General features: G+C 71.8%; 47 protein-coding genes (1 of these 47 cut by a window edge). 15 read left to right on the top strand and 32 right to left on the bottom strand.

Features of this window, described 5'->3' with window-relative positions; translation table 11 throughout:
• Window positions 1-53: 53 nt before the first annotated feature.
• The 4 genes from ACFWB8_RS09800 to ACFWB8_RS09785 all read right to left on the bottom strand — a co-directional run bounded on the left by ACFWB8_RS09800 (window position 54) and on the right by ACFWB8_RS09785 (window position 3,761).
• A complete protein-coding gene (locus tag ACFWB8_RS09800) occupies window positions 54-1,139 on the bottom strand; it encodes a branched-chain amino acid aminotransferase (RefSeq protein ID WP_385224012.1) in 1,086 nt (361 codons plus the stop codon).
• Window positions 1,140-1,368: 229 nt separating this feature from the next.
• Entirely contained in the window at window positions 1,369-2,409 is a 1,041-nt protein-coding gene (locus tag ACFWB8_RS09795) for a 3-isopropylmalate dehydrogenase (protein ID WP_385224010.1), read from the bottom strand.
• A 92-nt stretch (window positions 2,410-2,501) separates the two neighbouring features.
• Window positions 2,502-2,630: a hypothetical protein gene (locus tag ACFWB8_RS09790; RefSeq protein WP_385224008.1), complete on the bottom strand. Its 129-nt coding sequence runs from the start codon at window positions 2,628-2,630 to the stop codon at window positions 2,502-2,504.
• 261 nt (window positions 2,631-2,891) lie between these two features.
• Window positions 2,892-3,761 (bottom strand): LysR family transcriptional regulator, encoded by an 870-nt coding sequence (locus tag ACFWB8_RS09785; RefSeq protein ID WP_385224006.1) that lies wholly within the window; start codon window positions 3,759-3,761, stop codon window positions 2,892-2,894.
• A 101-nt stretch (window positions 3,762-3,862) separates the two neighbouring features.
• Between ACFWB8_RS09785 and ACFWB8_RS09780 the strand changes: the two genes are divergently transcribed.
• Together ACFWB8_RS09780 and ACFWB8_RS09775 are read left to right on the top strand one after the other, a co-directional pair.
• A complete protein-coding gene (locus ACFWB8_RS09780; protein ID WP_385224004.1) occupies window positions 3,863-4,876 on the top strand; it encodes an NADP-dependent oxidoreductase in 1,014 nt (337 codons plus the stop codon).
• Between the two features lie 119 nt (window positions 4,877-4,995).
• The gene (locus ACFWB8_RS09775) at window positions 4,996-7,023 is read left to right on the top strand and encodes a phosphocholine-specific phospholipase C (protein ID WP_385224002.1); all 2,028 of its coding nucleotides are present in this window, start codon (window positions 4,996-4,998) and stop codon (window positions 7,021-7,023) included.
• 5 nt (window positions 7,024-7,028) lie between these two features.
• Here ACFWB8_RS09775 and ACFWB8_RS09770 read toward each other — a convergent pair whose 3' ends face one another.
• The gene (locus tag ACFWB8_RS09770; protein ID WP_385224000.1) at window positions 7,029-7,574 is read right to left on the bottom strand and encodes a GNAT family N-acetyltransferase; all 546 of its coding nucleotides are present in this window, start codon (window positions 7,572-7,574) and stop codon (window positions 7,029-7,031) included.
• A 77-nt stretch (window positions 7,575-7,651) separates the two neighbouring features.
• Between ACFWB8_RS09770 and ACFWB8_RS09765 the strand changes: the two genes are divergently transcribed.
• Entirely contained in the window at window positions 7,652-8,353 is a 702-nt protein-coding gene (locus tag ACFWB8_RS09765; RefSeq protein WP_385223998.1) for a nitroreductase family protein, read from the top strand.
• On the opposite strand, the gene ACFWB8_RS09760 is transcribed toward ACFWB8_RS09765, so the two are convergent.
• The 4 genes from ACFWB8_RS09760 to ACFWB8_RS09745 form a co-directional block, all read right to left on the bottom strand.
• Window positions 8,350-8,550 (bottom strand): hypothetical protein, encoded by a 201-nt coding sequence (locus tag ACFWB8_RS09760; RefSeq protein WP_385223996.1) that lies wholly within the window; start codon window positions 8,548-8,550, stop codon window positions 8,350-8,352. The two genes, ACFWB8_RS09765 and ACFWB8_RS09760, sit on opposite strands and share 4 nt — an antisense overlap.
• A complete protein-coding gene (locus ACFWB8_RS09755; RefSeq protein WP_385223994.1) occupies window positions 8,544-9,401 on the bottom strand; it encodes a hypothetical protein in 858 nt (285 codons plus the stop codon). Before ACFWB8_RS09755 ends, ACFWB8_RS09760 begins: the two co-directional genes overlap by 7 nt.
• A gap of 255 nt (window positions 9,402-9,656) precedes the next feature.
• Window positions 9,657-11,288: an L-glutamate gamma-semialdehyde dehydrogenase gene (gene pruA, locus ACFWB8_RS09750; RefSeq protein ID WP_385223992.1), complete on the bottom strand. Its 1,632-nt coding sequence runs from the start codon at window positions 11,286-11,288 to the stop codon at window positions 9,657-9,659.
• Window positions 11,289-11,307: 19 nt separating this feature from the next.
• Entirely contained in the window at window positions 11,308-12,234 is a 927-nt protein-coding gene (locus ACFWB8_RS09745; protein WP_385223990.1) for a proline dehydrogenase family protein, read from the bottom strand.
• A gap of 198 nt (window positions 12,235-12,432) precedes the next feature.
• Here ACFWB8_RS09745 and ACFWB8_RS09740 point away from each other — a divergent pair, with 198 nt between their 5' ends.
• On the top strand, window positions 12,433-13,638 hold the full coding sequence (locus ACFWB8_RS09740) for a helix-turn-helix domain-containing protein (RefSeq protein WP_385223988.1): 1,206 nt from the start codon (window positions 12,433-12,435) through the stop codon (window positions 13,636-13,638).
• On the opposite strand, the gene ACFWB8_RS09735 is transcribed toward ACFWB8_RS09740, so the two are convergent.
• Window positions 13,635-14,288 carry a TetR/AcrR family transcriptional regulator gene (locus ACFWB8_RS09735; RefSeq protein WP_385223986.1) on the bottom strand — a complete coding sequence of 218 codons (654 nt, stop codon included), beginning with the start codon at window positions 14,286-14,288 and terminating at the stop codon, window positions 13,635-13,637. The two genes, ACFWB8_RS09740 and ACFWB8_RS09735, sit on opposite strands and share 4 nt — an antisense overlap.
• An 89-nt stretch (window positions 14,289-14,377) precedes the next feature.
• Here ACFWB8_RS09735 and ACFWB8_RS09730 point away from each other — a divergent pair, with 89 nt between their 5' ends.
• On the top strand, window positions 14,378-15,913 hold the full coding sequence (locus ACFWB8_RS09730) for an MFS transporter (protein WP_385223984.1): 1,536 nt from the start codon (window positions 14,378-14,380) through the stop codon (window positions 15,911-15,913).
• Between the two features lie 60 nt (window positions 15,914-15,973).
• Here the strand turns inward: ACFWB8_RS09730 and serA are convergent, their stop codons facing one another.
• From serA to ACFWB8_RS09700, 6 genes are all read right to left on the bottom strand, one after another.
• Window positions 15,974-17,563, bottom strand: a complete 1,590-nt coding sequence (gene serA / locus ACFWB8_RS09725) for a phosphoglycerate dehydrogenase (protein ID WP_385223982.1) — start codon at window positions 17,561-17,563, stop codon at window positions 15,974-15,976.
• A gap of 268 nt (window positions 17,564-17,831) precedes the next feature.
• Window positions 17,832-18,833: a ketol-acid reductoisomerase gene (gene ilvC, locus ACFWB8_RS09720; protein WP_385223980.1), complete on the bottom strand. Its 1,002-nt coding sequence runs from the start codon at window positions 18,831-18,833 to the stop codon at window positions 17,832-17,834.
• 123 nt (window positions 18,834-18,956) lie between these two features.
• On the bottom strand, window positions 18,957-19,481 hold the full coding sequence (ilvN, locus tag ACFWB8_RS09715) for an acetolactate synthase small subunit (protein WP_385223978.1): 525 nt from the start codon (window positions 19,479-19,481) through the stop codon (window positions 18,957-18,959).
• Window positions 19,482-19,512: 31 nt separating this feature from the next.
• Entirely contained in the window at window positions 19,513-21,399 is a 1,887-nt protein-coding gene (locus ACFWB8_RS09710; protein WP_385223976.1) for an acetolactate synthase large subunit, read from the bottom strand.
• Window positions 21,400-21,614: 215 nt separating this feature from the next.
• Window positions 21,615-24,482, bottom strand: coding sequence for a putative bifunctional diguanylate cyclase/phosphodiesterase (locus ACFWB8_RS09705; RefSeq protein WP_385223974.1), 2,868 nt, complete (start codon window positions 24,480-24,482; stop codon window positions 21,615-21,617).
• 282 nt (window positions 24,483-24,764) lie between these two features.
• The gene (locus tag ACFWB8_RS09700) at window positions 24,765-25,712 is read right to left on the bottom strand and encodes a 2-hydroxyacid dehydrogenase (RefSeq protein WP_385223972.1); all 948 of its coding nucleotides are present in this window, start codon (window positions 25,710-25,712) and stop codon (window positions 24,765-24,767) included.
• An 80-nt stretch (window positions 25,713-25,792) separates the two neighbouring features.
• On the opposite strand from ACFWB8_RS09700, the gene ACFWB8_RS09695 reads away from it, so the two are divergent.
• The 3 genes from ACFWB8_RS09695 to ACFWB8_RS09685 all read left to right on the top strand — a co-directional run bounded on the left by ACFWB8_RS09695 (window position 25,793) and on the right by ACFWB8_RS09685 (window position 28,426).
• Window positions 25,793-26,812 carry an aldo/keto reductase gene (locus ACFWB8_RS09695; protein WP_385223970.1) on the top strand — a complete coding sequence of 340 codons (1,020 nt, stop codon included), beginning with the start codon at window positions 25,793-25,795 and terminating at the stop codon, window positions 26,810-26,812.
• 108 nt (window positions 26,813-26,920) lie between these two features.
• Window positions 26,921-28,204: a PQQ-dependent sugar dehydrogenase gene (locus tag ACFWB8_RS09690; RefSeq protein ID WP_385223968.1), complete on the top strand. Its 1,284-nt coding sequence runs from the start codon at window positions 26,921-26,923 to the stop codon at window positions 28,202-28,204.
• 51 nt (window positions 28,205-28,255) lie between these two features.
• A complete protein-coding gene (locus ACFWB8_RS09685; protein WP_385223966.1) occupies window positions 28,256-28,426 on the top strand; it encodes a DUF6191 domain-containing protein in 171 nt (56 codons plus the stop codon).
• 12 nt (window positions 28,427-28,438) lie between these two features.
• On the opposite strand, the gene ACFWB8_RS09680 is transcribed toward ACFWB8_RS09685, so the two are convergent.
• The 6 genes from ACFWB8_RS09680 to ACFWB8_RS09655 all read right to left on the bottom strand — a co-directional run bounded on the left by ACFWB8_RS09680 (window position 28,439) and on the right by ACFWB8_RS09655 (window position 36,091).
• Window positions 28,439-31,474, bottom strand: a complete 3,036-nt coding sequence (locus tag ACFWB8_RS09680; protein WP_385223964.1) for an AAA family ATPase — start codon at window positions 31,472-31,474, stop codon at window positions 28,439-28,441.
• Window positions 31,475-31,554: 80 nt separating this feature from the next.
• Window positions 31,555-31,719: a hypothetical protein gene (locus ACFWB8_RS09675; protein ID WP_385223962.1), complete on the bottom strand. Its 165-nt coding sequence runs from the start codon at window positions 31,717-31,719 to the stop codon at window positions 31,555-31,557.
• A 163-nt stretch (window positions 31,720-31,882) separates the two neighbouring features.
• Window positions 31,883-32,536: a hypothetical protein gene (locus ACFWB8_RS09670; RefSeq protein WP_385223960.1), complete on the bottom strand. Its 654-nt coding sequence runs from the start codon at window positions 32,534-32,536 to the stop codon at window positions 31,883-31,885.
• A gap of 124 nt (window positions 32,537-32,660) precedes the next feature.
• Complete coding sequence (locus ACFWB8_RS09665) at window positions 32,661-33,227, bottom strand: GNAT family N-acetyltransferase (protein ID WP_385223958.1); 567 nt, start codon at window positions 33,225-33,227, stop codon at window positions 32,661-32,663.
• Window positions 33,228-33,266: 39 nt separating this feature from the next.
• Window positions 33,267-35,498 (bottom strand): MMPL family transporter, encoded by a 2,232-nt coding sequence (locus tag ACFWB8_RS09660; RefSeq protein ID WP_385223956.1) that lies wholly within the window; start codon window positions 35,496-35,498, stop codon window positions 33,267-33,269.
• A gap of 194 nt (window positions 35,499-35,692) precedes the next feature.
• Window positions 35,693-36,091 (bottom strand): signal peptidase I, encoded by a 399-nt coding sequence (locus ACFWB8_RS09655; protein ID WP_385223954.1) that lies wholly within the window; start codon window positions 36,089-36,091, stop codon window positions 35,693-35,695.
• A 60-nt stretch (window positions 36,092-36,151) separates the two neighbouring features.
• On the opposite strand from ACFWB8_RS09655, the gene ACFWB8_RS09650 reads away from it, so the two are divergent.
• From ACFWB8_RS09650 to ACFWB8_RS09635, 4 genes are all read left to right on the top strand, one after another.
• Window positions 36,152-36,946, top strand: coding sequence for a GNAT family N-acetyltransferase (locus ACFWB8_RS09650; RefSeq protein WP_385223952.1), 795 nt, complete (start codon window positions 36,152-36,154; stop codon window positions 36,944-36,946).
• Between the two features lie 267 nt (window positions 36,947-37,213).
• The gene (locus tag ACFWB8_RS09645; protein ID WP_385223950.1) at window positions 37,214-37,720 is read left to right on the top strand and encodes a DinB family protein; all 507 of its coding nucleotides are present in this window, start codon (window positions 37,214-37,216) and stop codon (window positions 37,718-37,720) included.
• Window positions 37,721-37,848: 128 nt separating this feature from the next.
• Entirely contained in the window at window positions 37,849-39,924 is a 2,076-nt protein-coding gene (locus ACFWB8_RS09640) for a penicillin acylase family protein (RefSeq protein WP_385223948.1), read from the top strand.
• Complete coding sequence (locus ACFWB8_RS09635) at window positions 39,921-40,523, top strand: GNAT family N-acetyltransferase (RefSeq protein WP_385223946.1); 603 nt, start codon at window positions 39,921-39,923, stop codon at window positions 40,521-40,523. Before ACFWB8_RS09640 ends, ACFWB8_RS09635 begins: the two co-directional genes overlap by 4 nt.
• Here the strand turns inward: ACFWB8_RS09635 and ACFWB8_RS09630 are convergent.
• Window positions 40,489-41,274 (bottom strand): alpha/beta fold hydrolase, encoded by a 786-nt coding sequence (locus ACFWB8_RS09630; RefSeq protein ID WP_385223944.1) that lies wholly within the window; start codon window positions 41,272-41,274, stop codon window positions 40,489-40,491. The two genes, ACFWB8_RS09635 and ACFWB8_RS09630, sit on opposite strands and share 35 nt — an antisense overlap.
• Before the next feature lie 182 nt (window positions 41,275-41,456).
• On the opposite strand from ACFWB8_RS09630, the gene ACFWB8_RS09625 reads away from it, so the two are divergent.
• The 3 genes from ACFWB8_RS09625 (at window position 41,457) to ACFWB8_RS09615 (ending at window position 44,327) form a co-directional block, all read left to right on the top strand.
• Complete coding sequence (locus ACFWB8_RS09625; RefSeq protein WP_385223942.1) at window positions 41,457-42,242, top strand: helix-turn-helix domain-containing protein; 786 nt, start codon at window positions 41,457-41,459, stop codon at window positions 42,240-42,242.
• Window positions 42,239-42,472, top strand: coding sequence for a DUF397 domain-containing protein (locus tag ACFWB8_RS09620; protein ID WP_385223940.1), 234 nt, complete (start codon window positions 42,239-42,241; stop codon window positions 42,470-42,472). Before ACFWB8_RS09625 ends, ACFWB8_RS09620 begins: the two co-directional genes overlap by 4 nt.
• A 73-nt stretch (window positions 42,473-42,545) precedes the next feature.
• Window positions 42,546-44,327 (top strand): protein kinase, encoded by a 1,782-nt coding sequence (locus ACFWB8_RS09615; RefSeq protein ID WP_385223938.1) that lies wholly within the window; start codon window positions 42,546-42,548, stop codon window positions 44,325-44,327.
• 59 nt (window positions 44,328-44,386) lie between these two features.
• On the opposite strand, the gene gatB is transcribed toward ACFWB8_RS09615, so the two are convergent.
• The 9 genes from gatB to ACFWB8_RS09570 all read right to left on the bottom strand — a co-directional run.
• The gene (gene gatB, locus ACFWB8_RS09610) at window positions 44,387-45,877 is read right to left on the bottom strand and encodes an Asp-tRNA(Asn)/Glu-tRNA(Gln) amidotransferase subunit GatB (protein WP_385224022.1); all 1,491 of its coding nucleotides are present in this window, start codon (window positions 45,875-45,877) and stop codon (window positions 44,387-44,389) included.
• A gap of 38 nt (window positions 45,878-45,915) precedes the next feature.
• Window positions 45,916-46,161 (bottom strand): hypothetical protein, encoded by a 246-nt coding sequence (locus ACFWB8_RS09605; RefSeq protein WP_385223936.1) that lies wholly within the window; start codon window positions 46,159-46,161, stop codon window positions 45,916-45,918.
• Window positions 46,158-47,651 carry an Asp-tRNA(Asn)/Glu-tRNA(Gln) amidotransferase subunit GatA gene (gene gatA / locus ACFWB8_RS09600; protein WP_385223934.1) on the bottom strand — a complete coding sequence of 498 codons (1,494 nt, stop codon included), beginning with the start codon at window positions 47,649-47,651 and terminating at the stop codon, window positions 46,158-46,160. The genes ACFWB8_RS09605 and gatA overlap by 4 nt, the downstream gene beginning before the upstream one ends.
• A gap of 4 nt (window positions 47,652-47,655) precedes the next feature.
• Window positions 47,656-47,952 (bottom strand): Asp-tRNA(Asn)/Glu-tRNA(Gln) amidotransferase subunit GatC, encoded by a 297-nt coding sequence (gene gatC, locus ACFWB8_RS09595; RefSeq protein WP_007266718.1) that lies wholly within the window; start codon window positions 47,950-47,952, stop codon window positions 47,656-47,658.
• Between the two features lie 202 nt (window positions 47,953-48,154).
• The gene (locus ACFWB8_RS09590; RefSeq protein WP_385223932.1) at window positions 48,155-50,347 is read right to left on the bottom strand and encodes a putative bifunctional diguanylate cyclase/phosphodiesterase; all 2,193 of its coding nucleotides are present in this window, start codon (window positions 50,345-50,347) and stop codon (window positions 48,155-48,157) included.
• A gap of 387 nt (window positions 50,348-50,734) precedes the next feature.
• Window positions 50,735-52,936 (bottom strand): NAD-dependent DNA ligase LigA, encoded by a 2,202-nt coding sequence (ligA, locus tag ACFWB8_RS09585; protein WP_385223930.1) that lies wholly within the window; start codon window positions 52,934-52,936, stop codon window positions 50,735-50,737.
• Window positions 52,937-52,966: 30 nt separating this feature from the next.
• A complete protein-coding gene (locus tag ACFWB8_RS09580) occupies window positions 52,967-53,950 on the bottom strand; it encodes a methionine synthase (protein ID WP_385223928.1) in 984 nt (327 codons plus the stop codon).
• A complete protein-coding gene (locus ACFWB8_RS09575; protein WP_385223926.1) occupies window positions 53,947-54,636 on the bottom strand; it encodes an SDR family oxidoreductase in 690 nt (229 codons plus the stop codon). Before ACFWB8_RS09575 ends, ACFWB8_RS09580 begins: the two co-directional genes overlap by 4 nt.
• Before the next feature lie 245 nt (window positions 54,637-54,881).
• Window positions 54,882-55,099, bottom strand: the 3' end of a protein-coding gene (locus ACFWB8_RS09570) for a hypothetical protein (protein ID WP_385223924.1). 364 nt of this gene lie beyond the right edge of the window; the window shows 218 of its 582 coding nt (coding positions 365-582); its start codon lies off the right edge, out of view — the gene reads right to left on this strand; its stop codon occupies window positions 54,882-54,884.

Here is a 55,099-nt window from a genome sequence, read left to right as displayed (position 1 = left end):
GCCCTGGACGTCCAGGGCGCGGGCCTTCGTACGTACGGGTCGGGGCGCCGGCTCTAGCCGAGCGGGTGCATCCAGCCGTGGGTGTCGGCGGTGTGGCCGGTCTGGAGGTCCAGCAGCGCCTTGCGGAGCTTCATGGTGACCTCGCCGGGCTCGCCGTCGCCCTGGGTCCAGTTGGCGCGCTCGGACTTGACGGAGCCGACCGGGGTGATCACGGCGGCGGTGCCGCAGGCGAAGACCTCGGTGAGGGTGCCGTTCTCGTTGTCGCGCTTCCAGTCCTCGGTGGTGATGCGGCCCTCCTCGGCGGTGTAGCCGAGGTCGCGGGCGATGGTGAGGAGGGAGTCGCGGGTGATGCCCGGGAGGAGCGAGCCGGTGAGCTCGGGGGTGACGATGCGGTCGCCGTACACGAAGTACAGGTTCATGCCGCCCATCTCCTCGATCCAGCGGTGCTCGACGGCGTCGAGCCAGACCACCTGGTCGCAGCCGTGCGAGGCGGCCTGGGCCTGCGCGACGAGGGAGGCCGCGTAGTTGCCGCCGGTCTTGGCCGCGCCCGTACCGCCCTTGACGGCGCGCACGTACTCCTCGGAGAGCCAGACGGAGACGGGCTTGACCCCGCCGGGGAAGTACGCGCCGGCGGGCGAGGCGATGACCATGAACAGGAACTCGTTGGCCGGGCGGACGCCCAGGCCCACCTCGGACGCGAACATGAACGGGCGCAGGTACAGCGAGGCCTCGCCGGAGTCCGGCACCCATGCGCGGTCCTGCTGGATCAGCGCGTCACAGGCGGCGATGAACAGCTCGGTGGGCAGCTCCGGCATCGCCATGCGGCGGGCGGAGGCCTGGAAGCGCTCGGCGTTGGCCTGCGGGCGGAAGGTGGCCACCGTGCCGTCGGGCTGCTTGTACGCCTTCAGGCCCTCGAAGATCGTCTGCGCGTAGTGCAGGGTCATGTTGGCCGGGTCGATCGACAGCGGCGCGTACGGGACCAGCTCGGCGTCGTGCCAGCCGCGGCCCTCGGTCCACTTGATCGTCACCATGTGGTCGGTGAAGTGGCGGCCGAAGCCGGGGCTGGCCAGGATCGCCTCGCGCTCCGCGTCGGACAGCGGGGTCGAGGAGGGCTTGAGCTCGATCGTGGGCGTCGTCATGAGTGCTTGTCCTTCACCGTTGTGTATGGCGGACCGCGCTCATGCGTACCAGGACGTCCGAGCTTCCCCGTTTTCCGCGGCCTCGCGTTCGATTATCGCGCGCGAGGGGGCAACGGTGAAACGGGGTGATTGCGGCCCAGGGGAGATGGTGGCACCCGGGGCCGCACAGGAAAAGCCGCCGGGTCCGATGATCGCGACCCGGCGGCTTCCCTGAGGTGGAGCTGCCGGGTCAGCCGGCTACTCGTGCGGCGAGGGCGTCGCCGATGGCATCGGTGGAGCGGAAGGTGCCGTCGCGCTCGGCGAGGTCGGCGGTGACCGCGTCCTCGATGCGGACGGCCTGGGCCTCGTGGCCGAGGTGGCGCAGCAGGAGGGCGACCGAGAGGATCGTCGCGGTCGGGTCCGCCTTGCCGGTGCCGGCGATGTCCGGGGCCGAGCCGTGCACGGGCTCGAACATGGACGGGAAGGCACCGGTCGGGTTGATGTTCCCGGAGGCGGCCAGGCCGATTCCGCCGGTCACGGCGGCGGCCAGGTCGGTGAGGATGTCACCGAAGAGGTTGTCCGTGACGATGACGTCGAAGCGCTCCGGCTGGGTGACGAAGAAGATCGTCGCGGCATCGACGTGCAGGTAGTCCGTGGTGACCTCGGGGTACTCCTGGCCGACCTTGTCGAAGATGTTCTTCCACATGTGGCCCGCGTACACGAGGACGTTGTTCTTGTGGACCAGCGTCAGCTTCTTGCGCGGACGGGCGTTGGCGCGCTCGTACGCGTCACGCACGACGCGCTCGACGCCGTACGCGGTGTTGATGCTGACCTCGGTGGCCACCTCGGCGGGGGTCCCGGTGCGCAGGCTGCCGCCGTTGCCCGTGTACGGGCCCTCGGTGCCCTCGCGGACCACGACGAAGTCGATCTCCGGACGGCCGGCGAGCGGGGTGGCCGTGTTGGGGAAGAGCTTCGACGGGCGCAGGTTGATGTAGTGGTCGAAGGCGAAGCGGAGCTTCAGCAGCAGACCGCGCTCCAGCACGCCGGACGGGACCGAGGGGTCGCCGATGGCGCCCAGCAGGATCGCGTCGTGGTGCTTGAGGGATTCGAGCTCCGCGTCCGGGAGGGTCTCACCGGTTCGGTGCCAGCGCTGGGCGCCGAGGTCGTAGGCCTTGGTCTCCAGCTTCACATCCTGGGGCAGGACCGCGGTAAGGACCTTGAGGCCCTGAGCCACGACTTCCTGGCCGATGCCATCACCGGGGATCACTGCGAGATTGATGCTGGTCGACATGGTGGAACCGTACTCCTTGTCCATCCCTCAGACATTTCGCGTCCACGATGTGGACCGTGTGGATCACGTGGACGCGACGCGCCTGCGGGCGTTCAGTGCCCGGTCGAGCCGCCGTTGTCGCGGCGGTCGAGGGCGCGCTGGAGGGCGGCGGCGGCGTTCTTGCGGTCGGCGTCGGCGCCGGAGGAGTGGCGGACGCGACGGGTGGCGGTGGTGGGTGTCATGGTGATCGACTCCTTGAGATCACGGCGTGGCGGGGCCACGGATGAGGGGTTCCTTCAAGGCGCCGGAAGAGGCGGGGAGCGGTGCGCCGCAGGGGTTGCCTGCCAAGGGGCGCGCGCTCTCGACCGCCATTCGCCGGATCAGCGAGACGTTCGGCTCTTACAAAGCTAGGGCAGGTCCCGCTGTCTGTCTCCGCGATTACTCGGACTTCCTACTATCTGAGACGCACAACCGCCCGGAAGAGGCCGTCCGATGCCTCCGCTTCAGGCCCGTGCCGAGCGAAGTTCCCTGATCAAAGCCCTTACGGCGAGAGTCGAAGCGGATTCCGGTGTGGTGACGTATCCCACGCGTCTCACCGGTCGCCCAGGCCCCAGATCGGTGATCTCCACCGAATCACCGGCCTCGCGGAGCGAGAGCTCGGGCAGGATCGCCATGCCGAGCCCCCGGCCGACCATGGTGAGCACCATGCCGTCGTCCTCCGCCTTGACGGTGGCCGACGGGATCCAGTCCTGGGTCCGCCACCAGTCGCGGGTGTACGAGCCGCAGTTCTCGTCCCAGTCCAGCAGCGGCAGCGCCTTGGGGTCGGGGTGCCCGACCGGGTGGACCAGCGCGTACGCCTCCTGCGTCAGGACCCCCGTCAGCAGGCCGGGCGCCGCGCCGTCCGCCCCGCCCAGGGTGGCGATGCCCAGGTCGGCGCGGCCGGCGGCCACCTCCCCGGCGGCGCCGGCGCCGAGCTCGCGCACCACCCGGACCTCGGGGCGGATGCCGGGGTGGCGGGCGGTGAGCCGCTCCAGGGCGGGCGGCAGCAGGTGCAGCGCCGCACTGCGGAACGCGGCGATGCGCAAGGCCCCCTCCACCGTGCCGCGCCCGGCGGCGCGGGCCTCCGCGCCGAGGGCCTCGTACAGGCGCAGGATCCGGCGGGCGTGGCCGACGGCCCGCTCCCCCGCCGGGGTGGGCCGGGCGCCGGACCTGCCCCGCTCGAAGAGGACCGCCCCGATCTTGGCCTCGCTGCCGCGGACCGCGTGCGATACGGCCGACTGGGTGATTCCGAGGGCCGCGCCCGCGGCGGAGAAGCCGCCGGACTCGGCGACGGCCACCAGGATGCGCAATTCCTGCGGAGCAAGCTCGGTCATGGTGGCCCCCACCTGGCTCTATGAACGGCATTCATGGATCTGCGGCTTCCATGAACCCAACCCCCTGCCCGGCCCGGTGATTCCTTCCTACTGTCGCCGCCATGACCACGCAGACCGGCCACGCCGTCCACCAGATCGCCCTCCCGACCGGCTTCCCCGCCGCCACCGACTTCGCCTACGTCGAAACCCCCGTCCCCTCCCCCGCCCCCGGCACCGCCCTTGTGGAGAACCTCCTGCTCTCGGTGGACCCGTACCACCGCGGACTGATGGACGGCGGCGAGGGCGGCTTCGAGCTGAACGCCCCGCTGGAGGGCCGTTCGGTGGGCCGGGTGCTCGCCTCCCGCGACCCGGGGCTCGCGGAGGGCGACCTCGTCTTCCACCGCGCCGGGTGGCGCACGCACGCGCTGGTCACCCTCGGAGTGGACGGCGCCCGCAAGCTGAAGGGGTACGAGGGGGTCCCGCTGGAGGCGTACCTCTCGATCCTCGGCGGCACCGGCCTGACCGCGTACGCCGCCCTGACCCGGACCGCGGCGCTGCGCGAGGGCGAGGACCTGTTCGTGTCCGCCGCCGCGGGCGGGGTCGGCACGGCGACCGGCCACATCGCCCGGCTGCTCGGCGCCCGCCGGATCATCGGCAGCGCGGGCTCGGCCGCGAAGGTCCGCCGGCTCACCGAGCGGCTCGGCTTCGACGCGGCCTTCGACTACCACGACGGGCCGGTGGCCGAGCAGCTCGCGAAGGCGGCCCCGGAGGGCATCGACGTGTACGTGGACAACGTCGGCGGCGACCACCTGGAGGGCGCGATCGACGTGCTGCGCGAGTACGGGCGGATCGCCTGGGTCGGCGGGATCTCGATGTACAACGGGGACCGGTCCCCGGCCGCGCCCCGCAACCTCTTCGAGGTCGTACACAAATCGCTTCGCCTGGAAGGGGTATTGGTTCGAAATCACACCAATCTGCAGGACGAGCTGGAAGACTTCCTCGTCCCCCACCTGCGCAGTGGCCGGATCGGCACCGACACCACCGTTGTGCAGGGATTCGGTCACACCGTGGAAGCCTTCCAGGGGGTGCTCCGCGGGGACAATCTGGGCAAGATGCTCGTCCGCGTCGGCAGCTGAACGCAGCCACCCGGAAGTTCACCGAACTCTTACCGCACGGAGGTAGACCTTTGGCGGCCGTCCCGCCACTCTTGCCGTCAATGTGCCAGCGGGGCACTTGAGTTGGAGGCGAGTAGCCAGTGACACCGATCAGCCGCAGAGGTTTCGTGGGCATCGGCGCCGGACTGGTGGCGGGGGCGGCCCTGCCCGGGATCGCACCGTCGACGGCCGCCGCGGCGGCGGCGACCGGCACGATCACCGATGTGAAGCACGTGGTGATCCTGATGCAGGAGAACCGCAGTTTCGACCACTACTTCGGCAGGCTCAAGGGTGTCCGCGGCTTCGGCGACCGCGCCGCCGGCAACATCCCCGGCGGCTGGGGCATGTTCAACCAGCCGAACTGGGGCGGCCGCCAGTACCCCTGGAAGCTGAGCGCCACCCCGCCCGCGGGCGGGGTCGACGGCGAGACCCTCGCCCAGTGCAACGGCGACCTCCCGCACAGCTGGACCTCTCAGCACGCGGCCTGGAACAAGGGCCGGATGGACAACTTCGTCACCGGAGTCGGCAACACCCGCACCCTCGGCTACCTGGACCGGGGTGACATCCCCTTCCACTACGGCCTCGCCGACAACTACACGATCTGCGACGCGTACTTCTGCTCCACGCTGAGCGCGACCGGCCCGAACCGCACCTTCCTGTGGAGCGGCAAGGTCGACGCCGCGAGCAAGGACGGCGGCGACGAGTCCGGGCTGACCTGGGAGGCGTACGCGGAGGCCCTCCAGCGGGCCGGCATGACCTGGAAGGTCTACCAGAACGCCCAGGACAACTACGGCGACAACGGTCTGGCCTACTTCAAGAAGTTCACCGACGCCGCCCCCGGCAACCCGCTGTGGGACCGGGGCATGAGCTCCGTCCCCAAGGTCACCGGCTCCACCCCGGACGACATCGCGGCCGCCATCCGCGCGGACGTGGTCGCCGGGACCCTCCCGCAGGTCTCCTGGGTCGTGGCGAACGAGGCCTTCTCCGAGCACCCGTACGCCCCGCCCGGCGACGGCGCGCACTTCGTGGACCTGGTCTACCGGGCGCTCGCCGCGAACCCGGAGGTCTTCGACTCCACCGTCCTGTTCCTCAACTACGACGAGAACGACGGCTTCTTCGACCACGTCCCGCCGCCCGTCGCCCCGCCCGGCACGCCCGGCGAGTACATCGACGGCCTCCCGATAGGCCTCGGCTTCCGCGTCCCGATGATCGTGATGTCCCCCTGGACGCGCGGCGGCTGGGTGAGCTCGGAGGTCTTCGACCACACCTCGGTCCTGCGGTTCATGGAGACGTGGACGGCCGCCATCGGCACCCCCGCCACCTGTCCGAACATCAGCGCCTGGCGCCGCAAGGTGGTCGGCGACCTGACCGGCGTCTTCGACTTCGGGCACCCGGTGTACGGAGTCCCCGCGGGCCTGCCGTCGACCGCGAAGGTCATCGGCCAGTCGACCTGCGGCCCGCTGCCCAACCCGGCGCCGCAGGACAACGCGCTCCCGGCCCAGGAGCCCGGCACGCGGCCGGCGCGCGCCCTTCCGTACCAGGTGAACGGCAACCTGGACCGCTTCGAGTTCGGGGCGGCCGGCAAGATCCTGGCCTGGTTCTCGATGACCAACCAGGGGCCGCAGGCCAAGCAGGCCGCGCACTTCTCGATCCACCCGCACCAGTACCGGGACACGGCCGCCTGGCAGTACACGGTCGACCCGAACAGCACCTCGACGGACTACTTCAACATCGGCCTGGGCTCCGGCTCCGGAAAGTACGACATCTCGATGTACGGCCCGAACCGCTTCCTGCGGCGCTTCCTCGGCGACGCCACGAAGGCGGGCAAGAACCTGGAGGTGGCGGCCCGCTTCGCGGTGGAGCCGGGCACCGGCAAGACGGCGGTCTACTTCAAGATGACCAACTCGTCCGCCGCGCCGGTCACCTTCACGATCCGCTCCAACGCCTACCGCACGGACGGCCCGTGGACCTACACGGTCCCGGCGAACTCCTCGCGGGAGGACTACTTCAACGCGGTGGCGTACAGCAACGGCTGGTACGACTTCACGGTCCTGACCGACGCCGACGGCACCTGGTCGCGCCGCTACACGGGCCACATCGAGTCGGGCGCGGCCAGCACCTCCGGCTGACGGGCCTACATCACGTCCCCGTCGCGCCAGTCGAAGTCCAGCCGCCCGGCGGGGTCCGGAAGGGCCCCGCCGGGCGGCACCCACAGGTAGGTGCTGCCCTCCTCCTCGGGGAGCCGCTCGGGCCCCCGCGGCCCGAGCACCCCGATCGGGCCGCCCCACGCCGTCCACCCCCGGCCCTCGTACAACGCGGCTCCGGCCGCGGACGCCGAGAGCGCGCCGAGCACGTAGGCCCGCGCGATGACCCCCTCCAGCGCGGCCATCGCGACCCCGCCGATCCCCCGCCGCCGGTGGTCCGCCCGCACGGCCACGGCCTCGACGTACCCGACGCGCAGCGCCCGGCCCCGGTGCACGGCCCGCCGCTGCACCACGCTGCCGTGCCCGACCAGCTCCCCGCCCTCGCGGATCAGCGCGTGCATCCCCCCGAGCCCGTGCTCGAAGTCCTCGTCGCAGAACTCCCCCTCGAACGCGCCGTCGAGCAGGGCCCGGATCTCCTCCAGCGCGCCGGGGCCCAACTGCGAGGTGTGTGCGAGGTGTGTCCGTGTATCGGTCATGGAACCAGTGTCCCCCCGCCACTCATCGGCCTGCACGTGCCTGGCCGTCTCCCGGGCCGCCCCGGCACACTCGCCTCATGTCGCCTGATACCCAGCAATGGACCCCCACCCACGGCGAGCCGTACCGCCCCGTCGCCTACCGCCCGGAGCGGATGCCCGGGCGGGAATCCCTCGCCCGTGCCGCCGAGTTGCGGGCCCGGATGGACGAGCGGCGGACCGTGCGCCACTTCTCCGCCGACCCCGTGCCCGAGCAGGTCGTCCGGGACGCCGTCGCGTGCGCCGCGACCGCACCGTCCGGGGCGCACCAGCAGCCGTGGACGTTCGTCCTGGTCAAGGACCCGGCCGTGCGGCAGCAGATCCGGGCCGCCGCCGAGCAGGAGGAGCAGGTGTCCTACGACGGCCGGCTCGGCGACGAATGGCTCGCCGCGCTGCGTCCCATCGGCACGGACGCCGTGAAGACCCACCTCACGGACGCCCCGGCCCTGGTCGTGGTCTTCCAGCAGCGGCACTGGCTCGGCCCGGACGGTACGAAGCGCAAGCACTACTACGTCGACGAGTCGGTGGGCATCGCGGTGGGCATGCTGCTGTCCGCGCTCCACCTGTCCGGGCTCGCGGCCCTGATCCACACCCCGAGCCCGATGCGCTTCCTCTCCCACGTCCTGAACCGCCCGGCGAACGAGAAGGCCTTCGCGGTCATCCCGATCGGCTACCCCGCGGACGACTGCGAGGTCCCGGACCTGCTCCGCAAGTCCCTCGACCAGGTCATGGTCGAGGTCTAACCCCCGCCGCCGTCGGGCGCGGCGGGCTCCTCGGCCGCCCGTCCGCCGAGCGCCCCGGCCAGCCGCATCCCGATCCGCACCCGGTCCTCCGGCGAGCACGCCTCCATGGCGGCCCGCACCTGCCGCAGGATGAGCCAGTCCCGCACCACCTTGGCGACCCCGAGCACGGCCGCGGTCAGCAACGCCGCGGTCAGCATGCGCCGGCCCTCGGGTTCAGCGTCACCGGTACCAGCGCGCAGGGGCCCTTGCGTACGATGACCGCCGCGTCGCCGAAGGCCAGGCGGCCGCTGCCGGCCCGGGCACGGCCGTCCTGGCCGGCGGTGAGCCCGCTGCGGCGCAGCCGCCGGGCCAGGTCGTCCACCTCGACGGAGCAGCACCATTCGATGGACAGCTCCCGGTCACCGCGGCTGTAGGTGTTCGCCCAGCCGTGCGCCGAGCCCGTCGCGTTGACCAGCCGCGGCCGCCGGATCAGCCGGCTGAGCAGGCGGTCCCGGTCGGGGGCGGGCTCCCGCGACCCCACGTGCCACGTGGCCTCGGCCGGATGCATGCGGTCGCGGTTGTGCCACCAGATGTGCTCCTCGCAGGCGGGCTCGTCGAGGTAGGCGGCCCACTCCGGGTCGGGATGCACGAGCACGACCGAGGCGTTGCGCCGAAGGCTCCACAGCCGTACCCGGCCGCCCTCCCGTACCGCCCGCAGGCCCGGAAGCCCGTACCCCGTCCGGGACGAGTCGATGCGGGGCAGCAGGACGGACAGCACCTGCGCGCCCATCTCCGGGTGCACCCAGAACTCCGGGCCCTCGGGGTGCGGTACGGCCCGGACCAGTCCGAGGACTGCTCCGTCGAGCTGGTCGTGGCGCAGCCCGTTGGCGAGATTCACCAGCATCTCGGCCTCCAGGGCCCGCTGGTCCGCCCCTCGTGCATCGGGCACGGGCTGCAGGCGGCTGATGAGGCCATCGGCGGCCCACTCCATGCAGGTGTGGTGCGGGAGTCCCGTCGCTTCACGGCAGATGGTGGCGACGCGGTGGCGGTTGTCGGTTCGCTTGGACATACGTCTCCCCGGACTGCGCCCCGGCACGGCAGCGTTGAGGTATGCGTATCGCCCAATGGTGGAACCCGCCCCGTACGGGAACTCGTCAGAGCCCTGCGCTCCCCCGGGAAGCCGGGCCCGGGTGTTGGAGCGTGTCGCCGTACACGACAACTCACCTCAGGCTAGCAGGAGTCGAGCGCCCCGGGAACTGGAACCGCCCCCGCTCCGGACTTGGGGGTACCGGAGCGGGGGCGGGGCTTTGCGGGGCCGGGGAGGTCAGCCCATGTGGGGGTACGGGTAGTCCGTCGGCGCGACCAGGGTCTCCTTGATGGAGCGGGTCGAGGTCCAGCGCTGCAGGTTCGTCGCCGCGCCCGCCTTGTCGTTCGTACCCGAGGCACGGCCGCCGCCGAAGGGCTGCTGGCCGACCACGGCGCCGGTCGACTTGTCGTTGATGTAGAAGTTGCCCGCCGCGAAGCGGAGCTTCTCCATCGCGTCCGCGGCCGCGTAACGGTCCGCGGCGATGATCGAGCCGGTCAGGGCGTACGCCGAGACGGACTCCATCTGCGCGAGCATCGCGTCGAAGTCGGCGTCCTCGTAGACGTGCACGGCGAGGATCGGGCCGAAGTACTCGGTCGTGAAGACCTCGTTCTCGGGGTCGGTGCACGCGATGACGGTCGGACGGACGAAGTAGCCCTCCGAGTCGTCGTACGTGCCGCCCGCGACGATCTCGCAGGTCGGGTCGGCGATGGCGCGGTCGATCGCGGCCTTGTTCTTCAGATACGAGCGCTCGTCGATGACGGCGCCGATGAAGTTCGTCAGGTCGCGGACGTCACCCATGGCGATGCCGTCGACCTCGGCCGCGAAGGCCTCCTTGAAGCCGTCGTTCCAGATCGAGGCAGGGACGTAGGCGCGCGAGGACGCCGAGCACTTCTGGCCCTGGAACTCGAAGGAACCGCGGGTCAGGGCGGTCTTCAGGACGGCGCGGTCCGCGGACGGGTGCGCGACGACGAAGTCCTTGCCACCGGTCTCGCCGACCAGGCGCGGGTAGGACTTGTACTTCTCGATGTTGTTGCCGACGGTCTTCCACAGGTACTGGAAGGTCTTGGTCGAGCCCGTGAAGTGGATGCCGGCGAGCTCCGGGTGCTCCAGGGCCACCTCGGAGACGGCGATGCCGTCGCCCGTCACCAGGTTGATGACGCCCTTCGGCAGGCCGGCCTCCTCCAGCAGCTCCATCAGGAGCACGGCGGAGTGGGTCTGCGTCGGGGACGGCTTCCACACGACCACGTTGCCCATCAGCGCGGGGGCGGTCGGCAGGTTGCCCGCGATGGCCGTGAAGTTGAACGGGGTGATCGCGTACACGAAGCCCTCGAGCGGGCGGTGGTCGCTGCGGTTCCACACGCCGGCGGAGTTCGCGCCCGGCTGCTCGGCCAGGATCTGGCGGGCGAAGTGGACGTTGAAGCGCCAGAAGTCGACGAGCTCGCACGGGGTGTCGATCTCGGCCTGCTGCGCGGTCTTGGACTGGCCCAGCATGGTGGAGGCGGCCAGCTTCTCGCGCCACGGGCCGGACAGCAGCTCGGCGGCGCGCAGGATGATCGCGGCGCGGTCGTCGAAGGACATCGAGCGCCAGGCCGGGGCGGCGGCGAGGGCGGCGTCGATGGCCTCCTGCGCGTCGGCCTGGGTGGCGTTGGCGTAGGTGCCGAGGACCGACTTGTGGTCGTGCGGCTGCACCACGTCGAAGCGCTCGCCGGCGCCCATCCGCTTGACGCCGTTGATCGTCATCGGGAGGTCGATCGGGTTCTCGGACAGCTGCTTGAGCTGCACTTCGAGGCGTGCGCGCTCCGGGGTGCCGGGGGCGTACGAGTGGACCGGCTCGTTGACCGGAGCGGGGACCTGGGTCACAGCGTCCATGAGTAGATAACTCCTTGACCTAGTTCTTGGTGATCATCGAGCGGAGGAAGAAGAGCAGGTTGGCCGGCTTCTCCGCGAGGCGGCGCATGAAGTAGCCGTACCAGTCCGTCCCGTACGCGGTGTAGACGCGCATCCGGTGTCCTTCGGCGGCCAGGCGCAGGTGCTCCTCGCTGCGGATGCCGTACAGCATCTGGAACTCGTACTCGTCCAGCTTGCGCCCGGCGGTGCGCGCGAGCTCCTGGCCGATGGCGATCAGGCGCGGATCGTGCGACCCGATCATCGGGTAGCCGTCGCCCTCCATCAGGATCTTCAGGATGCGGACGTACGCCTTGTCGATCTCCGCCTTGTCCAGGTACGCGACCTCGGCGGGCTCCTTGTAGGCGCCCTTCACGATCCGGACGCGGCTGCCGGCGGCGGCCAGGCGGCGGGCGTCGGCCTCGGTGCGGAAGAGGTAGGCCTGGATCACGCAGCCGGTCTGCGGGAAGTCCCGGCGCAGCTCCTCGTGGATGGCGAACATCGAGTCGAGGGTGGTGTGGTCCTCGGCGTCCAGGGTGACGGTGGTGCCGATGGCCGCGGCGGCCTCGACGACCGGGCGGACGTTGGCGAGCGCCAGCTCGTGCCCGCCCTCAAGCGCCTGGCCGAACATCGACAGCTTGACCGACATCTCGACCGTCTCGCCGAGGCCCAGGACGCTCAGGCGGTCGATCAGCTCGAGGTAGGCGTCGCGGGCCGCGTGCGACTGCTCCACCGTGGTGATGTCCTCGCCGACGACGTCGAGGGTGACCTCCAGCCCGTTGCTCGTGAGCTCCTCGACGATCGGAATGACCTGGTCGACCGTCTCACCGGGGATGAACCGGTTCACCACGGGCTTGGTCACCGGGGCGGCAGAGACGATTCGGCGCATCTTGTCGCTGCGCGAGGCGGCGAGGATCGCGGGACCCAGCACGGGGCACCTCCAACGGGTGGCAGAAGCGGACATACGGCCATCACCGGTGCGGCGGCGACCACAAGGAAAACGCAAGTGAAACCACCGTGAAACCTAAGGATCTCCACGATCCTCTGCCATCGACAGCTGTCACGCATCCGTGTCCCGGATCTCATACATCTGTCTGAAGACCGGGTGGGGCAGTGGGAGAATGGCCGGGTGAAGGGCGATTACCAGGAACTGGTGGACGAGATCTCGGCGCTGCTCGGCGCCCCGGCGACGCTGGAGAACCGGGACTTCCGCCTCATCGCCTTCGGTGCCCACGACAGCGACGACGACCTCGCCATGGACCCGGTCCGGACCCGCTCGATCCTCACCCGGCAGTCCACGGCCGCCGTGCGCTCCTGGTTCGAGGCCTTCGGCATCACGCGCGCCACCGGGCCGGTACGGATCCCGGCGGCGCCGGACGCGGGGGTCTTCCGGGGGCGGCTCTGCCTGCCGGTGCGGTACCGCGGGATCGTGCAGGGTTACGTGTGGCTGCTGGACCAGGAGTCCGGCCCCGGCGCGGCGCACGGCGCGGGCCCCGGCTCGGGCCCCGGCCCCGCGGCTCTGGAGGCGGCGATGGAGGTGGCCGAGCGGATCGGGGTCCTGCTCGCGGAGGAGGCCAGGGCGGGCGCCGACCTCTCGCGGGAGTTCCGCGCGGTGCTCACCGCCGGGCGGGGCTGGCAGCGGGACATGGCGGTGGCCGCGCTGCGGGTGGCGCTGGGGCCGCGGGCCGACGGACTGCACGCGGCGGTCTGCGTGGCCCCGTGGACCGGGGAGGCTCCCTCGTCGGTACCGGGCGCGGCCGCGGTGTGCGTCGTACCGAAGCCGGGCGGCGGGTCCGGTGACGGGGAGGCCCCCGGCGAGCAGGCGCTGGCGGTGCTGGTGCGGCTGCGCTCGGCGGACGCGCTGGCTCCGGCGCTCGCGGCGGTGTCCCGGCTGCTGCCGCGGGCGGTGGGGGGCCCGGGCGCGGCCGCGGCCGGGGTCTCCGACCTGGTGCGGGCCCTGGCGGAACTGCCCGACGCCTGGCAGCAGGCCGTGGCCGCGGCGCGGGCGGGGGCGGCGCAGCCGCGGTTCGGCCCGGTCGCGCAGTGGTCGTTGATCGGCCCGTACCGGATGCTGGCGGCCGTCGCCGCGGACCCGGTGGACGACCCGGCGACGCGGACGCTGCTCGGGCCGGGCAACCGGGAACTCGCCCGCACCGCCGAGGTGTTCCTCGACTGCGCCGGCCAGGCGGGCCGCGCGGCGGCGGCCCTGGGCATCCACCGGCAGACCCTGTACTACCGCCTCTCGCGGGTGGAGCAGCTGACCGGGCTCGACCTCGACGAGGGCGAGGACCGGCTGCTGCTCCACATGGCCCTCAAGGCGGCCCGGCTGGCTTAGGCCGCGCCTCCCGACACGGGCTCGGAAGCGGACTCCGGAGCGGACTCGGAAACGGACTCGGAAGCGGGCCCGGCCACCGGGGCCTTCGCCATCGCCTCCACCGCCCGCCGCATCCCCTCGGTCAGTTCCGCGGGGGTCGCGGCCGACGCCGGGTCGAAGAGCCACTGGAGCATGAAGCCGTTGAGCAGCGCCTGGTAGAACGCGCCCGTCGTGCGCATGTCCTCCTCGCCCACCTGCTCCTCCGGCACCCCGGTGAACATCGCGACCATGCCCTTGCGGCCCTCCCCCTGGGAGGCGGCGAGCAGTTCGCGCAGTTCCGGCAGCCGCTCGCGGGTGAGCGCGACCTCCATGCTGGCCGCCCAGATCGGGCCCGACGCCTCGTGCCCGGCGTGCACCCCGTCCCACACCGAGCGGAACCGCTCAAGCGAGCCGCCCTCCCCCTCGATGCCGGCCGTGAACTTGTCGCCCCAGTCCTCGATGAGGGAGATGAACGCCTGCGTCAGCAGGGCGTCCTTGGAGCCGTAGTGGTACCCGATGGATGCCAGGTTCGCGCCCGAGGCCTTGACGATGTCCCGCGCGGTGGTCCGCACGAAACCCTTCTCGACCAGGCACTTCTTGGCGCCCTCCAGCAGATCTTCGCGATGTCCCATGGGCTCACCGTAGCAAGACACCCGTCCTAGACAGAAGTTCCATACGATTGTTCTAGACAAGCGTTTATGACGCTTGTACATTGCTCCTCATGACGAACTCCGCAGCACGTCTCGCCGGCCGCCGGGAATGGATCGCCTTCACCGTTCTCCTCCTGCCGCTGCTCCTGGTCTCGATGGACGTCTCCGTCCTCTACTTCGCCATCCCGGCCATCACCCGGGAGCTCGACCCGAGCGCCACCCAGCAGCTGTGGATCTTCGACAGCTACGCCTTCGCCCTCTCCGGCCTGCTGATCACGATGGGCTCCCTCGGGGACCGGATCGGCCGCCGCAAGCTGCTGCTGATCGGCGCCGCAGCCTTCGGGCTCGCCTCCGTCGGCGCCGGCTACGCCACCAGCGCCGAGATGCTGATCGCCTGCCGCGTACTGCTCGGCATCGGCGGCGCGACCCTGATGCCGTCCACGCTGGCCCTCGTACGGAACCTCTTCGCGGACGCCGGACAGCGCGGCAAGGCCATCGCCATCTGGTCCGGCGCCATGACCGGCGGCATCGCCCTCGGATCGGTCATGAGCGGTGTGATGCTGAACCGCTTCCGGTGGGGCTCCGTCTTCCTCATCAACGTCCCCGCGATGCTGCTCCTGCTGGTTCTGGTCCCGGTGCTCGTACCGGAGTTCAAGGACCCGGCGCCCGGCCGCTTCGACCTGGTGAGCGTCCCGCTGTCGATGGCCGCCGTCCTGCCGGTCGTCTACGGCCTCAAGGAGATCGCCGCCGAGGGCTTCACCCCGCTCCACGCGGCCTGCGTCGCCGTCGGCCTGGCCTTCGGGTACGCCTTCCTGCGCCGTCAGCGCACCCGTGACGACGCGATGATCAGCCGGGCACTGTTCCAGGGCCGCGGCTTCGGCGCCGGGATCGCCCTGAACACGATCTCCGCCTTCGCCATGATGGGCTCGGCCTACTTCACCACCCAGTACCTCCAGTCGGTGCTCGGCATGGGCACCCTGGAAGCCGCCCTGTGGAGCCTCGCCCCGTCGGTCGTCATCGGCGCCGCCGCCCCCGTCTCCGCCGCCCTGGCCCAGAAGGTCGACCGGGCGTACGTCATCGCCGGCGGGTTCTGCCTCGCCGCGGCCGGGTTCGCGCTGATCGGCCTGGTCGGCGCCGACTCCCTGTGGCTGCTGCTCGCCGGCGCCGGGGTGCTGGCCTCGGGCATCGTGACCGTGATGTCCCTGGTCTCCGACATGGCGCTGGGAGCGGCCCCCGCCGAGAAGGCCGGTTCGGCCGCCTCCCTGCTGGAGACGGGCCAGGAGTTCGGCGGGGCCCTGGGCATGGCGGTCCTGGGCAGCCTCGGCACCGCGGTCTACCGGAGCGACCTGTCCGGTCAGGAGCCCGCCGTGCGCGAAACCCTCGGCGGAGCGGTCGCCACCGCCCAGCAGATCGGCGGCGAGGCGGGCGGGCAGGTGCTGACCCTGGCCCGCGAGGCCTTCGTGCACGGCATGCAGTACGCCGCCTGGGGCGGTACGGCCCTCCTGCTCGGGGCGGCGGTGCTCGCCGTGGCCCTGCTCCGAGGGGCCCCCGCCCCGGCCGGCGCCCCGGCGCAGCGGGTCGAGGACGCCGAAGCCCTCGCGGGCTGATCGGCGTACAAGAAAGGGCCCGGGGTCGTCCCCGGGCCCTTCTTGACGTGACGGCGACCGTCAGCCGAGGCTGACCGTGCGCGCCGAGACGGCGCCGATCTCGGCGGAGATGTCCGCGAGGACGTTCACCGGAACCTCGGCGTCGACCGTGAGGACGACGAGCGCCTCGCCGCCCTCCTCGGCGCGGGCGACCTGCATGCCCGCGATGTTCAGGCCGGCCTCGCCGAGGATGCGGCCGACGGTGCCGACCACGCCCGGGCGGTCGGTGTAGCGCAGCACGACCATGAAGTCGGCGAGCGCCAGGTCCACGTCGTACTCGCCGACGCCGACGATCTTCTGCAGGTGCTTCGGGCCCGCGAGCGTGCCGGAGACCGAGACCTCCGAGCCGTCCGACAGGGTGCCGCGGACGGTCACCACGTTGCGGTGGTCCGGGGACTCCGAGCTGGTCGTCAGGCGCACCTCGACACCGCGCTCCTGGGCGAACAGCGGGGCGTTGACGTAGGAGACCGTCTCGTCGACGACGTCCTCGAAGACACCCTTGAGCGCGGAGAGTTCGAGCACCTTCACGTCGTGCTGGGTGATCTCGCCGCAGACCTCGACGTCGAGGCGGACCGCGACCTCGCCCGCCAGCGCGGTGAAGATGCGGCCGAGCTTCTCGGCGAGCGGCAGGCCGGGACGGACGTCCTCGGCGATGACGCCGCCCTGGACGTTGACCGCGTCCGGCACGAGCTCACCGGCGAGCGCGAGGCGCACCGACCTGGCGACCGAGACACCGGCCTTCTCCTGGGCCTCGTCCGTGGACGCGCCGAGGTGCGGGGTGCAGACGACCTGGTCGAGCTCGAAGAGCGGGGAGTCCGTGCAGGGCTCCTTCGCGTACACGTCGAGGCCGGCGCCGGCGACGCGGCCCTCCTTGATGGCCGAGTACAGCGCGGCCTCGTCCACGATCCCGCCGCGGGCGGCGTTGACGATGCGGACGGACGGCTTCACCTTGTGCAGGGCCTCGTCCCCGATGAGACCGAGGGTCTCGGGGGTCTTGGGCAGGTGCACGGTGATGAAGTCGGCGACCTCGAGGAGTTCGTCCAGCGTCAGCATCTTGACGCCCATCTGGGCGGCGCGCGCGGGCTGTACGTACGGGTCGTAGGCGACGACCTTCATGCCGAAGGCCGACATGCGCTGCGCGACCAGGACGCCGATGCGGCCGAGGCCGACGACGCCGAGGGTCTTCTCGCTGAGCTCGACGCCCGTGTACTTGTTCCGCTTCCACTCGCCGTTCTTCAGGGCGGTGTTGGCCTGCGGGATGTTGCGGGCCGTGGCGACGAGCAGGCCGCAGGCCAGCTCGGCGGCGGTCACGATGTTGGAGGTCGGGGCGTTGACGACCATCACGCCGGCCTTGGTGGCGGCGGACACGTCGACGTTGTCCAGACCGACGCCGGCGCGCGCGACGACCTTCAGCTTCTTGGCGGCGGCGATGGCCTCGGCGTCGACCTTGGTGGCGGAGCGGACCAGGATCGCGTCGACGTCGACGATCGCGGGCAGCAGCTCCGCGCGGTCGGCTCCGTTGACGTGCCGGATCTCGAAGTCCGGACCGAGCGCGTCCACCGTGGCGGGCGACAGCTCTTCGGCGATGAGTACGACAGGTTTCGAGCTCACGTGGGTCATCCTCACAAGTCCAGTGCGGACGGCCGTCCCGACGGCCGCAGGCGGTGGAGGGGGTAGCCGCGTGGAAGACGCACGACACTGTGGGCCTGACGCGTTGTGTTGTGCAGTGTAGTGGCGGATCCCGAGCGGAATTCCGCCTGTACGGAAGGATCACCCTTCCGTGGTTGGCCGGGGTGGACAAGCCGCGCCATCGGAGGTCCATATTCCGATACGGCGCGGGGGCCGGGACGCTGTGTCCCGGCCCCCGCCGCGTGAGAGATCAGCTCTCGTCGTTGTCGACCCAGCTCATGAGCTTGCGCAGCTTCTTGCCGGTCGTCTCGAGGAGGTGCGCCTCGTCGGCCTTCTTGTACTCGTTGTACTTCGGCAGGCCGGCCTTGTACTCGGCCATCCAGGTGTTGGCGAACTCGCCGCTCTGGATCTCGGCCAGGACCTGCTTCATCTCGGCCTTGGTGGCGTCCGTGATGATGCGGGGGCCGGTGATGTAGTCGCCCCACTCGGCGGTCTCGGAGACCGACCAGCGCATCTTCTCCAGGCCGCCCTCGTACATGAGGTCCACGATGAGCTTCAGCTCGTGCAGGCACTCGAAGTACGCGATCTCCGGCTGGTAGCCGGCCTCGGTCAGGGTCTCGAAACCGGCCTTGACCAGCGCGGAGGCGCCACCGCAGAGAACGGCCTGCTCACCGAACAGGTCGGTCTCGGTCTCCTCGGTGAAGGTGGTCTTGATGACGCCGGCGCGGGTGCCGCCGATGCCGGCCGCGTACGAGAGCGCCAGCGCGAAGGCGCTGCCGGTGAAGTCCTGCTCGACGGCGGCGATGCAGGGCACGCCGCGGCCTTCCTCGTACTGGCGGCGGACCAGGTGGCCCGGGCCCTTGGGGGCGACGAGGGCGACGTCCACGTTGGCCGGGGGCTTGATGAAGCCGTAGCGGACGTTGAAGCCGTGGCCGAAGAAGAGCGCGTCGCCCTCCTCGAGGTGCTCCTTGATGGACTCCTCGTAGATCTCGGCCTGCAGCGGGTCCGGCGTCAGGATCATGATGACGTTCGCCCAGGCCGCGGCCTCGGACACGGAGACGACCTTGAGACCCTGCTCCTCGGCCTTGGCCTTGGACTTCGAGCCCTCCTTCAGACCGACGACGACGTCGACGCCGGAGTCACGGAGCGACAGCGCGTGGGCGTGGCCCTGGCTGCCGTAACCGATGACCGCGACCTTGCGGCCCTGGATGATGGACAGGTCGGCGTCGTTCTCGTAGAACAGCTCGGCCACTGGGATATCTCCTTGGTGCGCTGGTGTTGCTCCCACCGTACGGCGGGGAACGGAATAAGAGGTTCTTGGTCTCGCTATACGAGCGGACCGGCTTCGATCAGGCGCCCGGATCAGGCACTTCGATCAGGCGCTGCGGTCGAGCGCGCGCAGGCTGCGGTCCGTGATGGACCGGCCGCCGCGCCCTATGGCGATCGTGCCGGACTGCACGAGTTCCTTGATGCCGAAGGGCTCCAGCATCTTCAGCATCGCGCCGAGCTTGTCGGCGCCGCCGGTGGCCTCGATGGTGACGGCCTCCGGGGAGACGTCGACGGTCTTGGCGCGGAACAGCTGGACGATCTCGACGATCTGCGAGCGGGTCTCGTTGTCGGCGCGGACCTTCACCAGAACGAGTTCACGCTCGATGGCGTTGTGCTGCTCCAGCTCGACGATCTTGAGCACGTTGACCAGCTTGTTGAGCTGCTTGGTCACCTGCTCCAGCGGGAGGTCCTCGACGTTCACGACGATGGTGATGCGCGAGATGTCGGGGTGCTCGGTCACACCGACCGCGAGGGAGTCGATGTTGAACCCGCGGCGGGAGAACAGCGCGGCGATCCGGGCGAGGATGCCGGGCGTGTTCTCGACCAGGACGGAGAGCGTGTGCTTGGACATGTGAGGCGTTCTCTCTCTCGGCTCTCTCGGCTCAGTCGTCTTCGTTGTCGCCGAAGTCGGGACGGACGCCCCGGGCTGCCATGACCTCGTCGTTGGAGGTGCCGGCGGCGACCATCGGCCACACCATGGCGTCCTCGTGGACGATGAAGTCGATGACCACCGTACGGTCGTTGATCGCGTTGGCCTCGGCGATGACCTTGTCCAGGTCGGCCGGGTCCTCGCAGCGCAGTGCCACGCAGCCCATGGCCTCGGACAGCTTGACGAAGTCCGGGACGCGGGTGCCCTTGCGGGGGGCGATGGACTCGCCGAGCTGGGAGCCGACGGTGCCGTGGCCCGTCTCGTCGGCGTGCAGCACGGTGTTGGAGTACCGCTGGTTGTAGAACAGGGTCTGCCACTGGCGGACCATGCCCAGCGCACCGTTGTTGATGATCGCGACCTTGATCGGGATGTTGTTCAGCGCGCAGGTGACCAGTTCCTGATTGGTCATCTGGAAGCAGCCGTCGCCGTCGATCGCCCAGACCGTGCGCTCGGGCATGCCGACCTTGGCGCCCATCGCGGCGGGGACCGCGTAGCCCATCGTTCCGGCGCCGCCGGAGTTGAGCCAGGTGCGCGGCTCCTCGTACTTGACGAAGTGCGAGGCCCACATCTGGTGCTGGCCGACGCCGGCCGCATAGATGGTGCCCTTCGGCGCGAGCGCGCCGATCCGCTCGATGACCTGCTGGGGCGACAGCATGCCGTCCTCGGGCAGGTCGTAGCCCAGCGGGTACGTGTCGCGCCAGCGGCTGAGGTCCTTCCACCAGGCGGTGTAGTCCCCGGCGTTGCCCTCGGTGTGCTCCGCCTGGACGGCCTGGATCAGGTCGGCGATGACCTCGCGGGCGTCACCGACGATCGGGACGTCGACCGTGCGGTTCTTGCCGATCTCGGCCGGGTCGATGTCCGCGTGGATGATCTTGGCGAAGGGAGCGAAGCTGTCCAGCTTGCCCGTGACGCGGTCGTCGAAGCGGGTGCCGAGCGCGATCAGCAGGTCCGACTTCTGCAGCGCGGTGACCGCGGTGACCGCGCCGTGCATGCCCGGCATGCCGACGTGCAGCGGGTGGCTGTCGGGGAAGGAGCCCAGCGCCATCAGCGTGGTGGTGACCGGGACGCCCGTCAGCTCGGCCAGGACCTTCAGCTCGGCGGTCGCGCCGGACTTCATGATGCCGCCGCCGACGTACAGGACCGGGCGCTTGGCCTGGCAGATGAGCTTGGCGGCCTCGCGGATCTGCTTGGCGTGCGGCTTGGTGACCGGCCGGTAGCCGGGGAGGTCCATCGTGGGCGGCCACGAGAAGGTGGTCTTCGCCTGGAGGGCGTCCTTGGCGATGTCGACCAGGACCGGGCCGGGGCGGCCGGTCGAGGCGATGTGGAAGGCCTGGGCGATCGTCCGCGGGATGTCCTCGGCCCTGGTCACCAGGAAGTTGTGCTTGGTGATCGGCATCGTGATGCCGACGATGTCCGCCTCCTGGAAGGCGTCGGTACCGATCGCCTTGGAGGAGACCTGGCCGGTGATCGCGACGAGCGGGACGGAGTCCATGTGCGCGTCGGCGATCGGGGTGACCAGGTTGGTGGCGCCCGGGCCGGAGGTCGCCATACAGACGCCGACCTTGCCCGTGGCCTGCGCGTAGCCGGTGGCGGCGTGGCCGGCCCCCTGCTCGTGGCGGACCAGGATGTGACGGACCTTCGTGGAGTCCATCATCGGGTCGTACGCGGGGAGGATGGCGCCGCCCGGGATGCCGAAGACGGTGTCGCACCCCACCTCTTCGAGAGAGCGGATGAGGGACTGCGCACCCGTGACGTGCTCAATGGCGGCGGACTGCTGTCCGCCGTTACGGGCCCGCGGCTGCGGATGGTGGGCCCCGGTGGCCTGCTCGGTCATCGGCATTCTCTTCTCGAAGCTGAGGGTTTTACGAGGAGGGTTTTACGAGATTCGACGTTGCCAGTGCAACAAAAAACCCCTCGTGCCGGGAGGCAAGCGAGGGGAGCGCGTCGGGTGTGTTGAGCGGGGACATGCTGGCCCCAGCTTCAGCCGACGCGCTTTCCAAGTACGAGAATTCGGGTGCGCATGGCACTGACCCTCCCTCTGGCGGGAGGTGGATGTCAAGTGGGTGGGACGGGCGTCTCATTATGTGAGCCTCTGTGGATGACCATGGAGCCCCCGGCGGAACCACCGGCCAAGGCGGGTTGCACCGCTCCGCCCGGTACTGGGAACGTACCGCGCACCAGCGCCCGCCGCAGCCTGTACTCGTCGAGGGGGCCGGAAAACGCCATCCCCTGGCCGTGGGTGCAGCCCATGGCCCGCAGGGCCAGGACCTGCTCGGGCAGGTCCACCCCGTCGGCCACCGACTGCATGCCGAGGTCGTTTGCGATCCGCAACAGGCCTGCGGTGATCTTGTGCAGGCGGGCCGATTCGACCACACCTTCGACCAGACCCCGGTCCAGCTTGAGCACGTCCACCGGCAGCCGGCGCAGGGCGCTGATGGCCGCGTAGCCGCTGCCGAAGCCGTCCAGGGCGATCCCGATGCCGCTCCGGTGCAGGGCCGTGAGCCGGCGCTCCAGGTCGTCGAAGGGCACTCTGGGGTCGGACACGGCGAGCTCCAGGACCAGCGCTCCGGAGGGCAGCCCGTGCCGGGTCAGCAGGGCCTCCACGGAGCCCAGCGGGACCGCGCGGTCGAGCAGCCGCTGGGCCGTCATCCGCACGGCCACCGGTACGTCGTGCCCGGCCCGGTGCCGCTCGGCGGCCTGCTCCACGGCCTCCTCCAGCAGCCATCGCCCCAGCTCGGCGGCGCGTGAGGCGTCCGGCCCGGCCGAGTGCGCGCCTTCGCCGCACTCGGCGACCCGGAGGAATTCGGCCGGGGTGAACAAGATCCCCTGGGCGGACCGCCAGCGGGCCTGCGCGGCCACGGCCGACACCTCGCCGGTGGCCATCGAGACCACGGGCTGGTGCAGCAGGGCGAACTCTCCCTCGTGCAGTGCGGTGCGCAGCCGCCCCGCCAGCTCGGCCTTGCGCACGACCTCGGCCTGCATCTGGGGCGCGTACATCTCGACCCGGTCCTTGCCGGCCGCCTTGGCCCGGTACATCGCGAGATCCGCGTTGCGCATCAGGTCCGAAGGGGTGATGCCGGGATCGGCGAAGGCCGCGCCGATGCTGGCGGCGACCCGGACCTCGCTGCCGGCGATCCGGTACGGCTGGGAGAGCGTGGTGCGCAGCCGGTCGGCGATCTCGCGCACCAGGTACTCGCGGGCACTGCGGTCCCGGCTGCCGTCGCCCATGATCAGCGCGGCGAACTCGTCCCCGCCGAGTCGGGCCGCGGTGTCCCCGGCGCGGACCGAGTCCTGGAGCCTGCGCGCGGCCTCGATGAGGAGCTCGTCGCCCGCTTGGTGGCCGATCGTGTCGTTGACGGCTTTGAAGCCGTCGAGGTCAATGAAGAGCACGGCGGTGCTGTGGTCGCCCGCGCGCCGGCCCGCCAGCGCCTGGCGGACCCGGCGGGTGAACAGCGCCCGGTTGGGCAGGTCGGTCAGCGGATCGTGCTCGGCGCTGTGCTGGAGCTGGGCCTGGAGCCGGACGCGCTCGGTGACGTCCCGGCTGTTGAGGATCAGGCCGCCCTGGTGGCGGTTGACGGTGGACTCGACATTGAGCCATTCGCCGCCGCCGGACTTGAACCGGCACTCGATGCGGGTGGTGGGCTCCTCGGTCGGCGGGGCGGCGAGGAAGCGGCGTACCTCGTGGACGACCCGGCCGAGGTCGTCGGGATGGATGAGGGTGGCCAGCTCGGTGCCGACCAGCTCCTCCGCCTCGCGGCCGTAGACCCCGGCCGCGGCGGGGCTCACGTACCGCAGCGTCCCGGTGGGCGCGGCGATCATGATGACGTCGCTGGAGCCCTGGACCAGGGAGCGGAAGTGGTTCTCCTTCTGGGCCAGCTCCTGGGTCAGGGCGATGTTGTCGAGGAGCATGATGCCCTGCCGGATGACCAGGGCGAGGACGACGGTGCAGCCGGTGACGACCACCACCTTGTCGACGCTGCGGCTCTCGATCACGTTGTACAGGATGCCGAGGGTGCAGACGGCCGCGGCGAGGTACGGGGTGAGCGCGGGCAGCGACCGCGCGATCGGGCGGCTGACCGGGCGCAGGCCGCGGACCGGATCGGCGAACTCCGGTGGGGAGCCGATCCGGCGGGCGCCCCAGGGCGCGTAGGCGAGCAGCAGGGACCCGGCGAACCAGCCGGCGTCGAGGAGCTGGCCGGAGCGGTAGCTCTCCTTCAGCAGCGGCGAGGTGAAGATGGCGTCGCAGAGCACGGTCAGCGCGAGCGCGGCGATGGCCGTGTTGACGGCGGACCGGTTGGTCGCCGACCTCTTGAAGTGGAGGACCAGGACCATGGAGACGAGCGCGATGTCTAACAGCGGGTAGGCCAGTTCGAGCGCGGCCCCCGGGACGCTGCCGGCGCTGTGCGATCTGGCGGCCTTGGCGAGCGCCAGGCTCCACGAGAGGGTGAGCAGGGATCCCGCGATCAGCCACGAGTCGAGGGCGAGGCAGACCCAGCCCGCCCGGGTGACGGGGCGCTTGGCGAGGACCAGGAGGCCCACGATCGCGGGCGGGGCGAAGCAGAGGAAGAAGAACTGGGCCGGAGACGGGTTCGGCATCTCCTTGTGGATCACGACCTCGTACCACCCCCAGACCGCGTTTCCGCAGGCGGACATCAGCGAGGAGAGGGCGAAGAGCAACCAGGCGAGCCGGTCGCGGTTCGCGTGGGTGCGCGCGTACCGGTAGCAGGATGCGGCAGCGAGGAGGGCCGCCGCGCTGAGGCCGAAGTCACCCATGATGTCGGCGATCTCACTGCCGCCCCAGCCGGTTCCCGCACCGATCGCGTATCCGCCCCACACCACGGCCAGGAGTGCCTGCACGGCGCCTCCCCGGCCTCCGCCAGGGGCGGGCGCCCGGGTCAGGAGCGCCGCCCCCGGGGCGCTCACCGGTCCCCCTCGCTGGCTGGTTTCGGCGCACCCCAGTCCCGGCAGCGTCGCCTCCGGCGGCTTTGCCGCGTCGGATCCTTCGTCCATTGGCCGTGCATCGCCCGTCGCCCCCCAAAGTGTCCGATCACTCCCCAGCGCCAGACGTTCGTGGCGCAGCCCCTTGTACCGGACGATACACCACTTTCGTCACTCAGGGACATAGATTCTCTACGCTCCGTCACCAAGCGGGGAGTTGCGTGCACCGAGAGCATCCGATCGACTGCGGAGCGTGGGCATCGGGCGTCACTCGGTGATCAATACCGTGTTCTCCACGGGCTCTCCGGCGGCGAAGCGATTCAGCTGGCGCGCCACGAGGCGCTTCGCCCGCGGCTCGAACGCCGAGCTGCTGCCGCCGACATGGGGCGTGATCAGGACATGGGGTGCGTGCCACAGCGGATGGCCGGAAGGCAGCGGTTCCGGATCGGTGACGTCCAGTGCGGCGCGCAGCCGCCCCGACTCCAGTTCCGCGAGGAGGGACTTGGTGTCGACGACGGGCCCGCGGGCCACGTTGACCAGCAGCGCGCCGTCCTTCATGCGGCCGAGGAACTCGGCGCCCGCCAGGCCCCGGGTCTGCTCGGTCAGCGGCGTGGAGAGGATCACCACGTCGGCCTGCGGCAGGAGTTGGGGCAATTCGGCCAGGGCGTGCACCGGCCCGCGCCCGCTGCTGCGCGCCGAGCGTGCGACCCGCTCGATCCGCCCGCACTCGAACGGCGCCAGCCGGTCCTCGATGGCCGCGCCGATGGATCCGTAGCCGACGATCAGGACGGACTTGTCGGCCAGCGCCTCGTAGAAGCCCCCGCGCCACTCCTCGCGGTCCTGGCCGCGGACCATGCCGGGGATGCCCCGCAGCGAGGCGAGGACGAGGGTCAGCGCCAGCTCGGCGGTGCTCGCCTCGTGGACGCCCCGTGCGTTGCACAGCCGTACACCGGGGCTCAAGGAGGCGAGCCCGCCGAGGACGTGGTCGATGCCGGCGGTCAGCGTCTGCACGACCCGCAGCCGCGGCATGGCCGCCAGCGGGCGCAGGGTGACCTCGGAGGACTTCATGTACGGGGTGACGTAGAAGACGCAGTCCGCGGGATCGGCCGGGAAGTCCTCCTCGCCGTCCCAGTGTCGGTAGCGGAAGGAGTCGGGAAGGCCCTCGAACTCCTCGGAGGGGAAGGGGAGCCAGACGTCCCCGGTCATAGCGGTCATGATCCCGAGGCTATGCCAAGGCATTCGGATCAAGCCGTTAGTTTGTTTGCCGGACCGGGAGAGGGCGGGGGGACGTACGGGTGGAGCGCAGGTCGATCGGGGCGGCAGCGCTGACGGTGGGCGCCGTCGGACTCGGGTGCATGCCGATGAGCTGGGCCTACGGGCCTTCGCGCCGGCAGCGCGAGGACGCGGGGGCCCAGTCGCTGGCCGCGGTGCACACGGCGCTGGACCTGGGGGCCAGTCTGCTGGACACCGCCGACCTGTACGGGCCCTACACCAACGAGCTGCTGCTCGGGCGGGTGCTGCGGGAGCGCCGCGCCGAGGCGTTCGTCTCGGCCAAGGTGGGGCTGCGGGCGGGCGAGCAGCACGTGGTGGCCGATGGGCGGCCGGGCTATCTGCGGCGGGCCTGTGACGCCTCGCTGCGGCGGCTGCGGACGGACGTCATAGACCTGTACCAGCTGCACCGGGTGGATCCGGACGTCCCGGTGGAGGAGACCTGGGGCGCGATGGCGGAGCTGGTGGGTGCGGGGAAGGTACGGGCCCTCGGGTTCTGCGCGCTGGGCGCCGCGGCCGGGCCGGGGGCGGGGCGGCGCGGGGACCGGGCGTACGGTGCGACGCTGCGGCACCTGGAGCGGGCGCAGCAGGTGTTCCCGGTGAGCGCGGTGCAGGCGGAGCTGTCGGTGTGGTCGCCGGAGGCGGCGTGGCAGCTGCTGCCGTGGTGCGCGGCGCGCGGGGTCGGGTTCCTCGCGGCGATGCCGCTGGGCAGCGGGTTCCTGACCGGGACGCTCACCCCGGGCGAGGGCTTCGAGTCGCAGGACGTACGGGCCCGGCATCCGCGGTTCACGGCGTACGCCATGGCGGCGAACCAGGTGCTGGTGGCGGGGCTGCGGGAGGTGGCGCGGCGGCACGGGCCCGAGGTCACGGCGGCGCAGGTGGCGCTGGCGTGGGTGCTGGCGCAGGGGCCGCAGGTGGTGCCGGTGCCGGGGGCCGAGCGGGCGTGCTGGGCGGCGGAGAACGCGCGCGCGGCGCAGGTGCGGCTGACGGCCGCCGACCTGGCGGATCTGGCGGCGCTCCCGCCCGCGGTGGGGGCCTGGGACTGATCTCCACAACCACTCGATCGGGTGTACGAGCGGTGGAACTTCGGGACCGGTCCGGGCTGTTGAGTCAGATGTAAGGGCAGGATCGGTGGACCGGAGGGGAGCAGGACCATGCGATACGGACGCGATCACGGACCGTCGGCAGGGGGCGCGGGAGCGGCGGCGGTAAGGGCAGGGGCAGCGGCAGGGCCGGGGCGCGCGGGGACCCGCGCCCGGCCCCGGGCGGTGGCGGCGGCGCTGGCACTGGCCGGGTGCGGGGCCCTGCTGGCGGGCGGCTGCTCGCCGGCGGGCGGGCCAGGGGGGCGGGCCGGCGGCTCGCCACCGGGCACGGCCGCGACGGCGTCGGCCCCGGGCGCCTCGGGGGGGCCATCGGCGTCCCCGCGGGCTTCGGGGCCGCCGGCCAAGGGTGCGGTGACGGTGACCGGCGAGGTCGCCAAGGGCCTGGAGTCGCCGTGGGGGGTGGCTCCTCTGCCCGACGGGAATCTCCTGGTCGCCTCCCGGGACAAGGGCACCATCAGCCGGGTGGAAGTGGCCACGGGCGCGGTGACGCCGATCGGGAAGGTGCCCGGGGTGGCCCCGGGCGGCGAGGGAGGCCTGCTGGGACTGGCCCTCTCGCCCTCCTTCGCCTCGGACCGCATGGTATACGCCTACTTCACGACCGAGTCCGACAATCGGATCGCCCGGCTGCGTTATGACGAGCAGAGACCGGCCGGGCAGCAACTGGGCGCACCCGACACGGTGTTCCGGGGCATCCCCAAGGGCCTGATCCACAATGGCGGGCGGATCGCCTTCGGCCCGGACAAGATGCTGTATGCCGGGACGGGCGAGACCGGGGAGACCGGCCTCGCGCAGGACAAGAAGTCGCTGGGCGGCAAGATCCTGCGGATGACCCCGGACGGGGAGCCGGTGCACGGCAATCCCGAGGCCGATTCCGTCGTCTATTCGTACGGGCACCGCAATGTCCAGGGCCTGGCCTGGGACAAGGACAAGCGGCTGTGGGCGGCGGAGTTCGGCCAGAACACCTGGGACGAGCTGAATCTGATCGAGCCCGGCGGCAATTACGGCTGGCCGGAGGCGGAGGGCAAGGCCGGCAAGCCCGGCCTGCGTGACCCGGTGGCGGTGTGGAAGACCGACGAGGCTTCGCCGAGCGGGATCGCCTGGGCGGAGGGGTCGATCTGGATGGCCGGACTGAAGGGCAACCGGCTGTGGCGGGTCCCGCTGGCCGGGACGGGCCTGGTGGCGGACCCGGAGGCCTTCCTGGAAGGTGAGTACGGACGGCTGCGCACGGTGGTGGCCCTGGGTGGCGACAGATTGCTGCTGGTCACGAGCGAGACGGACGGGCGCGGATCGCCGCAGGCGGGCGACGACAGGATTCTGACACTGACAGTGCGGTAACCGGCATGGTCCCGGCGAGGGGCGAAAGGTGCGGTGTACACGGTGTTCAACATGATCGAGCAACTGTTCAGCCCCGGGCGCAAGCACACGGACGACGAGAAGAAGAGGCTGGAGCTGTCCCGGGTCGACACCAATGACGGCGACCCGGGACGGGGCCCGATAGACCTGGACTCCGGCAAGGTGCTCATACGCCGGGCCGACCCGGAGGAGCCTTCGCCCTGATCGGGCCGGAGGTCACCGGGCGGCCGGTGTCACGGGGGTGAAGAGCCTCAACCGGTGGGCGAGGGCGGCCGCCTCGCCGCGGCCGGAGACGCCCAGCTTCGCCAGGATGTTCGAGACGTGCACGCTGGCCGTCTTCGGGGAGATGAAGAGCGCCTCGGCGATCTGGCGGTTGGTGTGCCCCGCCGCGACCAGTCGCAGCACGTCCTTCTCCCGGCTGGTCAGGCCCAGGGACTCGGCCGGATCGGTGTCCGGCGCCGGGAGGGCCCGGGGGGTGTCCACGACGGTGAGCGGAAGCCTGGCGCGCTGCGCGAGCAGGGCCAGGTCCTCGCGGAGCCGGCGGGCCCCGAGCCGCTCGGCGGTGGCGTAGGCGTCGCGGAGCAGCTGCGCCGCGGGGTCCCGTTCACCGCACACCAGAAGGGCCTCTGCGAGCCGGTGGCGGGCCCGGGCCAGCAGGTACGGGCGCTCCAGCGGGCGGATGCCCGACTCCACGGCCGCCCAGTCGGCGGCGGTGTCCCGGGCTTCGGCGCGCAGCAGCTCGGCCCGGAGGTACTCGGCGTGGGCCGCCCACACCGGTGCCGGGGTGGCGAGGCCCCGGGCGGCGGCGCGCAGTACGGCCAGGGCCTCGTCCCGGCCGGCGTCGGCCACCGGGAGGCCGCGGGCGTCGGCCTCGGCGGAGGCGGAAGCGAGGAGCAGGGGCCAGGCGTAGCGGTGGTGGCCGAGCGGGAAGCCGTAGTCGACGGCCGCGGCCGTCTCGGTGCGGACGTCGGCCATGCGGCCCTCCCCCGCGGCCACGCCGATGGTGAGGCGGTAGAGCGGCAGCCGGTGCTGGGGCTGGGCGTCGTGGGTGCCGAAGTAGGTGTGTGCCGTGGCGAGCCTGGCGGCCGCTTCGGTCAACTCGCCGCGCGCCAGGGCCAGATAGGCCAGCCGGGCGGAGGCCGAGGCGCGCGGTGCGGCGCTGGAGCCGACGTGCAGGGTGCGCCGGGCCTCCTCGGCGGCCTCTTCCCAGCGTCCGAGGCTGTACAGGCTCTCCGCCATGTTTCCCCGGACCCAGGCCTCGGTGTCCAGCAACTGCGATTTGTGAACGAGTTCGGCTCCCTGGAGGGCCAGTTCCACGGCCTCACGGGAGCGTCCCAGCCCTTCCAGCTGAGAGGTGAGATTGATATGTGCACGTCCCGCCAGCATGACGAGCCCGAGTTCGGTGGCCCGCTCCTTGACCTCGTGCATCTCGGCGAGGCCGCCCTCGGGGTCGCCGGCGTCGGTGAGCAGGCTGCCGATCGTGATCCGGGCGTTGAGTTCGGTGTCCTCGGCGCCGACCATCCGCGCGTACTCCACGGCGCGTTCGGCGGCCGCGAGGTTCTCGGGGCCCGGGTTGTGGAGCATGCCCCAGCTCGCGGCCCGGACCAGGACGTCGGCGTGCACCTGGGACGGGGGCAGCCCCCGGACGAGCTCCTGCGCCTTGGCCAGCTCGTCCCAGCCGTCGCCGCGGGCCAGGCCTGCGACCAGCCGGGAGCGCTCGGTCCAGAACCAGGCGGCGCGCAGCGGGTCCCGGCCGTCGTCCAGCAGCCGCAGGGCGGTCTTGGTGAACTTCAGGGCGCGTTCGCGCTCGCCGCCGAAGCGGGCCGCGACGGTCGCCTCCGCCAGCAGGTCGAGCCGTTGGAGCGGGGTGGTCGCGGGATCGCAGCCGCAGGGCGGGTAGACCTCGGTGTAGTCCGCCGGGCGCAGTTGCTCGCGCACCTCCTGCGGGGCGCTCTCCCACAGCTCCATGGCCCGTTCCAGCAGCCGCAACTGCTCGGAGTAGGCGTGGCGGCGGCGGGCGGCCACCGAGGCGGCGAGCACGGCGGGCAGCGCCTTGGCGGTGTCGTTGGCCCAGTACCAGTAGCTCGCGAGCCGGATGACCCGCTCCTCGGCGCGGACCAGCGAGTCGTCGGCCTCCATCGCCTCGGCGTAGCGGCGGTTGACGCGGGCGCGCTCGCCGGGCAGCAGGTCGTCGCTGACGGCCTCGCGGACCAGCGAGTGGCGGAAGCGGTATCCGTCGCCGTCGGGGGTGGGGAGGAGGATGTTGGCGCCGACCGCGGCGCGCAGGGCCTCGATCAGCTCGTCCTCGGTGAGCCGGGTGACGGCGCGCAGCAGAGGGTACTCGACGGCGGAGCCGCCCTCGGCGACGACGCGGACCACGCGCTGGGCGCCGTCCGGGAGCACCTCCACGCGGACGAGGAGGAGGTCGCGCAGGGATTCGGTGAGACCGGTGCGGCAGCCGCTCTCCTTGGAGGCGACGAGTTCCTCGACGAAGAAGGCGTTGCCGTCGGAGCGTTCGAAGACGGAGTCGACGAAGTCTTCGGCGGGCTGCGAGGCGAGGATGCCGGCGAGCTGGCGGCGCACCTCGGCCCGGTTGAAGCGGGACAGTTCGATGCGGTGGACGGTGCGCAGGCGGTCCAGTTCCGCGAGGAGCGGGCGCAGCGGGTGGCGGCGGTGGACGTCGTCGGCGCGGTAGGTGGCGACGACGACGAGGCGGCCGCTGTTCAGGGTGCGGAAGAGGTAGGCGAGCAGGTGCCGGGTGGAGGTGTCCGCCCAGTGCAGGTCTTCCAGGACGAGGACGACGGTGCGGTCGGCGGCGAGCCGCTCCAGCATCCGGGCCGTCAGCTCGAAGAGCCGGGCCGTGCTCTCTTCGTCGTGCGGGCCGCGCGGGGTCTCGCCGAGTTCCGGGAGGATCCTGGCGAGTTCGTCCTCCTGGCCCGCGGCCGCGGCGGACAGTTCGTCGGGCAGCCGGCGGTGCAGGGCGCGCAGGGCCGTCGAGAACGGGGCGAAGGGAAGGCCCTCCGCCCCGATCTCCACACAGCCTCCGACGGCGACCACTGCTCCGCGGCGGGTCGCCTCGCCCAGGAACTCCTCGGTGAGGCGGGTCTTGCCGACTCCGGCCTCGCCCCCGACGAGCAGCGCCTGCGGCTCCTGGCCGGCGGCTCGCGTCAAGGCGTCAGTGAGTACGGCCAGTTCGTCGGCTCGGCCGACGAACACCGGGCTGACAGATCTGGTCTCCACGCCGCCGAGCATGGCACAGGGGCCCTGCTCAGCGGCACTCGGTATCGGTGCGCTTCTCGTCACGTGCCGGCTCACACACGTCGCGACGCGGGTTACGCGGCGCGGCCGAAGCGGCTGCGGTGCGCCCTCACCGACCCCTCCGGTTCCTGGCTTCGCGAGGAGCGGCGGGCGCGCTTGGCGTCCCTGGCGAGGCGGTACGCATCGGCCTCGCGGATCAGGTCGGCACGGCGGGCGTTGGCGATCTCGTACTCGAACATCTCGTACTCCCTGTTTGCGTTTCTCGGGCACCTCGTTCGGTGTGATCCAAGAATCGCTTCCCAGGGGGTGGCGCCACATCGGGCGCATGCCGCATCTGTACGGCCCAGGGGGCCTTAGGCCGGGGCCGAAGGCCCCTGAGGGGGGACTAAGGCAGTGCCTAGCCTAGGACGCGGCGGCCGGAGCGGTGGGGAGGGGGACGAGGATGTCGAAGTACATGAGGCCGAAGAGCAGGACGCCGATCGCGCCCAGGGTCACGGCGGCCCAGGAGACGGCGCGGACCCAGGTCGGGAGGGTGCGGCCGGGGGCGCCGAAGGCGGGGCGGGCCAGCACGAAGACGGCGATGAGCAGCGCCAGGGTGGACAGGACACCGTTGACCAGGGCGGTGAGGTGCCACGCGTTGCCGTACAGGGCCTCGATCTTGGCCTCGGTGGTGGTGGCGTTGGCCGACTCGATCTGGCCGATGAGCGTCTGGCGCTCGGCTATGACGCGGGAGACCCAGCTGCCGCTGAGGGCGACGAGGCCGAGACCGGCGGCGACGACGGCGGAGGCAGCGGCGGCGACGCCGCTGGGCTGCTCGGCGGTCTCCTCGTCCTCGTCGAGCTCGTCCGTCTGCGCGAGTTCGTCATCGAGGCCCTCGACGGTCCCGGCGGCCGCGGCGGCGTCGGTGGCCCCGGTGGTGGCGGCCGGCTCGGCGGCGTCGGCCTTCTTGAGGTCGGCCGGGGTGTTCGTACCGGCCTCGGCCGCTTCCACGGCGGCCTTGGGCTCGGCGGAGTCCGCCTCGGGAGCGGTCGGGGCGGGGGTCTTGGTGGTGTCCATGCGGGGCACGGTAGGCGGCTTGTCTGAGAGGTTCCTTAGAATCCGCCGATTCCCGGGACGCGGCCGGGCCGGGCCGGCCGCGGGCCCACTCGGGACCCCGGGGCCGGAGCCTCGGCGCGCGGTTTCAGGCGGGGCCGACCGGGGGCCCGACCGGGGGCCACTCGTGGGCGAGGACCGACCAGACCTCGGTGTCCTGGCGGACGCCGTGGTGGAGGTCGTTCTGCCGCATCACGCCGTCGCGGGTCATGCCGAGCCGCGCGGCGACGGCAAGGCTCTTCTTGTTCTCGGAGGCGGCGTGCCACTCCACGCGGTGCATGCCGCGCTCCCGGAAGGCCCAGTCGATCAGGATCCGGCAGGCCGTGGTCACCAGGCCGCGGCCTGCCATGGTCGGCTCCAGCCAGCAGCCGGCCTCACAGGTGCCGGAGGCGACGTCGAAGGTGCGGAAGAGGACTCCGCCGACGAGGGTGCCGTCCACGCGGATGCCGTAGAGGCGCCCGGTGTCGGTGGCGGCCTTGCGGGCGTAGTTGGTGAGGTAGGCCCGCGTCGAGTCGAGGTCTGCGGTGACGTCGGGGAGGGCGACGTACTGGCCGATGTACTCCCGGCCGCGGTCCATGTGCGCCAGGAACTCCTCGGCGTGCCGGACCTCCAGCGGGAAGAGCTGGGCGTCGTCGGCGAGGTCTATCGAGAACATGCGGGGTCTTCCTTGGGTCTCGTCCGGCCGGCGGCCGGGTCACCGGGATGCGGTCGCGGCCTCGGCGTCGTCCGTGCCGGGCCGCTGCGCGGGAAGTGTCGCATGCGGGCGCCGCTCCGGGGGCTCGATGCTGATCTTGGGCAGCCAGCGGTCGAGCCAGGCGGGCAGCCACCAGTTGGCGCCGCCGAGCATGTGCATCAGGGCCGGGACCAGGAGGGTGCGCAGCACGAAGGCGTCGAGCGCCACGGCCGCGGCCAGCGCGATGCCGAACATCGCGATGAGCCGGTCGCCGCTGAGCACGAAGGCCAGGAAGACGGAGATCATGATGACGGCCGCCGAATTGATGACCCGGCTGGTCTCGGCGAGGCCGACGCGGACGGCCCGCTGGTTGTCGCCGGTCTCCAGCCACTCCTCGTACATCCGGCTGACCAGGAAGACCTGGTAGTCCATGGACAGTCCGAAGAGGACCGAGACCATGATCACCGGCAGGAAGGGTTCGATCGGGCCGGCGCTGCCCAGGCCCATCAGCTCGCTGCCCCAGCCCCATTGGAAGATCGCGACGACGACTCCGAAGGAGGAGGCGACGGCGGCGACGTTCATGGCCGCCGCCTTGACCGGGATGCCTATGGAACGGAAGGCCAGCAGCAGGAGCACGCAGCCGAGGGCGATGACCACGCCCACGAAGAGCGGCAGCTTGCCGATGATGACCTCGGCGAAGTCGTCGTAGCCGGCGGTCACTCCGCCGACGTGGACGTCCATGGAGCTGCCGTGCCCGGCGCGCGGGATGACGTCCGTGCGCAGGGTGTCGACCAGGTGGCTCGTGGCCCGGGACTGCGGGGCGAAGTCCGGTACGACGGTCAGCACCGCGGTGTCGCCGCTCCGGTTGAGGACGGCCGGTCCGGCGGAGGCGACGCCCTCGGTCGTACGGAGCGACTCGGCCAGCCGCTCGACGGCGAGCCGGTCGCCGGCGCCGCCGAGGCGGGCGACCACGGTCAGGGGGCCGTTCACGCCGGGGCCGAAGCCCTCCGCGAGCAGGTCATAGGCCTTGCGCGTGGTGGAGGCGGCCGGGTTGTTGCCCTGGTCGGAGGTGCCCAGGTGGAGGGAGAGCGCGGGCAGCGCCAGCACCACCATGACCAGGGCGGCGACGGTCCCCAGCAGCTTGGGGTGGCGCTCCACGAAGGCCGACCAGCGGGCGGCGAATCCGGTGACCGATTCGTCTCGCGGGCCCTCGGCGGCGAGTGTGCGGCGCTCGCGGCGCGAGAGGGCGCGCGGGCCGATGTACGAGAGGAGGGCGGGCAGCAGCGTCACCGATGCGGCGACGGTCAGGACCACGGTGAGGGAGGCGGCCATCGCCACGCCGTTGAGGAAGCCCAGCCGCAGCACGAGCATGCCGAGCAGAGCGATGCAGACGGTGGCCCCGGCGAAAACGACGGCCCGGCCGGTGGTGGCGACGGCGCGCTCGGCCGCCTCCTCCACCGGGAGGCCGCGGCCCAGGCCCTTGCGGTGCCGGGTGACGATGAAGAGCGCGTAGTCGATGCCGACGCCGAGGCCGACGAGGGTGCCGAGCATCGGGGCGAAGTCGGCGACCGCCATGGCATGTCCGAGCAGGGTGATGCCGAAATACGCGGTGCCCACGCTGACCAGCGCGGTCGCGATGGGCAGCAGGCTCGCGGCGAGCGAGCCGAAGGCGAGGAAGAGGACCAGGGCGGCGATGGCGACGCCTATGACCTCGGCGAGGTGCGCGCCGGGGGCTTCGGTGAGGCCGATGGCGCGGCCGCCGAGTTCGACCTGGAGCCCGTCGGCCTCGGTGGCCGGGTTCTTCGCGGCGGCGACGACGGCCTTGGCCTGGGACTTGGGCACCGAGTCGGCCTGCTCGTCGAAGGTGATCACGGCGTAGGCGGTGCGGCCGTCCCGGCTGATCCGGGCGGCGTTCTCGGGGCCGGGGCCGTAGGGGCCGGCGACCGAGCCGACGCCGGGGAGGTTGGCTATGGTGTCGAGCGCCCGCGCCATGGGGCGTTCGACGCCGGGAGTCGTCACGCGCTGATGCTCCGGGGCCCGCCACACGATGGTGTCGGTGTCACCGCCCTGGCCGTGGAAGCCTTCGCGCAGCAGGGCGTGGGCCTTGCTGGACTCGGTGCCGGGGACCTCGTAGTCGTTGGAGAAGGCGCTCCCCGCGGTGGCCGCGCCCGCGGCGGCGCCTCCGAGTGCGAGCAGCCAGAGCAGGACGACGACGAGCCGGTGCCGCATGCACCACCGCGCGATTGCTGCCAACGGAACGAGCTCCCCTGAGGGTTCGGATCTTTACCGGGGAACGGCCCGTCGCAAAGAACTCTTGAACACTGAACGCTTGTGATCGTGAAGGTCCGGACGGCGTCCGGGGGATCGCCCCGGAGGTATGGCCCAGGTTGCCCTACTCCTCCACGATCGCAGCGATGAGTGATCGTTGGCCCCGTTCGTGGGCTTCGTCACAGGGCGTTCGGGGGCGGTTCGGCCCGGTAGCCCGGGACGGAGGGCCAGCGGACGGTGAGCACCACCGTGTCCTCCTCCGCGTACCAGGAGTGGTCGACGCCGCGTCCCCAGACGACGTAGTCGCCCTGTTCGGCGAGGACGACGCTGCGCCCCGGGAACTCCAGCCGGAACCGCCCGCTGATCAGCACCTGGAGGGCGGTGCGGGACTCGCCCGTGACCCACTGCACCCGCTCGTCACCCTTGGGGTGGACGCCCCACTTGATCTCCACGTCCTCGCTGTGGCGGGGATCGCCCGGCTCCTTGAAGTGGCCGAGGAGCCAGCCCCGGTCGGCGGCCGCGTCGGGGGTGGCCTTGCCGGTGTAGACGGCGAGGGGCGGGGTGTGGTGATCGTTCACGGGGCGAGGCTAATGCACTTGTGTCCGTGGGGCGGTGGCTGGTGAGCTGGCGTGATGGCCATGGATCTCGAAGAGCTGGTGAAGGTACGCGCCCAGTACGACGCCGAGATGCGGCGCGACGCCCGGCCCGATGCGGCCGAGGCGCGCGTGGAGCGGGTGGGCGGGGTCGTACGGCAGAGCGTGCGCGGACCCGGTTGGAACGGCGTGCTCTGGTCGGACCTCGACGAGGAGACGGCGGACGCGGCGATCGCGGAGCAGGTGGCGTTCTTCGAGGGTGAGTCGGCGGAGTTCGAGTGGAAGCTGTACGGCTACGACCGCCCGGCGGACCTCGGGGAGCGGCTGCGGGCGGCGGGCTTCGTGCCGGAGCCGGCGGAGACGCTGATGGCGTGCCGGGTGGCGGACCTCGCGGCGCTGCCGGTGGCTCCGCCGGCGGGGATCACCCTGCGGGTGGTGACGGACGAGGCGGGGGTGGACCTGATGATGGCGGTCCACCGGCAGGCCTTCGGCGCCGACCGGCCGGAGATCCGGCAGCAGATGCTCAGCATGCTGGCCAACGAGCCCGAGCGCATTGAGGCGGTCCTCGCGATGGCGGGCGACACCCCCGTCAGCGCGGCCCGGATGGAGATGCTCCCGGGCGGCTCCTTCGCCGGTCTCTGGGGCGGCGGCACCGTGGCCCGATGGCGCGGCCGCGGCATCTACCGCCTCCTGGTGGCCCACCGGGCGCGGCTGGCGGCGGAACGCGGCATCCCCTACCTCCAGGTCGACGCCTCGGACGACAGCCGCCCCATTCTCGAACGCCTCGGCTTCACCCCCCTGGGCACCACCACCCCCTGGCTCCGACAGCCGGCCCGTTAGCCGCCAGGCCCGTTAACCGGCAGGCCCGTGAGCCGCCAGGCCGCCAGGTGGGGTCGGGCCGTACGAGACCGAAGGCCGCGGCGCCGGTCGCCACGAGCAGCGGACCGACGGCGCCGAAGCGCAGGTACGTCCCGAGGTGGCCGGCGTGGAGCCGATATCCGCACCGGTCCCGACGACGGGCCCTCGCGGTCTGCGGAACCGCCGCCGCCGTCGGGCATCTTCATGAACGGCTTCCTCCACCGGGACCAGCGGGGCAGGATCGACCCCATGACCACGGATCGCATTGGACCTCCCCTGACCGGCGACGAGCGCGCGACCCTGCGCGCGTTCCTCGACTACCACCGGGCCACCCTCGCCTGGAAGTGCGAGGGCCTCGGCGACGAGGAGCTGCGCCGCGCCTCGATGCCGCCGTCCACGCTGTCCCTGCTGGGCCTGGTACGTCACATGGCGGAGGTCGAGCGCCACTGGTTCCGCCGGACCATCGGCGGCGCGGACGTCCCGCACCTGTGGTCGGACACGCACGACTTCCAGGCCGCGTACGACGCCTCCGACTCGACCCGCGCCGAAGCCTTCGCCGCGTGGGAGGCCGAGGTCGCGCACTCCCGGGAGGTGGAGGCGGCCGCCGAGTCCCTGGAGGTGACGGCGCACGTCGCGAAGTGGGAGGAGGACGCCTCGCTCCGCCTCGTCATGCTGCACATGATCCACGAGTACGCCCGCCACAACGGCCACGCGGACTTCCTCCGCGAGGCCATAGACGGCGCCGTCGGCGCGTGACCGGCGCCTGACCGGCGCCTGACCTGCGCCTGACCTGCGCCGAACCTGCCCGCGCCCCCAAGCAGCCCGGGGCTCACACCCTCCCCTACAGTTAGGCTAGCCTTACCTAAACATTCCTGGGGAAGAGTGTGAGCCTTGTGAGCAACGCGGACGTCTATGAGCTCTACCGGGACGCATGGGGCATCCCCCATCTCCGCGCCCCCGACGCGCTCCACCTCTCCTACGCCCAGGGCCGCACCACCGCCCTGGACCGCGCCTGGCAGTTGGAGGTCGAGCGCCGCCGCGCCCAGGGCGCCAGCGCCGCCCTCCTCGGCCCCGAGTCCGTCGCCTGGGACCGGTTCGCCCGCCAGAGCCGGCTCGACGACACCGCCCGCCGCTGCTGGGAGGCCCTGGAGGCCGGCGAACCGGAAACGGCCACCTGGGTCCGCGCCTACGTCGACGGGGTCAACGACGGCCTCGCCGAAGGCGCCCGCCGCGACGGCCGCCTCGCGCAGACCCCCGCGCCCTGGGACCCCTGGGTCCCGCTCGCCGTCTGGATCGCCACCCACATCCTCTTCGCCGGCTTCGCCACCAAGCTGTGGCGCGAGCGCGTGGCCCGCGCCCTCGGCGACGACGCCGTCACCCTCTTCGCCACCGACGGCCCCGGCACGGCCGGCAGCAACGGCTGGCTCGTCCCGGGCGACCGCACCACCACCGGCGCGGCGATCATCGCGGGCGACCCGCACCGGTTCATCGAGGACCCGGGCGTCTACCAGCAGATACGCCTGGCCTGCCCGGAGTACGACGTCCTCGGCCTCGCCGTCCCCGGCATCCCCGGCCTCGCCCACTTCGGCCACACCGGCACCGCCGCCTGGGCCATCACCAACGCCATGGCCGACTACCAGGACCTGTACGTCGAGCGGTTGCGGCGAACGGCCGGCGGCGCCACGGAGGCACTGGGCCCCGACGGCGCCTGGGAACCCGTCCACCGCCACACCGAGACCATCACCGTCGCCGGCGGCGCCGACGTCGAGGTGGAGGTGCTGGAGACCCCCCGCGGCCCGGTGATCACGCACGAGGCGGCCGACGGTACCGCCCGCACCCTCTCGCTGCGCTACCCGCCCCGCGTCCGCCGCGACCTCGGTTTCGCCGCCCTTCCCGCCCTGCTGCGCGCCCGTACCGTCGCCGACATCGACGCCGCCCTCGACGGCTGGGCCGAGCCCGTCAACGTCGTGCACGCCGCCGACAGCCTGGGCGGCCTGCTGCACCGCGTCGCCGGGGCCGTCCCGCTGCGCCACCCCGCCAACCGGCTGCACCCGGTGCCCGCCTGGGACCGGCAGTACGCCTGGCAGGGCTGGGCCGAGACCCCCGCCGAGCCCGTGCAGGGTTTCGCCGTCATGGCCAACGCCCGCGGGATCGCCTCGCCGCTCGGCGTGGAGTTCGCACCCCCGCACCGCGCCAACCGCATCCGCGAGCTGCTCTCCGGCTCCGCGGACTGGTCCCCCAAGGCGATGGCCGACGTACACCGGGACACGCACCTGGCATCGGCCGCGCCGCTCCTCGCCCTGCTGCCCGAGCCGCACGGCCTCACCCCGGCCGCCCGCGCGCTGCGCGCCCGGCTGCTCGCCTGGGACCGGCGCATGGACGCCGACAGCACCGACGCCACCGTCTTCTCGGCCTTGCGGACCGCGACCGTACGCCGCTTCGCCGCCGACCCGGTCTTCGCGGACCTGGTCGGCGCCCCGGCCGGCCCGGAGGTGTTCCACCCCTGGCTGTACCTGGTCCCGCGCATCGGCTACGCCCTGGAGGGCCTGCTCACCACCACCCTGCTCCCCGGCCTGGAGCGTGCGGCGCACGTCCGCGCCGCCCTGGAGGAGACGGCCGCGGCGCAGGCCCCCGACACGCCCTGGTCCGAGGTCCACCGCCTGACCCCGTGGCAGGCGGTACCCGACCCGGACGCCACCTGGCCGGGCCTGGGCGGCGACCACGACTGCGTGAACGCCACCTCCTCCGTCCCCGGCTTCACCGACCTCACCGCCCGCGCGTCGGCGGCCCGTTACGTCTGGGACCTCGCCCGCCGCGAGGACAGCCTCTGGGCGGTCCCGCTCGGCGCGGACGGCGTCACCGGCGCGCCCCACCACCGCGACCAGCTCCCGCTCTGGGCGCGCTGCGAACTCGTCCCCGTCGTCACCGACTGGTCCCGCCTCACCAAGGAATCCGTATGATCCCGACCCGCCGGCCCGTGTCCAGCCACCTCGTCGAGGGGTTCGGCACGGTCACCATCACCCCCGTCGACCCCGCCGCGGACTCCGCCCTGATCCACAGCTGGGTCACCGAGGAGCGGGCCCGCTTCTGGGGCATGGGCGGGGCCAGCCGCGAACTGGTCCAGGAGATCTACGAGGACGTCGACCGCCGCACCACCCACCACGCGTTCATGATCGGCCGCGACGGCGAGCAGGTGGCGCTCTTCCAGACGTACGAGTGCGCCGAGGACCGGGTCAGCGAGTGCTACGAGGTCCGGCCCGGGGACGTCGGCGTGCACCTGCTGCTCGGCCCGAGCACGGGCGCGGCCGAGCACGGCTTCACGGCGAGCCTGGTCTCGGCCTTCCTCACGTACCTGGTCCGCGACCACGCCGCCCGCCGGATCGTCGCCGAGCCGGACGCCCGCAACACCAAGGCCATCGCCCGACTGGAGCGCAGCGGCTTCACCCTCGGCCCGGAGGTCGAACTCCCCGAGATCGACCTGCCCGAGGTCTACCTCCCGGCGAAGCAGGCCCGACTCCTCTTCCTCACCGCGCCGGAGCCGCTGCTAGAAACTCCGTGACCAGCGCGGCCCATGCGGCCGGGTGCTCGGCGAAGGGGAGGTGCCCGGTGGGCAGTTCCGCCAGCCGTGCGCCCGGCAGGGCGTCGGCCAGTTCCCGCTGGAGGGCGAGCGGGACGAGCTGGTCCTCGGTGGTCGCCACGACGAGGGCCGGTACGTCGATCCGTGCGAGTTCCGCGCGCAGATCAGCCCCCTTGAGCAGGTCGACGTGGTCCCCGGATCCGGGCGGAATCGATCCGGCGGTCTCCCGCACCACCTGCTCGGCCTGTTGCGGGGTGAGGCCCTCCAGCACCGCCGGGCTGAAGGCGAGCGGCACCAGCAGCCGGGCCAGCAGCTCGCTCTCGCCGCGCGCGGCCAGCCCCGACCACAGGTCGGCGACCAGCTTCAGCCGGTTCCCGGCCCGGGCGAAGGTGGCGGTGAGCACGAGCGCGGTGACCCGTTCCGGGTACCGCGCGGCGATCCGTACGGCGACGTTCCCGCCGAGCGAGTAGCCGAGGACGGCGAACCGTTCCAGCCCCTCGGCGTCGGCCGCGGCGACCAACTGGTCCGCCAGCTCGTCCAGTTCCAGCGGCTTCTCGGCGCGCGGGGTGCCGCCGGCGCCGGGGTAGTCGACGCCGACGACGCTGTACTCGGCGGCGAGCGCGTCCAGGACCGTCCCGAAGTTCGTTTCGACGGACCCGCCTCCGCCATGCGCGAGCAGCAGTCCGGGGCCGCCGCTCTGGGTGCGGACGGTGCGGGCGTAGGTGGCAGTCATGGCTCCCCTTTGAATTGCATAGCGATCGCTACAGAAAGAACCGCACTCGATTAACCTAGCGCCCGCTACAGAACTCTCACTTGTACGGGTGCCGTACGGGTCGACGGCGCGTCAGCGGCTACGCCTCGGGGGATGTGATCGGCATGACGCACCCAAACAAGCCCCTCAGGAACGCCTCTTGGGTGGTAATCGGCACCCTCGCAGCCCATTTCCGCAAGCAGAGCGAGTACACCCAGGTGAGGCTGGCCGAGCTCCTGCACACCGATCCGGAGACGATCGCCTCGATGGAACAGGGCCGTCGCCTGCTCCAGCCGAGGATGGCGGCGACCCTCGACGAGCTGTTCGACACCAAGGGCGCGCTGAGCGCCACCCTGGCCAAGGTGCCGAAGCGGGAGCGGTACCCCGCCTTCGCGATCGACTTCTTCACCCACGAACGGGACGCGGTGAGCCTGTTCTCGTATCAGAACCAGGTCGTCCCGGGACTGCTCCAGACCCCCGAGTACGCAGCGGCGGTCTTCGGCTGCCTCTACCCGCCCTTCACACCAGAAGAGGCCGAGAACCAGCTCGCCATCCGCCTCGCCCGCCAGGCCATCCTCCAACGCAAACCATGGCCGCCGATGATGCATTACATCGTGGAGCAGTCCGTTCTCGAACGCCCCCTCGGTGGGAAGCAGATCCTCCGGGAGCAACTGCGCTGCCTGCGCGAGATTGCCGAACTACCCTTCCTGGGACTCCAGATCATGCCAAAGGACCGGGAGACCCACGCTGCGCTCTCAGGCCCGATGGTCCTGCTGGAGACCGGCGATCACGACCAGCTCGTCTATCTCGAAGGCCATCTCGTCAGCTTCCTCCTGGACGACCCCGCGGAGGTCCATCCGGTGAGTCTTAAGTATGGGATGCTGCGAAACCAGGCCCTGTCCTTCGAGGACAGCAAGGGTCTGCTTGACGACCTGCTAGGAGAGTCATGACCGAGCTGACCTGGTTCAAGTCGAGCTACAGCACCGAAGAAGGTGGCGACTGCATCGAGGTCGCCTACCACTGGCGAAAGTCGAGCCGCAGCGGTAGCGCGGCGGGCGACTGCGTCGAGGTCGCCACCCACCCCGCCGCCGTGCACGTCCGGGACTCCAAGGTCGCCGACGGGCCGGTGGTCACCGTCTCGCCCGCGACCTGGGCCGCCTTCCTGACTGCCGCAAACTGAGCGTTTCGATTGACCGCGTGATTCCGGTCACGCCAGACTGACCCCCACTCAAAACAGCGGCGCTGGGGGGAAATTGACCAGCCAGAATCTGCACATCGGGCCGGACGCGGCCGCGGACCGCTACCGGTTGCTCCGGTCCATCGGGCGCGGCGGGGAGGCCGTGCTCTATCTCGCGGAGATCCAGCTGGCCGGCGGGTCCGAGCCAGTGGTCGTCAAGGTGCTCGACTCCAAGACGACCATCACGCCCGACGTCTTCGACCGGATCAGCCAGAAGTGGAACGAACAGGCGGAGTTGCTCCGCTTCGTCCACCGGCCCGGTGTCGTGGGCGTACGGGAGCATTTCGAGGGGCCGCCGATCCACCGGCCCGGGGAGTCGGCGACCTTGACCGGGCGGGCGCTCGTCCTGGTCATGAACCACGTCGACGGGCTGGACCTGCGGGACTGGCGGGCCGAACGGACGCTCGCCACGGCCGCCGAGCGCCGCGAGGTGATGCGCACCCTGGAGCAACTGGCCGACGTCCTGGACTGGCTGCACTCGGGGAAGGCCACGCCGTCGGGGCGCCAGGTGATCCACGGCGACCTGTCCCCCGGCAACGTCATGGTCGACGCCCACGGCCAGGCCACGCTGGTGGACTTCGGGCTCAGCAAGCTGACCGCCGACCACCAGACGGCGGAGGTGTGGTTCACCCCCGGTTACGCGGCGCCCGAGGTCTTCGACGGCAAGCGGACCCCGGGTACGGACCGGTACGCCTTCGGGGCCATCGCGTACTTCCTGCTGAGCGGGCAGTCGCCGCCCGCGACGCCCGAGCAGTTGGCGCACGCGCTGGCCGGGCTGCCGCAGATCGCCGCGCTGGACGCGGAGCAGCGCGCCCGGATCACCGCGATCTACGCCGCCGACCCGGGGAAGCGGCCGATAAACCTGGCGGGCTGGATGAAGGACGTCCGCCGCGCGGTGGTGTCCACCACCACCTCCTCCACCTCGCAGCGGGCGGTACAGGACGCGGCCCCGGCGAAGCCCGCGGTGGCTCCGTACGTGCCGCCGCCGCCCGCGTACGTCCCGGTGCCCCCGGCGCCCGCGCCCGCGCTGCCCGTACCGCAGACCGCGCCGGAGACCGCGCCGGAGCCACTGTCGGCGACGGTGCCCACGGGGTACGGGCCGGCGTACGACCTGGCCCCGGCGCCCGAGCCGACCCGCCCCGGGAAGCGGCGGACGGGGCTGGTCCTCGGCAGCATCGCCGCGGTGCTGACCATCGCCGCGCTCGCGGTGATCGGGGTGCAGCTGCTGCAGGACAAGGACGACAAGGGGAGGGACCAGGCTGCGGGCAGCCGGGCGAGCAGCGCCGCCTCCGACCCGGACACGTCCGGGGAGGAGTCCCCGACGCCCACCGTGTCGGAGAGTGCAAGTACGGATGCGACGGCCGAGCCCACCGCCTCCGGGACCAAGCCTGCGGGCGTCGCGCCGAACATCAAGGCCGCCGACCTGACCGTCATGAGCCCCGTGGCCGGGCTGGGCGAGTTCACGGTCGGAGCGGCGAAGATCAACACCCAGCAGTACGGCGCGGCGTTCATCGCCGACCTGGGCTGCAACGGCGACGCGATCGCCGAGTTCGATCTCAACCGGGAGTGGAAGTACCTGGACTTCACGGCCGGGATCGATGACGGCTCCACCCACGAGAAGGGCCGGGTCAGCGTCTCGCTCGACGGCCAGCCGGCCGCCTTCTCCGAACTCGTCGGGCTCGGCAAGCCCCTCACCAAGAGGGTGGACGTGAACGGCGCCCTGCGTCTGCGCGTCAAGGTGGACGCGGGCTGCGACATGGGCAAGGTGGTCATCGCCGCTCCACAACTCACCCGCTGAACGGCGGACGGCCCCGCACCGGAAATCCGGTACGGGGCCGTCATCGCGCAGGCGGGGCTTTACTCGGAGACGCCCAGACGCTCCAGGATGAGCTCCTTGACGCGCGCCGCGTCGGCCTGGCCGCGAGTGGTCTTCATGACCGCGCCGACCAGGGCGCCCACGGCCGCGATCTTGCCGCCGCGGATCTTGTCCGCGATGGCCGCGTTGCCCGCGATGGCCTCGTCGACGGCCGCGCCGAGCGCGCCCTCGTCCGAGACGACCTTCAGACCGCGCTTCTCGACGACCTCGTCCGGAGTGCCCTCGCCGGCGAGGACGCCTTCGAGGACCTTGCGGGCCAGCTTGTCGTTGAGCGAGCCGTCGGCGACCAGCGCCGCCACCCGGGCCACCTGGGCCGGGGTGATCGGCAGCTCGTCGACGACGACGCCCTGCTCGTTGGCGTTGCGGGCCAGCTCGCCCATCCACCACTTGCGGGCGGCGGTCGAGTCGGCGCCGGCCTCGATGGTGGCGACGATGGAGTCCACCGCGCCCGCGTTGAGGATCGACTGCATGTCGTGCTCGCTGACGCCCCAGTCCTCGCGGAGGCGGTTGCGGCGCACGCGCGGCATCTCGGGCAGACCGCCGCGCAGCTCCTCGACCCAGTCGCGGGCCGGGGCCACGGGGACCAGGTCGGGCTCCGGGAAGTACCGGTAGTCCTCGGCGTTGTCCTTGATGCGGCCGGCCGTGGTGGAGCCGTCCTCCTCGTGGAAGTGCCGGGTCTCCTGCACGATCGAGCCGCCCGACGAGAGCACCGCCGCGTGGCGCTGGATCTCGAAGCGGGCCGCGCGCTCGACGGAGCGCAGCGAGTTGACGTTCTTCGTCTCGCTGCGGGTGCCGAACTCGGACTCGGGGGTCGGGCGCAGCGACAGGTTCACGTCGCAGCGCATCTGGCCCTTGTCCATGCGGGCCTCGGAGACGCCGAGCGCCTTGATGACCTCGCGCAGCTCGGCGACGTACGCCTTGGCGACCTCGGGGGCCCGTACGCCCGCGCCCTCGATCGGCTTGGTGACGATCTCGATGAGGGGGATGCCGGCGCGGTTGTAGTCCAGCAGGGAGTGGGACGCGCCGTGGATACGGCCGGTGGCGCCGCCGACGTGCAGCGACTTGCCGGTGTCCTCCTCCATGTGGGCGCGCTCGATCTCCACGCGGAAGATCTCGCCGTCCTCCAGCTGTACGTCGAGGAAGCCGTTGAAGGCGATCGGCTCGTCGTACTGGGAGGTCTGGAAGTTCTTCGGCATGTCCGGATAGAAGTAGTTCTTCCGGGCGAAGCGGCACCAGTCGGCGATCTCGCAGTTCAGCGCGAGGCCGATCTTGATGGCGGACTCGATGCCGATCGCGTTGACGACCGGGAGCGCGCCGGGCAGGCCCAGGCAGACCGGGCAGGTCTGCGAGTTGGGCTCGGCGCCCAGCTCGGTGGAACAGCCGCAGAACATCTTGGTCTTGGTGCCGAGCTCGACATGGACCTCAAGGCCCATGACGGGGTCGAACGAGGCGAGAGCGTCCTCGTACGACATCAGTTCGGTGTAGGTGCTCACGGTGAAACTTTTCCCTCTCAGCCCAGCAGGACGTCGTCGTCGCCCAGGCGCTTCAGCTCGCGGTACAGGATCGCGAGGCCGGTGACGATGGCGGCGGCGGACACGACGGCGTCGACCAGCTTCAGCGTGTCGTGCTCGGTGCGGGCCTTCTTGGCCTGCTTCATCACGCTGAGGGCGCCGAAGGCGGTGGTGCCGATCGACAGGTAGGTGCCGGTCTTGGACTTCTTGAAGCCCTTGGCCTTGGACAGTGCACTGGTGCTCACAGCGACGGTGCCTCCTCAAGCAGCGGGTGACCCCAGCGCTCGACGAAGGCGGCCTCGACGGCCGCGCCGACCTTGTAGAGCCGGTCGTCCTTCATCGCCGGGGCAATGATCTGCAGCCCGACCGGGAGGCCGTCCTCCGGTGCCAGGCCGCAGGGGAGCGACATGGCGGAGTTGCCGGCCAGGTTGGTCGGGATGGTGCACAGGTCCGCGAGGTACATCGCGAGCGGGTCGTCGGTGCGCTCACCGATCGCGAAGGCGGTGGTCGGGGTCGTCGGGGAGACGATCACGTCGACCTGCTCGAAGGACTTCTCGAAGTCCTGGGAGATGAGCGTGCGGACCTTCTGGGCGGATCCGTAGTACGCGTCGTAGTAGCCGGAGCTGAGCGCGTACGTGCCGAGGATGATGCGGCGCTTGACCTCGTCGCCGAAGCCGGCTTCGCGGGTCAGGGCGGTGACGTCCTCGGCGGACCTGGTGCCGTCGTCGCCGACGCGCAGGCCGTAGCGCATGGCGTCGAAGCGGGCCAGGTTCGAGGAGCACTCGGACGGCGCGATCAGGTAGTACGCGGCCATCGCGAGGTCGAAGGACGGGCAGTCCAGCTCGACGATCTCGGCGCCCAGCTCCTTGAGGAGCTCGACGGACTCGTTGAAGCGCTGGACGACGCCGGCCTGGTAGCCCTCGCCGGCGAACTGCTTGACCACGCCGACGCGCATGCCGGCGACGGAGCCGTTGCGGGCCGCCTCGACGACCGGCGGGACCGGGGCGTCGATGGAGGTGGAGTCCATCGGGTCGTGGCCCGCGATGACCTCGTGGAGGAGGGCCGCGTCCAGGACCGTACGGGCGCAGGGCCCGCCCTGGTCGAGGGAGGAGGAGAAGGCGACCATGCCGTAGCGGGAGACGCCGCCGTACGTGGGCTTCACGCCGACCGTGCCGGTGACGGCGGCGGGCTGGCGGATGGAGCCGCCGGTGTCCGTGCCGATCGCGAGCGGGGCCTGGAAGGCGGCCAGCGCGGCCGCGGAGCCGCCGCCGGAGCCGCCGGGGATGCGGGTGAGGTCCCAGGGGTTGCCGGTGGGGCCGTACGCGCTGTTCTCGGTGGAGGACCCCATGGCGAACTCGTCCATGTTGGTCTTGCCGAGGATGACGACGTCGGCTTCCTTGAGCTTGCGCGTCAGGGTGGCGTCGTAGGGCGGGATCCAGCCCTCCAGGATCTTCGAACCGACGGTGGTCGGGACCCCGACGGTGGTGAAGATGTCCTTGAGGGCGAGCGGGACGCCGGCCAGCGGGCCGAGCTTCTCGCCGCGCTCGCGCTTGGCGTCGACGGCTGTTGCCTGGGCGAGGGCGCCTTCGCGGTCGACGTGCAGGAAGGCGTGGACCTTCTCGTCGGTCGCGTCGATACGGGCCAGGTGGGCCTCGGTGACCTCGACGGCCGTGAGCTCGCCGGAGGCGATCTTCTCGGCGGTCTGGGCGGCCGTGAGCTTGATGATCTCGGTCATGTTGTTAGTCCTCCCCCAGGATCTGCGGCACCTTGAAACGCTGCTGCTCCTGGGCGGGAGCACCGGAAAGCGCCTGCTCGGGGGTGAGCGACGGACGGACCTCGTCCGCGCGCATGACGTTCGTCAGCGGCAGCGGGTGGGAGGTCGGCGGGACGTCTTGGTCGGCGACCTCGGAAACGCGGGCGACCGCGCCGATGATGTCGTCGAGCTGTCCAGCGAAGTGGTCGAGCTCTTCGCTCTTCAGCTCCAGACGTGCCAGCCGAGCGAGGTGGGCGACCTCCTCGCGCGTGATGCCAGGCATGCAGCGATCCTCTGGGGGTGGTGAGTGTGTAGGTTTCGGGCCCAATCCTATGGGGCTGGCCCCCCGACCCACTAAACGGTTTGCCGGGCGGCGCCCGAACCCCCCGGGGCTCCGCCCCGGACCCCGCGCCTCAAACGCCGGCGGGGCTCGATTGTGGCTGATGCCGCCTTTGGCGAGCGGGATCGCCCGGCGGGCAAACGGGTCACGGCTGCGCCGGGGTCTCCGAGGCCGCCGCCAGTTCCGCGGTGATGTCCGCCGGGCGGCGCCAGCCGCGCTCCCCGCGGGCCAGCAGCCAGGCCGTGGCCTCCTGCGGAGGCATCGCGGCGGCCACCAGCCAGCCCTGGACGGCGTCGCAGCCCAGGTCCCGCAGGCGTTCCCACGTCTCGTCGTCCTCGACGCCCTCCGCGACGACGAGCAGGCCCAGCGAGTGCGCGAGGTCCACGGTGCAGCGGACGATCTCCGCGTCCTGGGCGTCGACGGCGAGTCGCGCCACGAACGAACGGTCGATCTTCAGCTCGCTGACCGGGAGCCGCCGCAGGTGCACGAGCGAGGAGTAGCCCGTACCGAAGTCGTCCAGGGACATCTTCACGCCGTGGCCCGTCAGGCCGGCCATGGTGTCGGCGGCCCGCTGGGGGTCTTCGAGGAGCACGTGTTCCGTTATCTCCAGCTGGAGCCCGCTCGCCGGGACCCCGTGGCGGGCCAGCCGCGCGGCGACCGCCCCCGCGAAGCCGGGGGTGTGGACGTCGCGCGGCGAGACGTTGACGGCGACCGGCACCTTCAGGCCCTGGGCCCGCCAGCGCGCCACCTGGGCCAGCGCCGTCTCCAGTACGTACTCCGTCAGGTGCGGCATCAGCCCCGAGGTCTCGGCGATGGCGATGAACTCGTCCGGCGAGACCCGCCCCCGCTCGGGGTGCACCCACCGTACGAGGGCCTCCAGCCCGGCCACCTGGCCGTCGAACCGCACCTTCGGCTGGTAGTGGAGCTCCACGTCGCCCGCGTCCAGCGCCCGGCGCAGGTCCCCGAGCAGGCCCAGCCGGTCGGGGGTGTTGCTGTCGCGCTTCGACTCGTAGACCTCGACGCCCGTGCGGTCCCGCTTGGCCTGGTACATCGCGACGTCGGCCCGGCGCAGCAGCCCCTCCGCGTCGAGCGCGTGGTCGGGAAAGACGGCGAGCCCGGCGCTGGCCTCCAGGACCAGGGTCAGGCCGTCCAGGTCCAGCGGTGAGCTCAGCTCCGCCACCAGGTTGCGGGCGACGCGCTGGGCGCTGGTGGTGGAGTCGGCGACGGGCAGCAGTACGGCGAACTCGTCGCCGCCGAGGCGGGCCGCCTCCGCGTCCTCGGGCAGCGCGGCGCGCAGCCGGTCCGCGATCTGGAGCAGCAGCCGGTCCCCGGCGAGGTGGCCGAGGGTGTCGTTGACGGCCCGGAAGCGGTCCAGGTCGATCAGCACAAGAGCTGACCGGGTGCCCAAACGTTCAGCCTGATCGAGCGCGGTCCAGGCGCGTTCCAGCAGCCACTGCCGGTTCGGCAGCCCGGTGAGCGGATCGCGCAGCTGCTCCTCGGCGCGCGCCCGGGCGATCCACAGGGTGGAGTCCAGGGCGATCAGCGGTACGGCGAACAGCGGCAGCAGCACCGGCTGTGCGACGGCGACGACGCAGATCAGCGGCGCGATCCCGAGCAGGGCGACGGCCACCAGGGCCTGGCGGACCAGCGCGGTGCGGGCGACGGTGGGCAGCCCGCCGCCGCGCGGGGCCAGCGCCATCCACAGCAGCACGCGGGTGACGAGCAGGTAGGCGAGGGCGACGAGGATGACCTCGGGCACCGCGTCCAGCCCCCAGGTGGCGGGCTTCCACGGGGTCTCGACGCTCGGCGCCTCGCCGAAGGCGGTGAGGACCAGGGCCCCCGCGGCGATGCCGAGGATGTCGGTGGAGCCGTGCAGCAGGCCCTGGCGCCAGCGGTGCCTGCGCGCGGCGCCGACCAGGGTGACCACCGCGAGGGAGACGAGCCCGGCGGGGATCCATCCGTAGAGGATGAGGACGCCGAGGGTGAGTGCGGCGCCGGATCCGGTGCCGCCCCACCAGCGGTCGCGGCCGAGGGCGACGAGGTGGCCGACGATGATGCCGGTGAGGAGGGCGAGCGCCCAGCCCACCGTACCGCCGGGGAACAGGGCGTGACGGTTGCTCAGGGCCGTGACGACGCCGACGGCGAGCACCACCGCGGACAGTCCCACGACGGCGATGGGCAGCACGGTGCGCTGACCCGCTGCGCCCGCGCCCACCGTGGTGTCGAGCGGTCGGGTGTCCGGTGTCCTGGAGCCCAGGAGACCGAGCCGGCCCGTCCGCATGGACGGGAGGTCCCCGCCGAAATCTGGTGACGGGTCGGCGCTTTCGGTGGGTTTCATGCCCGTCCCTCTCACAGCCGGCGATGCCGATGCCACGCGATGGCACCGATGTCATGCCATCACGGCTGGAATCGAGTCCCGCAGCCGTGCACGACAGGCGCACCCCTCAACAGTAGGACGCGGGAGGCTCCCAGGGGCAGCGGTCGGCGGTGGTTGCCCGAATGCGACCCAGCCATCCTCATCAGTACGGTATCCGCCGAACGGGTGAGTTCGGACCAACACCCGCCGGTCACCCTTCCGATGATCCGACAGGCCACTGCCCTGCGTACAGCCTTGTACCGGCCGTTTACCACCGCAGGTCGCGCCTGGCGTGCGCCCGCCCATACGGCCGCACGCCACGCATCCGTTCGCCTTCGCTACTCCCCCGGGACGACTCCTCTACCGGTATTACTCCGCCGCGGCGTCGCCGTCCACCGGGAGCGCGGCCTCGCGTGCCGCGTCCGGGCCCTGTTCGAGCAGGATCGCGAAGCCCGCGTCGTCGAGGACGGAGAGCTTCAGCTGCACCGCCTTGTCGTACTTGGAGCCGGGGTTGTCGCCGACCACGACGAAGGAGGTCTTCTTCGAGACGGATCCGGTCACCTTGGCGCCCCGGCTCTGCAGGGCGTCCTTCGCACCGTCCCGGGTATGGCTCTGCAAAGTGCCGGTGACGACGACGGTCAGGCCTTCCAGCGGGCGCGGGCCCTCCTCCTCGCCGGAACCTTCCTCCTCCATCCGGACACCGGCCGCCCGCCACTTGCGCAGGATCTCCTGGTGCCAGTCCTCGGCGAACCACTCCTTCACCGAGGCCGCGATGATCGCGCCCACCCCGTCGGTCGCGGCCAGCTCCTCCTGGGTCGCTTGCTCGATCCGCTCGATCGAGCGGAACTCGCGTGCCAGCGCGGCCGCCGCGACCGGTCCGACGTGGCGGATCGACAGCCCGTTGATGACGCGGGCCAGCGGCTGGCTCTTGGCCGCCTCGATGTTCGCCAGCATGGCCAGCGTGTTGGCCTTGGGCTCGCCCTCCTTGTTGGCGAAGAAGGTGACGACCTTCGGCTCTCCGGTCTTCGGGTCGATCTTGGGCTGACCCGAGTCCTGATCCCGTACGTAGGAGGTGATGGGGAGCAACTGCTCCAGGGTGAGGCCGAAGAGGTCGCCCTCGTTCGCCATCGGGGGGACCGAGGGCTCCAGCGGCTGGGTGAGCGCGGCCGAGGCGACGTACCCGAAGTTCTTGATGTCCAGGCAGGCGCGGCCGACCAGGTAGAAGAGCCGCTCGCGCAACTGCGCCGGGCAAGTGCGGGCGTTGGGGCAACGCACGTCGATGTCGCCCTCCTTCATCGCCTTCAGCACTGTCCCGCACTCGGGGCACTCCGCCGGCATCACGAACTCCCGCTCGCTGCCGTCCCGCAGGTCGGCGACCGGGCCGAGGATCTCGGGGATGACGTCGCCCGCCTTGCGCAGCACGACCGTGTCCCCGATGAGCACGCCCTTGGCCTTGACGACCTCCTGGTTGTGCAGGGTCGCGAACTCGACCTCGGAGCCCGCCACCGTCACCGGCTCCACCTGCGCGTACGGGGTCACGCGCCCGGTACGGCCGACCCCCACCTTGATGTCGATCAGCTTGGTGTTGACCTCCTCGGGGGCGTACTTCCAGGCGATGGCCCAGCGGGGGGCGCGCGCCGTGGAACCGAGCCGGCCCTGGAGCGGGATCTCGTCGAGCTTGACGACGACGCCGTCGATCTCGTGCTCGACCGAGTGCCGGTTCTCGCCGAAGTACCCGATGAACTCCCGGACTTCGGCGAGCGAGGACACCGCCTTGTTGTGCTTGGCGGTGGGCAGGCCCCACTCGCGCAGCAGCTCGTACGCGTGCGAGAGCTTGTCGGTCTCGAAGCCCTCGCGGGCGCCGATGCCGTGCACCACCATGTGCAGCGGGCGGGTGGCGGTGACCTTGGGGTCCTTCTGGCGCAGCGAACCGGCCGCCGCGTTGCGCGGGTTGGCGAAGGGCTTGTCGCCCGCTTCGACCAGGCGGGCGTTGAGCTCCTCGAACTTCTCCATCGGGAAGAAGACCTCGCCGCGGACCTCGACCACGGCCGGGATCCGGTCGCCCTTGAGGCGGTCCGGGATCTCGGCGATGGTGCGGACGTTGGGCGTGATGTCCTCACCGGTGCGGCCGTCGCCGCGGGTGGCGGCGCGGGTCAGCCGGCCGTTCTCGTAGGTGAGGTTGACGGCTAGGCCGTCCACCTTCAGCTCGCAGAGGTAGTGGTAGTCGGAGGTGTTCGCGTCCCGGGCCACGCGCTCGGCCCAGGCGGCCAGTTCCTCGTCGTCGAAGGCGTTGTCGAGGGAGAGCATCCGCTCCCGGTGCTCGACGGAGGCGAAGTCCGTCTGGTACGCCCCGGCCACCTTCTGGGTGGGCGAGTCGGGCGTGCGCAGCTCGGGGTACTTCTCCTCCAGCGCCTCCAGCGAGCGCAGCAGCTTGTCGAACTCGGCGTCGCTGACGACCGGCTGGTCGTTCACGTAGTACCGGAAGCGGTGCTCCTCGATCTGCTCGGCGAGCAGCGCGTGCTGCTCACGCATCGCCGCCGGTACGGCCGTGTCCTGCTGTTCGGCTGCCATGCCGTGTCCTCCCGTGACCCGTCTCGACCATCACTCAGGGTTGTCGGCGAGCGACCTCGCCGCCCTGACGCAGTGCGCCTGCGCCGCGCGGGCATAGGCGGGCGAAGCGCCCGCCAGACCGCACGACGGGGTGACCACGACGGACTCCGCCAGAGTCCCCGGGGCCAGCCCCAGCCTGCGCCAAAGCTTCCTGACACCCATGACGCTACCGGCAGGGTCTGACAACGGGCCGTCGGCGCCGGGCACCACTCCGGCGAAGAGTTTCACCCCGTCCTCGACGGCTTCGCCGATGGCGTCGTCCTCGCGCTCGGTGAGCAAGGAGAAATCGAACGACACGCCCGTGGCGCCGGCCCGCCGCAGCAGTCCGACGGGCACCTCGGGAGCGCAGGAGTGGACGACGACCTCCCCGTCGTGGACGGCGAACAGCTCGCGCAGCGTGCCCTCGACGACCTGCCGGTCCACGGCGCGGTACGTGCGGTACCCGCTCGCGGAGCGCACCCGGCCGAGCAGTACGGCCGTGAGGGAGGGCTCGTCGAACTGGAGCACGACCTCGGCGCCGGGGATGCGCTTGCGTACGTCGGCCAGGTGCCCGCGCAGGCCTTCGGCGAGCGAACCGGCCAGGTCCCGGCAGGCACCCGCGTCCTGGAGCATGGCCTCGCCGCCGTGCAGCTCCAGGGCGGCGGCCAGGGTCCACGGCCCGACCGCCTGGACCTTCAGCTTCCCCGTGTACCCCTGCGTGAACTCCTCCAGCGCGTCGAGGTCCTCACCGAGCCAGGAGCGGGCCCGCCGGGTGTCCCGGCCCGGCCGGTCGCTGATGCGCCAGCCGCTGGGCTCGACGTGGGCGTACATCTCCACGAGCAGCCCCAGCGAGCGGCCGATCATGTCCGCGCCGGGTCCGCGGGCGGGCAGCTCGGCCAGGTACGGGAACTCCTCGAAGGACCCGGTCACGGTCTTGGCCGCCTCGCGGGCGTCGCCGCCGGGGAGCGAGCCGACGCCGGTCGCGCCCGCGGTCATCGGCCGGGCCTGACGGACAGGTCGTTGACCTCGGCGTCGCGGGGCAGGTCGACGGCCATGACGATGGTCGTCGCGACGGACTCGGGGTCGATCCAGGCGGCGGGGTCGTACTCCTTGCCCTCCTGGGAGTGGACCTTGGCCTGCATGGGGCTCGCGGTGCGGCCGGGGTAGACGGAGGTGACGCGGATCCCGTTGGGCTTCTCCTCTTCGCGCAGGGAGTCGGCGAGGGCCCGCAGCCCGTGCTTGGAGGCGGCGTAGGCGCTCCAGTCGGCGTGGGCGTTCAGGCCGGCGCCGGAGTTCACGAAGACGACGGTCGCGCGCGAGGCCCTCAGGGTGGGCAGCAGCAGGCGGGTCACCTCGGCGGGGGCGATGAGGTTGACGTTGAGCTGCTGATGCCAGGTCTTGGGGCGCAGCTCACCGACGGGGCCGAGGTCGACGATCCCGGCGATGTGCAGGAGCGAGTCGATCCGCTCCGGGACGGCCTGCTTGGAGAAGGCCCACGAGAGCCGGTCCGGTTCGGCGAGGTCCCCGACGAGCGCGCGGGCCCCGGGGTACCGCTCGACGAGCTGCTTGCCGCGGCCGGCGTCGCGGGCGAGCAGGACGAGGTCGTCGCCGCGGGCGTGCAGCCGGGCCGCGACGGCGGCGCCGATGCCGGATCCGGCACCGGTGATCAGGTGAGTAGCCATACCGCCCATGCTCGCACCCGTCAGGCGCCGGACGCCCCGCGGTACGCCGCCTCGATCACGGCCCGTGCGGCGGCGGCCCGTGCCGCCGTGACGCCGGGGGCGAAGCCGTCGCCGAGCAGGAGGCGCGGGTGCGCGGCGGCCAGCGCGGCCCGGGCGTCCCCCCGCGGCCCCGCCCACCGCTGCAGCGCCCCGTCCCGTACGCCGGCCAGCGCGGCGGCGCGGTCCGGCGCGGGCGGCTCGAAGCGTCAGCCGCAGGCCCGCCGGTGCTCCGGCCAGCGGTCCTCCCAGAACTCCACGGTCCAGCCGGGCCAGCGCGCGGCGAGGTTACCGGCGTGGGCGCGGGCGGTGTTCAGCCACCAGCCGACCCGGCGCCGCCGCGGGTCCACGTGGATCCCGGCGCCGGCCGGCAGCCGGAAGCTTCCGTGGTCCGGTGCGTCGCGGAGCCGGTCGAGGAGAGCGGGTC

It is taken from the genome of Streptomyces sp. NPDC060031 (assembly GCF_042736805.1).
Taxonomy (GTDB): Bacteria; Actinomycetota; Actinomycetes; order Streptomycetales; family Streptomycetaceae; genus Streptomyces.
The sequence above is the reverse complement of the archived record's forward strand: the minus strand, read 5'-3'. Positions and strand labels throughout refer to the sequence as shown.

Excerpts from the sequence above, each read along its gene's own strand:
- ACFWB8_RS09800 (WP_385224012.1), bottom strand. The coding sequence starts at position 1,139 with ATGACGACGCCCACGATCGAGCTCAAGCCCTCCTCGACCCCGCTGTCC.
- ACFWB8_RS09795 (WP_385224010.1), bottom strand. The coding sequence starts at position 2,409 with ATGTCGACCAGCATCAATCTCGCAGTGATCCCCGGTGATGGCATCGGC.
- ACFWB8_RS09790 (WP_385224008.1), bottom strand. The coding sequence starts at position 2,630 with ATGACACCCACCACCGCCACCCGTCGCGTCCGCCACTCCTCCGGCGCC.
- ACFWB8_RS09785 (WP_385224006.1), bottom strand. The coding sequence starts at position 3,761 with ATGACCGAGCTTGCTCCGCAGGAATTGCGCATCCTGGTGGCCGTCGCC.
- ACFWB8_RS09780 (WP_385224004.1), top strand. The coding sequence starts at position 3,863 with ATGACCACGCAGACCGGCCACGCCGTCCACCAGATCGCCCTCCCGACC.
- ACFWB8_RS09770 (WP_385224000.1), bottom strand. The coding sequence starts at position 7,574 with ATGACCGATACACGGACACACCTCGCACACACCTCGCAGTTGGGCCCC.
- ACFWB8_RS09765 (WP_385223998.1), top strand. The coding sequence starts at position 7,652 with ATGTCGCCTGATACCCAGCAATGGACCCCCACCCACGGCGAGCCGTAC.
- ACFWB8_RS09760 (WP_385223996.1), bottom strand. The coding sequence starts at position 8,550 with ATGCTGACCGCGGCGTTGCTGACCGCGGCCGTGCTCGGGGTCGCCAAG.
- ACFWB8_RS09755 (WP_385223994.1), bottom strand. The coding sequence starts at position 9,401 with ATGTCCAAGCGAACCGACAACCGCCACCGCGTCGCCACCATCTGCCGT.
- pruA (WP_385223992.1), bottom strand. The coding sequence starts at position 11,288 with ATGGACGCTGTGACCCAGGTCCCCGCTCCGGTCAACGAGCCGGTCCAC.
- ACFWB8_RS09735 (WP_385223986.1), bottom strand. The coding sequence starts at position 14,288 with ATGGGACATCGCGAAGATCTGCTGGAGGGCGCCAAGAAGTGCCTGGTC.
- ACFWB8_RS09730 (WP_385223984.1), top strand. The coding sequence starts at position 14,378 with ATGACGAACTCCGCAGCACGTCTCGCCGGCCGCCGGGAATGGATCGCC.
- ilvN (WP_385223978.1), bottom strand. The coding sequence starts at position 19,481 with ATGTCCAAGCACACGCTCTCCGTCCTGGTCGAGAACACGCCCGGCATC.
- ACFWB8_RS09710 (WP_385223976.1), bottom strand. The coding sequence starts at position 21,399 with ATGCCGATGACCGAGCAGGCCACCGGGGCCCACCATCCGCAGCCGCGG.
- ACFWB8_RS09700 (WP_385223972.1), bottom strand. The coding sequence starts at position 25,712 with ATGACCGCTATGACCGGGGACGTCTGGCTCCCCTTCCCCTCCGAGGAG.
- ACFWB8_RS09690 (WP_385223968.1), top strand. The coding sequence starts at position 26,921 with ATGCGATACGGACGCGATCACGGACCGTCGGCAGGGGGCGCGGGAGCG.
- ACFWB8_RS09685 (WP_385223966.1), top strand. The coding sequence starts at position 28,256 with ATGATCGAGCAACTGTTCAGCCCCGGGCGCAAGCACACGGACGACGAG.
- ACFWB8_RS09680 (WP_385223964.1), bottom strand. The coding sequence starts at position 31,474 with ATGCTCGGCGGCGTGGAGACCAGATCTGTCAGCCCGGTGTTCGTCGGC.
- ACFWB8_RS09675 (WP_385223962.1), bottom strand. The coding sequence starts at position 31,719 with ATGTTCGAGTACGAGATCGCCAACGCCCGCCGTGCCGACCTGATCCGC.
- ACFWB8_RS09670 (WP_385223960.1), bottom strand. The coding sequence starts at position 32,536 with ATGGACACCACCAAGACCCCCGCCCCGACCGCTCCCGAGGCGGACTCC.
- ACFWB8_RS09665 (WP_385223958.1), bottom strand. The coding sequence starts at position 33,227 with ATGTTCTCGATAGACCTCGCCGACGACGCCCAGCTCTTCCCGCTGGAG.
- ACFWB8_RS09650 (WP_385223952.1), top strand. The coding sequence starts at position 36,152 with ATGGATCTCGAAGAGCTGGTGAAGGTACGCGCCCAGTACGACGCCGAG.
- ACFWB8_RS09645 (WP_385223950.1), top strand. The coding sequence starts at position 37,214 with ATGACCACGGATCGCATTGGACCTCCCCTGACCGGCGACGAGCGCGCG.
- ACFWB8_RS09635 (WP_385223946.1), top strand. The coding sequence starts at position 39,921 with ATGATCCCGACCCGCCGGCCCGTGTCCAGCCACCTCGTCGAGGGGTTC.
- ACFWB8_RS09630 (WP_385223944.1), bottom strand. The coding sequence starts at position 41,274 with ATGACTGCCACCTACGCCCGCACCGTCCGCACCCAGAGCGGCGGCCCC.
- ACFWB8_RS09620 (WP_385223940.1), top strand. The coding sequence starts at position 42,239 with ATGACCGAGCTGACCTGGTTCAAGTCGAGCTACAGCACCGAAGAAGGT.
- gatB (WP_385224022.1), bottom strand. The coding sequence starts at position 45,877 with ATGTCGTACGAGGACGCTCTCGCCTCGTTCGACCCCGTCATGGGCCTT.
- gatA (WP_385223934.1), bottom strand. The coding sequence starts at position 47,651 with ATGACCGAGATCATCAAGCTCACGGCCGCCCAGACCGCCGAGAAGATC.
- gatC (WP_007266718.1), bottom strand. The coding sequence starts at position 47,952 with ATGCCTGGCATCACGCGCGAGGAGGTCGCCCACCTCGCTCGGCTGGCA.
- ACFWB8_RS09590 (WP_385223932.1), bottom strand. The coding sequence starts at position 50,347 with ATGAAACCCACCGAAAGCGCCGACCCGTCACCAGATTTCGGCGGGGAC.
- ligA (WP_385223930.1), bottom strand. The coding sequence starts at position 52,936 with ATGGCAGCCGAACAGCAGGACACGGCCGTACCGGCGGCGATGCGTGAG.
- ACFWB8_RS09580 (WP_385223928.1), bottom strand. The coding sequence starts at position 53,950 with ATGACCGCGGGCGCGACCGGCGTCGGCTCGCTCCCCGGCGGCGACGCC.
- ACFWB8_RS09575 (WP_385223926.1), bottom strand. The coding sequence starts at position 54,636 with ATGGCTACTCACCTGATCACCGGTGCCGGATCCGGCATCGGCGCCGCC.